The 55,607-nt window shown below is 61.0% G+C and carries 58 protein-coding genes, 1 tRNA gene and 2 pseudogenes (2 of these 61 only partly in view); 47 read left to right on the top strand and 14 right to left on the bottom strand.

Features of this window, described 5'->3' with window-relative positions; genetic code table 11:
* The 18 genes from HYH07_RS25840 to HYH07_RS25755 form a co-directional block, all read left to right on the top strand.
* A protein-coding gene (locus tag HYH07_RS25840; protein ID WP_220005143.1) for an FAD-dependent oxidoreductase crosses the window boundary here: on the top strand, positions 1 to 1,224 show its 3' portion. It extends 441 nt beyond the left edge of the window; only the last 1,224 of its 1,665 coding nucleotides appear in the window; the start codon falls outside the window, past its left edge; its stop codon occupies positions 1,222 to 1,224.
* A gap of 115 nt (positions 1,225 to 1,339) precedes the next feature.
* Positions 1,340 to 1,648 carry an EthD family reductase gene (locus HYH07_RS25835; protein ID WP_057759793.1) on the top strand — a complete coding sequence of 103 codons (309 nt, stop codon included), beginning with the start codon at positions 1,340 to 1,342 and terminating at the stop codon, positions 1,646 to 1,648.
* 169 nt (positions 1,649 to 1,817) lie between these two features.
* Complete coding sequence (locus HYH07_RS25830) at positions 1,818 to 2,327, top strand: hypothetical protein (protein ID WP_220005142.1); 510 nt, start codon at positions 1,818 to 1,820, stop codon at positions 2,325 to 2,327.
* Between the two features lie 127 nt (positions 2,328 to 2,454).
* Positions 2,455 to 3,279 (top strand): alpha/beta fold hydrolase, encoded by an 825-nt coding sequence (locus HYH07_RS25825; protein WP_220005141.1) that lies wholly within the window; start codon positions 2,455 to 2,457, stop codon positions 3,277 to 3,279.
* A 159-nt stretch (positions 3,280 to 3,438) separates the two neighbouring features.
* Positions 3,439 to 3,888, top strand: a complete 450-nt coding sequence (locus HYH07_RS25820) for a DUF2948 family protein (protein WP_220005140.1) — start codon at positions 3,439 to 3,441, stop codon at positions 3,886 to 3,888.
* 160 nt (positions 3,889 to 4,048) lie between these two features.
* A complete protein-coding gene (gene hisD / locus HYH07_RS25815; protein WP_220005139.1) occupies positions 4,049 to 5,344 on the top strand; it encodes a histidinol dehydrogenase in 1,296 nt (431 codons plus the stop codon).
* The gene (locus HYH07_RS25810; RefSeq protein WP_057759780.1) at positions 5,341 to 5,838 is read left to right on the top strand and encodes a UPF0262 family protein; all 498 of its coding nucleotides are present in this window, start codon (positions 5,341 to 5,343) and stop codon (positions 5,836 to 5,838) included. Before hisD ends, HYH07_RS25810 begins: the two co-directional genes overlap by 4 nt.
* A gap of 5 nt (positions 5,839 to 5,843) precedes the next feature.
* Positions 5,844 to 6,311 carry a low molecular weight phosphatase family protein gene (locus HYH07_RS25805; protein WP_220005138.1) on the top strand — a complete coding sequence of 156 codons (468 nt, stop codon included), beginning with the start codon at positions 5,844 to 5,846 and terminating at the stop codon, positions 6,309 to 6,311.
* A 146-nt stretch (positions 6,312 to 6,457) separates the two neighbouring features.
* Entirely contained in the window at positions 6,458 to 7,087 is a 630-nt protein-coding gene (locus HYH07_RS25800; RefSeq protein WP_188098821.1) for a Maf-like protein, read from the top strand.
* A 126-nt stretch (positions 7,088 to 7,213) separates the two neighbouring features.
* Positions 7,214 to 7,396, top strand: coding sequence for a DNA gyrase inhibitor YacG (yacG, locus tag HYH07_RS25795; RefSeq protein WP_220005137.1), 183 nt, complete (start codon positions 7,214 to 7,216; stop codon positions 7,394 to 7,396).
* Between the two features lie 174 nt (positions 7,397 to 7,570).
* Positions 7,571 to 7,646: transfer RNA gene (locus tag HYH07_RS25790), tRNA-Phe, on the top strand.
* Positions 7,647 to 8,454: 808 nt separating this feature from the next.
* A complete protein-coding gene (locus HYH07_RS25785) occupies positions 8,455 to 9,444 on the top strand; it encodes an NADP-dependent oxidoreductase (protein ID WP_220005136.1) in 990 nt (329 codons plus the stop codon).
* A gap of 72 nt (positions 9,445 to 9,516) precedes the next feature.
* On the top strand, positions 9,517 to 10,170 hold the full coding sequence (locus tag HYH07_RS25780; RefSeq protein WP_220005135.1) for an HD domain-containing protein: 654 nt from the start codon (positions 9,517 to 9,519) through the stop codon (positions 10,168 to 10,170).
* A 29-nt stretch (positions 10,171 to 10,199) separates the two neighbouring features.
* The gene (locus HYH07_RS25775) at positions 10,200 to 11,054 is read left to right on the top strand and encodes an MFS transporter (RefSeq protein ID WP_312016693.1); all 855 of its coding nucleotides are present in this window, start codon (positions 10,200 to 10,202) and stop codon (positions 11,052 to 11,054) included.
* 162 nt (positions 11,055 to 11,216) lie between these two features.
* Positions 11,217 to 11,666, top strand: a complete 450-nt coding sequence (locus tag HYH07_RS25770) for a cupin domain-containing protein (protein WP_220005166.1) — start codon at positions 11,217 to 11,219, stop codon at positions 11,664 to 11,666.
* Positions 11,667 to 12,006: 340 nt separating this feature from the next.
* Entirely contained in the window at positions 12,007 to 13,146 is a 1,140-nt protein-coding gene (locus tag HYH07_RS25765; RefSeq protein ID WP_220005133.1) for an epoxide hydrolase family protein, read from the top strand.
* Positions 13,147 to 13,296: 150 nt separating this feature from the next.
* Positions 13,297 to 14,271 (top strand): GlxA family transcriptional regulator, encoded by a 975-nt coding sequence (locus HYH07_RS25760; RefSeq protein WP_220005132.1) that lies wholly within the window; start codon positions 13,297 to 13,299, stop codon positions 14,269 to 14,271.
* A 184-nt stretch (positions 14,272 to 14,455) separates the two neighbouring features.
* Positions 14,456 to 15,097, top strand: a complete 642-nt coding sequence (locus HYH07_RS25755; RefSeq protein ID WP_220005131.1) for an HD domain-containing protein — start codon at positions 14,456 to 14,458, stop codon at positions 15,095 to 15,097.
* A gap of 443 nt (positions 15,098 to 15,540) precedes the next feature.
* Here HYH07_RS25755 and shc read toward each other — a convergent pair whose 3' ends face one another.
* On the bottom strand, positions 15,541 to 17,568 hold the full coding sequence (gene shc / locus HYH07_RS25750) for a squalene--hopene cyclase (protein WP_220005130.1): 2,028 nt from the start codon (positions 17,566 to 17,568) through the stop codon (positions 15,541 to 15,543).
* A gap of 395 nt (positions 17,569 to 17,963) precedes the next feature.
* On the opposite strand from shc, the gene HYH07_RS25745 reads away from it, so the two are divergent.
* Together HYH07_RS25745 and HYH07_RS25740 are read left to right on the top strand one after the other, a co-directional pair.
* Positions 17,964 to 18,368, top strand: a complete 405-nt coding sequence (locus tag HYH07_RS25745; RefSeq protein WP_220005129.1) for a potassium channel family protein — start codon at positions 17,964 to 17,966, stop codon at positions 18,366 to 18,368.
* A 466-nt stretch (positions 18,369 to 18,834) separates the two neighbouring features.
* The gene (locus HYH07_RS25740) at positions 18,835 to 19,467 is read left to right on the top strand and encodes an NYN domain-containing protein (protein ID WP_220005128.1); all 633 of its coding nucleotides are present in this window, start codon (positions 18,835 to 18,837) and stop codon (positions 19,465 to 19,467) included.
* A gap of 386 nt (positions 19,468 to 19,853) precedes the next feature.
* On the opposite strand, the gene HYH07_RS25735 is transcribed toward HYH07_RS25740, so the two are convergent.
* A complete protein-coding gene (locus HYH07_RS25735; RefSeq protein WP_220005127.1) occupies positions 19,854 to 20,039 on the bottom strand; it encodes a hypothetical protein in 186 nt (61 codons plus the stop codon).
* 176 nt (positions 20,040 to 20,215) lie between these two features.
* On the bottom strand, positions 20,216 to 20,941 hold the full coding sequence (locus HYH07_RS25730) for a hypothetical protein (protein ID WP_220005126.1): 726 nt from the start codon (positions 20,939 to 20,941) through the stop codon (positions 20,216 to 20,218).
* Positions 20,942 to 21,283: 342 nt separating this feature from the next.
* Here HYH07_RS25730 and HYH07_RS25725 point away from each other — a divergent pair, with 342 nt between their 5' ends.
* Positions 21,284 to 21,622: an H-NS family nucleoid-associated regulatory protein gene (locus HYH07_RS25725; RefSeq protein WP_057759758.1), complete on the top strand. Its 339-nt coding sequence runs from the start codon at positions 21,284 to 21,286 to the stop codon at positions 21,620 to 21,622.
* Positions 21,623 to 21,749: 127 nt separating this feature from the next.
* Here the strand turns inward: HYH07_RS25725 and HYH07_RS25720 are convergent, their stop codons facing one another.
* The 3 genes from HYH07_RS25720 to HYH07_RS25710 form a co-directional block, all read right to left on the bottom strand.
* On the bottom strand, positions 21,750 to 22,571 hold the full coding sequence (locus tag HYH07_RS25720; protein WP_220005125.1) for a class I SAM-dependent methyltransferase: 822 nt from the start codon (positions 22,569 to 22,571) through the stop codon (positions 21,750 to 21,752).
* A 312-nt stretch (positions 22,572 to 22,883) separates the two neighbouring features.
* Positions 22,884 to 23,213, bottom strand: a complete 330-nt coding sequence (locus tag HYH07_RS25715) for a hypothetical protein (protein WP_220005124.1) — start codon at positions 23,211 to 23,213, stop codon at positions 22,884 to 22,886.
* Positions 23,214 to 23,372: 159 nt separating this feature from the next.
* Positions 23,373 to 23,537, bottom strand: coding sequence for a hypothetical protein (locus tag HYH07_RS25710; RefSeq protein ID WP_220005123.1), 165 nt, complete (start codon positions 23,535 to 23,537; stop codon positions 23,373 to 23,375).
* A gap of 250 nt (positions 23,538 to 23,787) precedes the next feature.
* Here HYH07_RS25710 and HYH07_RS25705 point away from each other — a divergent pair, with 250 nt between their 5' ends.
* From HYH07_RS25705 to HYH07_RS25685, 5 genes and pseudogenes are all read left to right on the top strand, one after another.
* The gene (locus tag HYH07_RS25705; protein WP_220005122.1) at positions 23,788 to 23,994 is read left to right on the top strand and encodes a hypothetical protein; all 207 of its coding nucleotides are present in this window, start codon (positions 23,788 to 23,790) and stop codon (positions 23,992 to 23,994) included.
* A gap of 683 nt (positions 23,995 to 24,677) precedes the next feature.
* Positions 24,678 to 24,992 (top strand): annotated as a pseudogene (locus HYH07_RS25700) (ATP-binding cassette domain-containing protein); the annotation flags it as partial.
* A gap of 483 nt (positions 24,993 to 25,475) precedes the next feature.
* The gene (locus tag HYH07_RS25695; RefSeq protein ID WP_220005120.1) at positions 25,476 to 25,673 is read left to right on the top strand and encodes a hypothetical protein; all 198 of its coding nucleotides are present in this window, start codon (positions 25,476 to 25,478) and stop codon (positions 25,671 to 25,673) included.
* A gap of 184 nt (positions 25,674 to 25,857) precedes the next feature.
* A complete protein-coding gene (locus HYH07_RS25690; RefSeq protein WP_220005119.1) occupies positions 25,858 to 26,106 on the top strand; it encodes a DUF6894 family protein in 249 nt (82 codons plus the stop codon).
* A 148-nt stretch (positions 26,107 to 26,254) separates the two neighbouring features.
* Positions 26,255 to 26,971, top strand: a complete 717-nt coding sequence (locus tag HYH07_RS25685) for a Crp/Fnr family transcriptional regulator (protein WP_220005118.1) — start codon at positions 26,255 to 26,257, stop codon at positions 26,969 to 26,971.
* Positions 26,972 to 27,792: 821 nt separating this feature from the next.
* Here the strand turns inward: HYH07_RS25685 and HYH07_RS25680 are convergent.
* A complete protein-coding gene (locus HYH07_RS25680; protein WP_128968237.1) occupies positions 27,793 to 28,041 on the bottom strand; it encodes a DUF6894 family protein in 249 nt (82 codons plus the stop codon).
* A gap of 870 nt (positions 28,042 to 28,911) precedes the next feature.
* On the opposite strand from HYH07_RS25680, the gene HYH07_RS36845 reads away from it, so the two are divergent.
* From HYH07_RS36845 to HYH07_RS25635, 10 genes and pseudogenes are all read left to right on the top strand, one after another.
* Complete coding sequence (locus HYH07_RS36845) at positions 28,912 to 29,190, top strand: cold-shock protein (RefSeq protein WP_128968239.1); 279 nt, start codon at positions 28,912 to 28,914, stop codon at positions 29,188 to 29,190.
* A gap of 229 nt (positions 29,191 to 29,419) precedes the next feature.
* Positions 29,420 to 30,181 (top strand): IS5 family transposase, encoded by a 762-nt coding sequence (locus tag HYH07_RS25670; RefSeq protein ID WP_220005117.1) that lies wholly within the window; start codon positions 29,420 to 29,422, stop codon positions 30,179 to 30,181.
* Positions 30,178 to 30,450, top strand: a pseudogene (locus HYH07_RS36410) (ATP-binding cassette domain-containing protein); the annotation flags it as partial. The gene HYH07_RS25670 and the pseudogene HYH07_RS36410, both read left to right, overlap by 4 nt.
* 18 nt (positions 30,451 to 30,468) lie before the next feature.
* Positions 30,469 to 30,936, top strand: coding sequence for an energy-coupling factor transporter transmembrane protein EcfT (locus HYH07_RS25665; protein WP_228749766.1), 468 nt, complete (start codon positions 30,469 to 30,471; stop codon positions 30,934 to 30,936).
* Positions 30,937 to 30,959: 23 nt separating this feature from the next.
* Positions 30,960 to 31,517 (top strand): biotin transporter BioY, encoded by a 558-nt coding sequence (locus tag HYH07_RS25660; protein WP_220005115.1) that lies wholly within the window; start codon positions 30,960 to 30,962, stop codon positions 31,515 to 31,517.
* Between the two features lie 432 nt (positions 31,518 to 31,949).
* Entirely contained in the window at positions 31,950 to 32,681 is a 732-nt protein-coding gene (locus tag HYH07_RS25655) for a biotin--[acetyl-CoA-carboxylase] ligase (protein WP_220005114.1), read from the top strand.
* Positions 32,682 to 33,149: 468 nt separating this feature from the next.
* Positions 33,150 to 34,685: an AMP-binding protein gene (locus tag HYH07_RS25650; protein ID WP_220005113.1), complete on the top strand. Its 1,536-nt coding sequence runs from the start codon at positions 33,150 to 33,152 to the stop codon at positions 34,683 to 34,685.
* Positions 34,660 to 35,850 carry a thiolase family protein gene (locus HYH07_RS25645; RefSeq protein ID WP_220005112.1) on the top strand — a complete coding sequence of 397 codons (1,191 nt, stop codon included), beginning with the start codon at positions 34,660 to 34,662 and terminating at the stop codon, positions 35,848 to 35,850. Before HYH07_RS25650 ends, HYH07_RS25645 begins: the two co-directional genes overlap by 26 nt.
* Positions 35,850 to 36,602 carry an SDR family oxidoreductase gene (locus tag HYH07_RS25640; protein ID WP_220005111.1) on the top strand — a complete coding sequence of 251 codons (753 nt, stop codon included), beginning with the start codon at positions 35,850 to 35,852 and terminating at the stop codon, positions 36,600 to 36,602. The genes HYH07_RS25645 and HYH07_RS25640 overlap by 1 nt, the downstream gene beginning before the upstream one ends.
* 345 nt (positions 36,603 to 36,947) lie before the next feature.
* The gene (locus HYH07_RS25635; RefSeq protein WP_220005110.1) at positions 36,948 to 37,169 is read left to right on the top strand and encodes a biotin/lipoyl-containing protein; all 222 of its coding nucleotides are present in this window, start codon (positions 36,948 to 36,950) and stop codon (positions 37,167 to 37,169) included.
* Positions 37,170 to 37,327: 158 nt separating this feature from the next.
* Here HYH07_RS25635 and HYH07_RS25630 read toward each other — a convergent pair whose 3' ends face one another.
* Positions 37,328 to 37,768 carry a thioesterase family protein gene (locus tag HYH07_RS25630; RefSeq protein ID WP_283842854.1) on the bottom strand — a complete coding sequence of 147 codons (441 nt, stop codon included), beginning with the start codon at positions 37,766 to 37,768 and terminating at the stop codon, positions 37,328 to 37,330.
* Between the two features lie 49 nt (positions 37,769 to 37,817).
* Here HYH07_RS25630 and HYH07_RS25625 point away from each other — a divergent pair, with 49 nt between their 5' ends.
* Both HYH07_RS25625 and HYH07_RS25620 read left to right on the top strand, forming a co-directional pair.
* Positions 37,818 to 38,810, top strand: coding sequence for a zinc-dependent alcohol dehydrogenase family protein (locus HYH07_RS25625; protein ID WP_220005108.1), 993 nt, complete (start codon positions 37,818 to 37,820; stop codon positions 38,808 to 38,810).
* Positions 38,811 to 38,897: 87 nt separating this feature from the next.
* A complete protein-coding gene (locus HYH07_RS25620; protein WP_220005107.1) occupies positions 38,898 to 39,308 on the top strand; it encodes an avidin/streptavidin family protein in 411 nt (136 codons plus the stop codon).
* Between the two features lie 336 nt (positions 39,309 to 39,644).
* Here the strand turns inward: HYH07_RS25620 and HYH07_RS25615 are convergent, their stop codons facing one another.
* The 5 genes from HYH07_RS25615 to HYH07_RS25595 are packed head-to-tail and all read right to left on the bottom strand — an operon-like array spanning position 39,645 to position 46,515.
* On the bottom strand, positions 39,645 to 41,957 hold the full coding sequence (locus HYH07_RS25615; RefSeq protein ID WP_220005106.1) for a TIM-barrel domain-containing protein: 2,313 nt from the start codon (positions 41,955 to 41,957) through the stop codon (positions 39,645 to 39,647).
* Between the two features lie 20 nt (positions 41,958 to 41,977).
* Positions 41,978 to 43,057: an ABC transporter ATP-binding protein gene (locus tag HYH07_RS25610; RefSeq protein WP_220005105.1), complete on the bottom strand. Its 1,080-nt coding sequence runs from the start codon at positions 43,055 to 43,057 to the stop codon at positions 41,978 to 41,980.
* 32 nt (positions 43,058 to 43,089) lie between these two features.
* Positions 43,090 to 44,145, bottom strand: coding sequence for a carbohydrate ABC transporter permease (locus HYH07_RS25605; RefSeq protein ID WP_220005104.1), 1,056 nt, complete (start codon positions 44,143 to 44,145; stop codon positions 43,090 to 43,092).
* 10 nt (positions 44,146 to 44,155) lie between these two features.
* Positions 44,156 to 45,187 (bottom strand): carbohydrate ABC transporter permease, encoded by a 1,032-nt coding sequence (locus tag HYH07_RS25600; RefSeq protein WP_220005103.1) that lies wholly within the window; start codon positions 45,185 to 45,187, stop codon positions 44,156 to 44,158.
* A 35-nt stretch (positions 45,188 to 45,222) separates the two neighbouring features.
* On the bottom strand, positions 45,223 to 46,515 hold the full coding sequence (locus HYH07_RS25595; protein ID WP_220005102.1) for an ABC transporter substrate-binding protein: 1,293 nt from the start codon (positions 46,513 to 46,515) through the stop codon (positions 45,223 to 45,225).
* A 336-nt stretch (positions 46,516 to 46,851) separates the two neighbouring features.
* Between HYH07_RS25595 and HYH07_RS25590 the strand changes: the two genes are divergently transcribed.
* The 6 genes from HYH07_RS25590 (at position 46,852) to HYH07_RS25565 (ending at position 52,253) form a co-directional block, all read left to right on the top strand.
* Entirely contained in the window at positions 46,852 to 47,835 is a 984-nt protein-coding gene (locus tag HYH07_RS25590; protein WP_220005101.1) for a LacI family DNA-binding transcriptional regulator, read from the top strand.
* Positions 47,836 to 48,078: 243 nt separating this feature from the next.
* Positions 48,079 to 48,834: a glutamine ABC transporter substrate-binding protein GlnH gene (glnH, locus tag HYH07_RS25585; RefSeq protein WP_220005100.1), complete on the top strand. Its 756-nt coding sequence runs from the start codon at positions 48,079 to 48,081 to the stop codon at positions 48,832 to 48,834.
* A gap of 57 nt (positions 48,835 to 48,891) precedes the next feature.
* Entirely contained in the window at positions 48,892 to 49,548 is a 657-nt protein-coding gene (glnP, locus tag HYH07_RS25580) for a glutamine ABC transporter permease GlnP (RefSeq protein ID WP_220005099.1), read from the top strand.
* A 2-nt stretch (positions 49,549 to 49,550) separates the two neighbouring features.
* Positions 49,551 to 50,273, top strand: coding sequence for a glutamine ABC transporter ATP-binding protein GlnQ (glnQ, locus tag HYH07_RS25575; RefSeq protein ID WP_409363915.1), 723 nt, complete (start codon positions 49,551 to 49,553; stop codon positions 50,271 to 50,273).
* Positions 50,263 to 51,321, top strand: a complete 1,059-nt coding sequence (locus HYH07_RS25570) for a C45 family peptidase (RefSeq protein ID WP_220005097.1) — start codon at positions 50,263 to 50,265, stop codon at positions 51,319 to 51,321. The genes glnQ and HYH07_RS25570 overlap by 11 nt, the downstream gene beginning before the upstream one ends.
* A gap of 143 nt (positions 51,322 to 51,464) precedes the next feature.
* Positions 51,465 to 52,253, top strand: coding sequence for a MurR/RpiR family transcriptional regulator (locus tag HYH07_RS25565; protein WP_312016692.1), 789 nt, complete (start codon positions 51,465 to 51,467; stop codon positions 52,251 to 52,253).
* 87 nt (positions 52,254 to 52,340) lie between these two features.
* Here HYH07_RS25565 and HYH07_RS25560 read toward each other — a convergent pair whose 3' ends face one another.
* On the bottom strand, positions 52,341 to 53,237 hold the full coding sequence (locus HYH07_RS25560; protein ID WP_220005095.1) for a LysR substrate-binding domain-containing protein: 897 nt from the start codon (positions 53,235 to 53,237) through the stop codon (positions 52,341 to 52,343).
* 218 nt (positions 53,238 to 53,455) lie between these two features.
* Here HYH07_RS25560 and HYH07_RS25555 point away from each other — a divergent pair, with 218 nt between their 5' ends.
* The 3 genes in view from HYH07_RS25555 to HYH07_RS25545 are tightly spaced (at most 24 nt apart) and all read left to right on the top strand, a layout consistent with a single transcriptional unit that may run on beyond the window.
* Positions 53,456 to 54,784, top strand: coding sequence for a C4-dicarboxylate transporter DctA (locus HYH07_RS25555; protein WP_220005094.1), 1,329 nt, complete (start codon positions 53,456 to 53,458; stop codon positions 54,782 to 54,784).
* A 24-nt stretch (positions 54,785 to 54,808) separates the two neighbouring features.
* Positions 54,809 to 55,315 (top strand): ureidoglycolate lyase, encoded by a 507-nt coding sequence (locus tag HYH07_RS25550; RefSeq protein ID WP_220005093.1) that lies wholly within the window; start codon positions 54,809 to 54,811, stop codon positions 55,313 to 55,315.
* Between the two features lie 2 nt (positions 55,316 to 55,317).
* Positions 55,318 to 55,607, top strand: the start of a protein-coding gene (locus HYH07_RS25545; protein WP_220005165.1) for a bifunctional allantoicase/(S)-ureidoglycine aminohydrolase. The gene runs 550 nt beyond the window's last position; 290 of the gene's 840 nt are visible here — the first part of the coding sequence; its start codon is at positions 55,318 to 55,320; the stop codon falls past the right edge of the window.

The raw sequence follows: 55,607 nt of genomic DNA, 5'->3' as shown, positions 1-55,607 counted from the left end.
TCGCATTCGGCCGGCGTGGTGCGTTTGCAGGGCTTTCTCACCCGCAACGGCCAGCCGCATCACCTCCTCGATCCCGACGGGGATCGCGACGCTGCCGAGGTGATCGCGCGCTATTCGCCCAAGCCGGAGGATTGGCCGCTGGTCGTCACCCCCGACGGCGCGGTGCTGCGCAACCCCGGCGAGACCGAGCTTGCCCGCGCGATCGGCATGATCGGCGGCCCGCGCAATGACCGCATCTACGACGTCGCGATCGTCGGCTGCGGCCCGGCGGGGCTTGCGACCGCCGTGTATGCGGCGTCCGAAGGACTATCGGTCGCGGTGCTCGATATCAGAGCCTTCGGCGGCCAGGCCGGCGCCAGCGCCCGCATCGAAAACTACCTGGGCTTTCCGACCGGCATTTCCGGCCTGGCGCTCACGGCGCGCGCCTTCAACCAGGCGCAAAAATTCGGCGCCGACATCATGATCCCTGTCACCGCGAAGTCGCTCGACTGCACGCGCAAGGACGGCGCGTTTGCCGTGGCGCTCGAGGGCAGCGATCCCCTGCGGTCGCGCTCGATCGTGGTCGCCAGCGGCGCGCGCTATCGCCGGCCTGATATCGCCAATCTCGACAAGTTCGAGGGCCGCGGCGTCTGGTACTGGGCCTCTCCGGTCGAAGCAAAACTGTGCGCCGGCGAGGAGGTGGCGCTGGTCGGCGCCGGCAATTCGGCGGGACAGGCAGCGGTGTTTCTCTCGGGCCACGCCCGGAAGGTCTTGATGATCATCCGCGGCGGCGGCCTTGGCGCCAGCATGTCGCGCTATCTCATCGAGCGCATCGAAGCGACGCCGAATATCGAATTGCTGTTCAACACCGAGATCACGGCGCTCGAAGGCGACGAGGCCTCGCTGCTGCGGCGGATCCGCTGGAAGAGCCGACTGTCCGATGACGAGGATTCCGCCGATATCAAGAATCTGTTTCTGTTCGTCGGCGCCGATCCCGCCACCGGCTGGCTCGATGGCTGCGGCGTCACGCTCGATCGCGGCGGGTTCGTGGTCACGGGCGCGCAGTCCGAGCTGAACCAGGGCAGGCCGGTGGCGCCGCTCGAGACCTCGGTGCCCGGCGTCTACGCCGTCGGCGATGTCCGCTCCGGCTCGGTCAAGCGCGTCGGCGGCGCCATCGGCGAGGGCGCACAGGTGGTGGCCTCGCTGCACGCCTATCTCGGCGACGCCGCAAAACCGGCGCTTTAGTCAAGGACAAGACAAGCAGATGGCAAGACGAATGAGGCTTGCAGTTTTGTCGTCAACTGCAGACTATCTCCTCATCATGAGGAGCTAAAAACAAAACGCCCAACGGGAGGACTCAATGGCCGAACTCGTCGTGCTCTATAAGACGCCCAAAGACGCTGCCGCCTTCGACAAGCATTATGCCGAAACCCACATTCCGCTCGCCAAGAAGCTTCCCGGCCTGAAGAAATACGCCGTCAGCACCGGGCCAGTCGGCTCGCCCGCAGGCCCCTCGGGCATTCACCTCGTTGCCATCCTCACCTTTGACACAGTAGGCGACATCCAGAAAGCGTTCGGCAGCGAACAGGGCAAGGCGGCTGCCAGCGACGTGCCGAAATTCGCCAGCGGCGGCGCCGATTTGCTGATCTTCGACACCAAGGAAGTGTGAGCGCTCCATCCGGGCACCTGACAGCGCTGCAAGAAATTCAGCCATGCGTTTGTCGATTCGCACGATGACGCATGGCTGGACGCGCATGTGTGATCGTGACGCATGTGGCAATTCGATGAGGAGCGTAATATCAATCTCCTGATCTCAACGCAGAGATAGGAGCGATGCCATGGTTCTCGGGATGAGCCTGCAAGCCTTCACACTGGTCCATGTCGTCATCAGTCTGATCGCCATCGCAGCTGGCCTCGTCGTGATGTTCGGCCTGCTCGGCTCGAAGCCGATGCCGGGCCTCACGGCGATCTTCCTGCTCTTCACCATCCTGACCAATGCCACGGGATTTTTGTTCCCGTTCAAGCAGCTGCTGCCCTCCTACATCATCGCCGGCATCTCGCTGGTGCTGCTCGCGATCGCCTGCATCGCGCTCTACGGCATGAAGCTCAAAGGCGTCTGGCGGCCGGTCTATATCGTGACCGCGATGATCTCGCTCTACTTCAACGTCTTCGTGCTGATCATCCAGTCGTTCCTGAAGATCCCGGCTTTGGCCGCGCTCGCACCCGCCGTGCCGCCGGCGCCGCCGTCGGGTCCCGTGTTCGCCGTGGTGCAGGGCCTCGTGCTGGTGTTCTTCGTGGTGCTGACCGTCGGCGCCTGGCGCCGCTACAAGCCGATGGCGTTCGCCTGATCGCCAGCTCGTCGTCATTCCCGGGGCATCGCGCAGCGATGAACCCGGAATCTCGTGCGACAATCTCCGGATTCCGGGTCGACGCTTTGCGTGCCCTGGAATGACTCTCTCACTAAAGGAGCCCCCAATGCCCACCATCACCACCAAAGACGGCGTCGAGATTTTCTACAAGGATTGGGGCTCGGGCCAGCCGATCGTGTTCAGTCATGGCTGGCCGCTGACGTCGGACGACTGGGACGCGCAGATGATGTTCTTCGTCACCCGCGGCTATCGCGTCATCGCCCATGACCGCCGCGGCCATGGCCGTTCGACGCAGGTCGCCGACGGCCACGACATGGATCACTACGCCGACGATCTCGCGGCGCTGACCGCGCATCTCGACCTCAAGAACGCGCTCCATGTCGGCCATTCCACCGGCGGCGGCGAGGTCGTGCATTACATCGCCCGCCATGGCGAGTCTCGCGTGGCGAAGGCCGCGATTCTATCCGCGGTGCCGCCGCTGATGCTGAAGACCGAGGCCAATCCCGGCGGCCTGCCGAAGAGCGTGTTCGACGGCTTCCAGGCCGCGCTCGCCGCCGGCCGCTCGGCGTTCTATCGCGATATCGCGGCCGGTCCCTTCTATGGCTACAACCGTCCCGGCGCAAAACCGTCGGAAGCGGTGATCCAGAACTGGTGGCGCCAGGGCATGATGGGCGGGGCGAAGGCGCATTACGACGGCATCGTCGCGTTCTCGCAGACCGATTTCACCGAGGATCTGAAGAAGATCAACGTGCCGGTGCTGGTGATGCATGGTGACGACGACCAGATCGTGCCTTATGCGGATTCCGCGCCGCTATCGGCCAAGCTGCTCAAGAACGGCACGCTGAAGACCTACAAGGGTTTTCCGCACGGCATGCCGACCACGGAAGCCGAAACCATCAACGCGGACCTGCTGGCGTTCTTCAAGAGCTGAGCGGATCGCCCTGCTTGCGGGCGGGGGTGGGATGTCTCAGCGAGGCTGACCAGTGTAGCCTTCGAGCTCGCAGCCGCCGCGCCGGCTGCGAGCTTTTGGATATTTCGGCGCCGGCGCGCGTTGAGGCCTGTCCGCCCCCCTCGAGGAGAAGTGCCGGTGATGTCTCCCCCGCTCAAACTGATCGCGCTCGATGCGGACGATCTTGCCGTGATCTCCACCCATGTGCAGGACGCCCGCGTCCAGCCGTCCGACATCATCTGGCGGCAGGGCGAGAAGCGCCTGGTGGTCGGCATGAGCCGGCTGGACTGGGAGCAGACCCTGGCGGGCGAGACCGAGCCGCGCCGGCTGGTGTCGGCGCTTCGTTTCGACCGGGTGCTGGCCTGCAAGTCGCGCAACATCGACCTGGCCGCGCCGGGCAAGATCCTGGACCTCGTCGGCATCGAGTTTCATCCCCAGGACGGCCGCAACGAGGAGCCTGGCGGTAGCGCATTGCTGCTGTTCGCCCAGGGCGGCGCCATCCGCCTCGACGTCGAATGCCTGGAGTGCGAGCTGACCGATCTCGGGGCGGACGAACTGGGAACGGCGGTAGAGATCGAGGGGGAGGGGTGAGGCGGCCGGTATACCAGTGCATGCGGCTCAGGTTGCCGCCGAGCCTGCCAAGGGCTGCCAAGGGCTGCCAAGGGTTGACGCAGCTTCCCCGCCGCGCCATTGAGCAGGGGCCGGTGAGCCGGACTGCGCCCCCTTAAAACCAGCAGAAGCCAAGCCAAAAATGCCCGTTCGTCTTGACCGCAGCAGTGCCGATTTTGACCAGCGATTCGCGGCCTTCCTCGCCGCCAAGCGCGAAGTCTCGGCCGACGTCGAGGCCGCCGTGCGCGCCATCGTCGACGATGTGGCAAGGCGCGGCGACGCCGCCCTGCTCGAGGCCACGGCCAAGTTCGACCGGCTGACGCTGGATGCATCCGGCCTTCGCGTCTCGGCCGCCGAGATCGACGCCGCGACCAAGGCCTGCGATGCGGCGACGCTGGACGCGCTCAAGCTCGCGCGTGACCGTATCGAGACCTATCACCGCCGCCAGCTGCCGAAGGATGAGCGCTTCACCGACCCGCTCGGCGTCGAGCTCGGCTGGCGTTACACGGCGATCGAATCCGCCGGCCTCTACGTGCCGGGCGGCACTGCCGCCTATCCATCCTCGGTGCTGATGAATGCGGTGCCTGCCAGGGTTGCGGGCGTGTCGCGCCTCGTGATGGTGGTGCCGTCGCCGGACGGCAAGCTCAATCCGCTGGTGCTGGCAGCCGCCTCGCTCGGCGGTGTCACCGAGATCTACCGCGTCGGCGGCGCGCAGGCTGTCGCCGCGCTCGCTTACGGCACCGCGACGATCGCGCCGGTCGCCAAGATCGTCGGCCCCGGCAATGCCTATGTCGCCGCCGCCAAGCGGCTGGTGTTCGGCAAGGTCGGCATCGACATGATCGCCGGCCCCTCCGAAGTGCTGGTCATTGCCGACGACACCGGCAATGCCGACTGGATCGCCGCTGACCTGCTGGCGCAGGCTGAGCACGATGCCAGCGCGCAGTCGATCCTGATCACGGATTGCGCGCGCCTGGCCGCCGATGTCGAGAAAGCCGTTGAAGCGCAGCTGAAGACGCTGCCGCGCGCCGCGATTGCCGGCAAGTCCTGGGCCGATTTCGGCGCCGTCATCATGGTGAGGAGCCTCACCGACGCCATCCCGCTTGCGGACGCGATTGCCGCCGAGCATCTCGAGATCATGACCGTCGATCCCGACGCGCTCGCCGCAAAAATCCGCAACGCCGGCGCAGTGTTTCTCGGTGCGCATACGCCGGAGGCGATCGGCGATTATGTCGGCGGCTCCAACCACGTGCTGCCGACGGCGCGCTCGGCACGATTCTCTTCGGGCCTCGGGGTCGCCGATTTCATGAAGCGCACCTCGATCCTGAAATGCGGCCCGGACCAGCTGCGTGCGCTGGGGCCGGCTGCGATGACGCTCGGACAAGCGGAGGGGCTGGACGCCCATTCGCGCTCGATTGGATTGCGCCTCAATCTGTCATGACAAAGCCGCCCGAACAGGACGACTCGACCAATCGCATCGTTGCGGTCACCCTCGACGAGGACTCGATCGGCCGTTCCGGGCCCGACATCGAGCATGAGCGTGCGATCGCGATCTATGATCTGATCGAGCAGAACCTGTTCGCGCCCGACGGCGCCGAAGGGAAGGGCCCGTTCACGCTGCATATCGGCATCAGCGGCAACCGGCTGATGTTCGATATCCGCCGCGAGGACGGCACGCCCGTGGTCGCGCACCTCTTGTCGTTGACGCCGTTCCGGCGGATCGTGAAGGACTATTTCATGATCTGCGACAGCTACTACCAGGCGATCCGCACCGCGACCCCCGACAAGATCGAGGCCATCGACATGGGCCGCCGCGGCATCCATGACGAGGGATCGCGCACGCTGCAGGAGCGGCTGAAGGGCAAGGTGCGGGTCGATTTCGAGACCTCGCGCCGGCTGTTCACGCTCATCACTGTCCTGCACTGGAAGGGTTAGGTGCGATGGCGGGTCCGCCACGCGCACGCGATCCGCAATCGGTGCTGTTCGCCTGCGCGATGAACAGCGTGCGCTCGCCGATGGCCGAAAGCCTGCTGCAGCACATGTTCCCGCAAGGCCTCTACGTAAAGTCCGCCGGAGCCAGGAAAGGCGAGCTCGATCCGTTCGCCGTCGCCGTGATGGCCGAACTCGGCCAGGACATCTCCAGCCACAAGCCGCAGACCTTCGAGGAGCTGGAGGACTGGGAGGGGCTGAATTTCGACCTCATCATCACGCTGTCGCCGGAGGCGCATCACAAGGCGCTGGAGCTGACCCGCACGCTCGCCGCCGACGTCGAATACTGGCCGACGCACGATCCGACCACGATGGAAGGCAGCCGCGACCAGAAGCTCGCCGCCTATCGCGAGGTCTGTGACCAGCTCCTGATGCGGATCCGCCGGCGTTTCGCCAAAGTGGGCGCCGCGAGCGGATAGAGGCCGTAACACCTGCGTCACAGACCGAGGGCACACGCATGTCGGAAACCTCGAATCAGCAAAGTCCGGGTTCCGGGTTGTGAAATCAGCCCCCTTCCGATAGGTTCCGCGCGCAATTCACCCCTGCCTGATCCCTCAATCACCCGATGCTCGGCCGCCCCAAATTCGTACTTGCCTCCGGTTCGCCGCGGCGCCTGTCGCTGCTCAACCAGGCCGGCATCGACCCCGATGCGCTCCGGCCGGCCGACGTCGACGAGACGCCGCGGCGGGGCGAGCTGCCGCGCGCCTGCGCCAACCGCCTCGCGCGGGCCAAGGCCGATGCCGCGCTCAAATCCGTGCAGCTCGACGACGAGCTGCGCGGCGCCTTCATCCTCTCTGCCGATACTGTGGTGGCGGTTGGCCGCCGCATCCTGCCCAAGGCGAACCTGGTGGACGAAGCCGCGCAGTGCCTGCGGCTGCTGTCGGGCCGCAACCACCGCGTCTACACCGCGATCTGCCTGGTGACGCCGCGCGAGGCCTTCCGCCAGCGCCTGGTCGAGACCCGCGTCCGCTTCAAGCGGCTCTCGGAGGACGACATCCAGGCCTATATCGGCTCCGGCGAATGGCGCGGCAAAGCCGGCGGCTATGCCGTGCAGGGTATCGCCGGCTCGTTCGTCGTGAAGATGGTCGGCTCCTATACCAACGTGGTCGGCCTGCCGCTCTACGAGACCACGACGCTGCTCGGCGGCGAGGGCTTCCCGATCCGCTTCGGCTGGCTCAACGCCACCGCAGTCTGACCGGAATCCCGAAAACAACCCCATGCACAGTAGGATCGGCCGGCGCGGATTCTGCGCAGCGGCCCGAGAAACCCGTTTGCCGCCGGGTCCTTGAATGCCCCGACCCCGTGTACAGCTATCCCGACCATGGACGACCAAATCAAAAAGCGCACCTCGCCCCTCAAAACCTGCCCGATCTGCGGCAAGCCGCAGCTGCAGGCCACCCGCCCGTTCTGCTCCTCGCGCTGCCGCGACGTCGATCTGAACCGCTGGCTGAAAGGCTCCTACGTCATTCCCGGTCGGGATGACGAGGTGGATGATGTAGAATAGCTAGCAATATCAATATCTTATTTTGGTGGCCGGCACGCCATGGCAAGCCCGCCCGAGCTTGTACACAGCCGCGTCGCGCCCCGCGAGGCCGAAGGCGAAGCGTGGGTGGACAGGCAGCTCTCGGCCCACTATAAACCGCCCGCTCGATGGGCTTTGGCCCCTCTCTTGGAGCACGCCCAGGTAGCTCAGTTGGTAGAGCATGCGACTGAAAATCGCAGTGTCGGTGGTTCGATTCCGCCCCTGGGCACCAAAACTGCGCTTTTCCACGATCTTGTACGATTGCGTTCGCCAGATGACCGCCGCGAACATGCGCGCCCGTCATGAACGCGTTGTTCTCTCCGACCAGCGATCCGAACAGGGCAACGCCAAGCACGCTGCCTGTCTGCCGCGTCGCGTTCAATACGCCCGCGGCGAGGCCGGATCTCGACTTCTCGACACTGTCGAGCAGCGTTGAGGTCAAGGACGGTACGAGCAGGCCGAGCCCGCCGCCGAGGACCATGAGCTGAGCGCCGTATTTTGACATTCAGAATCACGATGCCAGTGCACTTGGATCGCACTCTGTCAGCGCAATTTGCCGTTTCGTTCTCATCTCTCCGATAGCGAAGCAGTGAAGCTTGCCAAGCCTTTTGGCGAAGACGGGCTGCCTGGATCGTCTCGCTTCCACCGCTGGTTTGCTACCAGGCGCCCGTCCGATTGTCCTTCAGGTTGTAGCGTCCGCACATGAGTGCCGCGTGGCGTTTCGTGAAGATGAGCACGCGCTTTCACGCATATCGCAGCAGCTTCGGCAGGGTGGAATCGGAATGGATCGAGAGTGATCTGAGATCTGACGCCGACACCCCTTCTAATGCCGTAAAGGCTCCGACTGGCCTTGTCAGGAATCGACGGACCGCTGTCCTGATCCATAGCACCTCGCTCGTTGTCCTGGGCACCAGCCGTTGCGATATGTGGACAAGCGAGGCGTCGCCCTCGGATTTGCGGCGAAGGCAACTAGCAGTCGTCGGCGCAACCCGACGAACGGCCGACGGCCATCATGACAAGCTGAGCGCAAGGAGGATGTGATGACCCCGAGCAGCATTGTTCCTCAGGCAAACGAAGAGCGAACTTATTCAACAATGATGGCCTGGCGCGTACACGAATTTGGGTCGCCAGACGTCATGAAGTTCGAGCGCGTGCCGCGACCCGAGCCAGGTCCTGGCGAGGTCCTGGTCAAAGTTGCGGCCGCTGGAGTTGGGCCATGGGACGGCTGGATCAGGTCCGGCAAGAGCGCTTTGCCGCAACCGCTTCCTCTCACATTGGGTTCGGATCTGTCCGGCGAAATCGTCGCGATGGGACCCAGAGTCACCGAACTACGTGTGGGAGATCAGGTTTATGGTGTTACGAATCCGCAGTTTGTCGGGGCCTACGCCGAGTACGCTCTGGCTTCCGCGGGCATGGTCTCGAACAAGCCAACCTCGCTAACCCACGTTGAAGCCGCGTCCGTTCCTGTTGTTGCCGTAACGGCATGGCAGGCGCTGTTTGATCACGCCCAACTGAAGGCAGGTCAAACGGTGGTCATTCACGGTGCGGCCGGCAACGTTGGATCCTATGCGGTTCAACTGGCCCGTCACGCGGGTCTACAAACCGTCGTAACCGCATCTACGGGCGATATTTCCGCTGTGCGCAACCTCGGCGCAAACACGGTGATCGACTACCGGACGCAGCGCTTCGAGAAAGAAGTGCAGAGCGCAGACGCTGTCATTGATCTGGTCGGCGGCGAAACCCAAGACCGCTCATTCCAGGTCCTTCGTCGCGGCGGCAAGCTGATCTCGGCAGTGTCCCGCCCGGATCGGGATCTTGCAAAGCGCTACGGTGTTGAAGCCACCTTCTTTTTGGTCGACGTCACGAGCCAATATCTGACGAAGATCGCTCGCTTCATCGATGATGGAAAGCTGCGAACAAACGTCGGGGCAGTCTTACCCCTCTCGGATGCGCGCGAGGCTCATTTGATGCTGGAACGGGTGCGGCCTCCGCCGAAAGGAAAGATCGTGCTCGAGATCGGAGCGAGTTGATCAGCATAATTTCGTGGTTGCGCGCGCACAACGCGCAACCAAACCCACAGTAACTCTTGAAAGGGCGCAACGATGGCAACACCAAATCTCGCCAATGCACTTGTCATTCCCGATTCCTTGCTCGCGAAAGAGGCGACAGACATCCTGCGCGAGCATTCCACCGATCTGCTGTTCAATCACTCGATCCGCGTCTACCTGTTCGCGGCTGAGCAGGGACGTCAGAGGAATCTCCGCTTCGACCGTGAGCTCCTTTACGTCGCCGCCGCATTCCACGATCTCGGGCTGATCAAGAAGTTCTCGAGTCCAGACGAGCGCTTCGAGGTCGATGGCGCAAATGCCGCGCGGCAGTTTCTTAGCACCCATAGCATCGCTGAAGATCAGGTGCAGACCGTCTGGGAAGCGATCGCGTTGCACACCACTCCCGGCATCCCGAAGTATATGGGTCCTGAAGTCGCACTCCTGAACTCCGGTGTGCTTCTCGACGTCATCGGGGTGGGGTTCGATCAGTTCCCAGCGGAGCTGCGCGAGGAAATCGTCGCCAAGTACCCGCGCACAAATTTCAAAGAAGGCTTCATTCAGGAGTATTTCGCCGGTTTTGCGCACAAGCCGGCGACCACGTATGGCACCGTCAACGCCGCCGTCTGCGAACGTTTCATCCCGGGGTTCAAGAGCCCCAACGCCTGCGACTTGATCGCTGCTTCGCCCTTCCCGGATTTCCCCGCATAAGGCTCACCATCATGACTAGGACGTATCCTGTGCTCCAGGAGCTGAATCCCGAGCGCGCGCAAGCTACCGTCGCCGACTCGCTGGCCTCTCTCATCTGGCTAACTCTCGGCGCTTTTGCCATCGGCACCGAGGGATTCATGATCGCCGGGCTGTTCCCGGCCCTGGCGCGAGACCTGAACGTGGGTCTGGCAGCCGCCGGTCATTTGGTCACCGCCTTCTCCCTCGCTTATGCCATCGGCGCGCCGGTCATGGCCGTGTTGACGGCCGGGCTGGAGCGGCGTCGGCTGCTGGTCGTCGCCATGGGCGGCTTCGCCATGGGCAACCTGCTCGCAGCGCTGGCGCCAGACTATGCCCGGCTGTTGGCTTCGCGGCTGCTGTTGGCCCTGTCGGCAGCAAGCTTCATGCCGGCGGCCAGCGGATATGCCGCCGTACTGGGCGGTCCGGAGCGCCGTGGCCGCGCCCTGTCCACTATCACCACCGGGTTGACGCTGGCCATCATCGCCGGCGTGCCGCTAGGCGTACTGGTGGGGCAGGGCTTTGGCTGGCGCGCCACCTTTTTCGGTGTGGCGGGGCTGACGGTGGTCTCGCTGTTCGGGATTCTCATCCGGCTGCCGCGCCAACGGCCCGGCGTCACGGCCGGCCTGGGTAAGCGTCTGGCGCTGGCCAAGCGCCGCGATATCCTGGGCGCGCTGGCACTGGCGCCGATCAGTCTCTCGATGAATTCCTCCACGATCTACCTCGGCAGTGCGAAGGGTGCCGCGGCGGGCGCTGCGGTCATTTCCAATGGCGCGATGCAGCGGCTCGGCTGGGTAGCTGCGGGATTCGCTCTGGCCGCTCTGTTGTCGGTGCTGCTCAGCGGCAGCAGCACATCAGGTCGAAGTTGATGGCGGCGGCGATGGCTTCACACCGGAAGCGTCACCATGACCATCGATTCGGCTCTGCGTTCTGGTTTCAAGCAGTTGCGTGAACTCGTTGTAAGAGGAGATGCGATGATGTCGATCAGTGGATCTGACTATCAGATTGGTGCTGTATCAAACCCTCGAGGCATGTTGACAAAAGCAGCGGGAGGAGCATGGCGGACGGCCACCGTTCCGCTGATAGCAGCAGCGATCGCCCTGGGAGCTTCACCAGCGATCGCGCAGAATCGGGAGCAGGTGAAAGTCGCCTTCGCGCACGCACTGCCGAACCTCGAAGGAAAGAGGCTGGTTGCCGTGACGGTGACCTATCCTCCCGGAGCCAAGTCGCTGGCTCATCACCACGCAGCGTCGGCCTTTATCTACGCCTATGTGCTGTCCGGGACCATCCGCAGTCAAGTCGGCGAGGAACCCGCGAAGATCTATCACGCAGGTGAAAGCTTTTACGAAATGCCCGGTTCGCATCACAGGGTCAGTGAGAACGCGAGTGACATCGAGTCCGCCAGCTTGCTGGCAGTCTTCGTCGTGGATTCCAAGGACGAGCCCTTGACCACGCCGGACAAGGCGCCGGGATCACAATAATGTCGCGACGAGCTCACCAATGGCCGTGACGGTCGGGCGCTGCACCAAACTTGCGTCAGAGCCGAATATTGACCCCTATCGACTTCCAACCTTACCCCGGCACATTGCTCCAATGCTGGCTGATCCTGCCTGTGTGCAACGGGACAGATGATGCGTCGCGTTCTTGGCGATGCCCAACTCAAAGGGCACCGAGCTCCCAGCGCTGCCTGAGCGTCGCGAGAAAGTAACGGAACGAGCCGGACCCGGCTCCGTTATGCGGTCGTAATGTTGTCAACGATTTGAGCCGGAGCGATTCCATGTCGGGAACTTCGCGCTAAACACCTACGATCGGGAGAACGGCATGGCCGCCCCCTACACCATCAACATACCCGATGAGAGGCTGGCTGCTATCGGGACCAAGCTTGCAGGCTACGATTGGAATCAACTTCCAGATGCCGGCGGGTGGTCCGCAGGTGTAGGGATCGGCGATCTAAGGCGGCTCGTCGCCTATTGGCAGAACGATTTCGACTGGCGTGACGTCGAGCGCCGCCTAAATCGCTTGCCGAACTTCACGACCGACATCCAGGGCGAGCGAATTCACTACCTGCACATGCGGGGTGACGGTTCGAAGCCGCCCGTTCTACTTCTCCACGGGTGGCCAGGCTCTTACCTGGAGTTCGAACAGCTGCTCGAACCACTTTCGTCGGACGGACATGATGTAATCGTCCCTTCCCTTCCCGGCTTTGCATTCTCGACGCCGATTACTGGGGTAATTGGCCCGCGTCGGGCCGCTAACCTCATGCACCAGCTGATGGCTGAGCTATTCGGACCAACCCGCTATGTTGTCCAAGGTGGTGACTGGGGGGCCCATATCGCGAGCTGGATGGCCAACGAGCGACCTGACGCGCTGCTCGGCTTTCACATCAACATGGTCAGCGTCTTTCCCAAGGACGCGGCGGCGACATCGGTCGAGGAGAGGGATTTGATAGCCCGTCGGGCCAAAATTCTTGATTGGGAAACCGGCTATAATCATGAGCAGGAGACACGCCCGCAGACCCTGGGCGTGGCGCTGTCCGACAGTCCCGTGGGCGCGGCCGCGTGGATACTCGAAAAATTTGGCAAATGGGCGGACCTTCCCAAGCTTGCCGACGGCAGCCCAGACATCTGGAGCAAATTTTCCGAAGAGGAACTGCTCACAAACATCATGCTCTATGTCGCGCCATCGTCTGTCGTCACCGCAACGTGGATTTATCACGGCAAGCGGCTTGAAGGATCAGAATGGTTTCCACCTGGGACGCATGTGCGAGCACCGATGGGTGTCGCGGCATTCCCTGATCCCGTGTTTCTGCCCACGCCGCGCTCATTCGTGGAGAGGACCTATAACATCGTTCACTGGACTGACATGCCGAGAGGCGGCCACTTCGCTGCTTTGGAGGAGCCGGGGCTGATGTTGGCCGACCTTCGCGCCTTCATCGCCACCGTCTCGGGAGAGTGCTCCTGAGATGAGAACCGCCCTTTTCTGAAGCTTGTCCCATCACGAAGATCGATCTGCTCCAAGCCCGGTTAATCGGCGCAGAATGAAAGGAGCTGCACCAAGATTGCGTCAGAGCCCGGACTACCTGCATAATGAGTCTCCTGAGTGGAGAGGCAGGTGCCGGTACAAGCTGTCGCGATCGTCGTCTGTGAAGGGGTCCAGGCCCTGGACGTGGCGGGTCCGATGGACGTGTTCAGTGAGGCGAACACGTTTCTCGGCAGCGCGGATCGCTACGAAACCGTGTTGGTTGCTGCTCACTGCGAACCGCTACGCGCGTCGAACGGCATACGCATGGTCGCCGACCTGACCTTCGAGGAGGCGGCGGGCGGCTTCGACATCGTTCTGGTGGCCGGCACTCCGACGCCACCGGAAGCGGAGCCGGAACCGTGCCTGCTTCGGTGGGTCAAGGAGCTGCCGTGGCGCTCGAGCGTTTATGGCTCGATCTGCACAGGAGCTTTTGTGCTGGGCTATGCCGGCCTCCTCGACGATCGGCGTGTCACGACCCATTGGCAGGATGCACAGGCGCTGGCGGCGAGATTCCCGAAGGCGAAAGTCGAACCGGACTTGATCTATGTGCGCGATGGACGGCTGATCACCGCGGCGGGTGTGACGGCTGGGATAGATCTGGGCTTGGCACTCGTCGGGCAGCGGCACGGCGCGGAAACGGCGCTCAAGGTTGCCAAGCGTCTGGTCGTGGTTGCCCAGCGCCAGGGCGGACAGTCGCAGTTCAGTCCCTATCTCACGGCACCTGCCGATCCGCAATCGCCCATCGCACGCATCCAGGACCACGTCATGGCGAACATTGGGGATCGCCATACGCTGGAGTCGCTTGCCGCTGTCGTCGGAATGAGCTCCCGGAATCTGGCCCGGCATTTCGGGCAGGTGACCGGGACCACACCGCACGAATTCATCGAGCGCGCCCGCGTTGATGCCGCGCGCATGATGCTGGAAGCGAGCGACCGACCGCTGAAGGCCATTGCCTTCGATTGCGGCTTCGGATCGGCGGACCGGATGAGGATCGTCTTCAGCACCCGTCTTGGTGTGACTCCCGTCCAATATCGCGCCAGCTTCCGCCGGGCGGAATCGGAATAGATCGCGAGCTAACCGGCGATAGAGCAGTCGTCTCCTGCCGCCAAGAAGGCTCCGACAGGTGTGCTGTCAGGAAACGACGTACCGCTGTCCTGATCCATAGCATCCCGCTCGTTGTCCGGCGACGGGCTCTGTTGCCTAATACCGAAAAGCAAGGAGCCTGCTACTCAACCAAGGAAATTGTCCCATGTCCGAGATTATCGCCGGCATCCGCGTTCCCGACAGTGCTATCGCCCGCGCCGCCACGCAGCTTGTGCGCGATACCGAAGACGACCTGCTCTACAACCACAGTCGCCGCGTCTTCCTGTGGGGCGCTCTCACGGGCGAGCGCCGCGGGCTGAAATACGACCCGGAACTGCTTTACCTCGGCGCCATGTTCCACGACGTGGGTCTGACCGAGAAATATTCGAGCCCTGATTTGCGCTTCGAGGTCGACGGCGCCAATGCCGCCCGCAGATTCATGAAAAGCTACGGCGTGCCCGAGCGTGACATCGAGGACGTCTGGACTGCAATCGCGCTCCACACCACGCCGGGGATCCCCGAGCATATGCGCCCGACCATCGCGCTGGTGACCGCCGGTGTGGAGATGGACGTGCTCGGCATCGCCTTTCACGACTTCCCGCAAGAACAGCGCGACCATGTCTGCGTCCATCACCCACGCGAGACAAATTTCAAGGAGAATATCATCGATCACTTCGCCAACGGTATCATCAAGAAGCCGCTGACGACGTTCGGAAATGTGAAGGCGGACGTCCTGGCGCTGAAGGACACGAACTATGTCCGTCAGAATTTTTGCTCGATCATTCTTGGCTCAGCCTGGCCGCACTGATCCCTCGGTGGTGTGCGGCATCTCTGGCGGGAAGGCCAAGATCGAATCGATGCATTCGTGAACTCAAGGGTTTCCATATCGATGCGCCGCAAATCCAAATCTTGACGCCTCAACCCGAGACCAAATTGTTTGATTACATCCACAAGACGTACGGAATAACGACGTTTGACTATTCTCAGTACGACACCACGCGCCTGGTTTGGAACCACCCGCATGTGTCTCCTGAGAAGATGAGAGAGCTGATGTTCTGGGCTAACGATCAGCTCTTCACAACGCGAAACTCGATGAGGACGGCGAGCAAGGTCCTCTATCAGTCTGTCCAAACGTGGAAGACGCATGGCCTGCGTAACTTCTCGGTCCCTGTCTGGGCTGGGAACATCGAAACGCTCGGAGTGCCGCTTCGGGAGCTGGCGAGATACGGAAGCCGATCCAAGCTCACCTAGCTAGGAAGGATTTGCAGCGATTCGCGCCAATGCGAGCAGCGGGAAGTAGTGCCGATACATGTTGAAGCTCAACATGAAACCGCGTGATAGCTCCGTACCTTGCTGCAAGCGCTGGGCAAGTTCCTCGGCGGTCGAGTTGGTACGAGCGCCGATCCCATAGCCCGGAAAGCCCGTCGCCGTATAGTAGTCCTCGTCCCAGGTTCCATCGCTCTTCTGGGTTGAGCAGAGATGCTCGACACCCTTCCGAAGCGCCACGTCGATCTCGGGGCTGGAATTCGCAGATAGCAGGCACATAAGGCCCCATGCTGTTTGCGAGGGCGTGCTTGGTCCCCGTCCTCGAAGCTCAGGGTCCATGTAGGATGCGCAGGTTTCACCCCATCCGCCGTCGTCATTCTGCCTCGATAGGATCCAAGCAATGGCCCGCAGTACATAGGGCTGCGTCATGTCCTCGCCTATCGCTTTCAACGCCGGCAGAACAGCAGCGGTGCCGTAGATATGATTGACGCCCCAGCGACCGAACCAGCTTCCAGCTTCTTCTTGTTCGCTTCGGATGTAGTCTAGAGCGCGACGAATAGCTGGGTGGCACTTGTCATACCCGAGCGCCGCAAAGGCCTCGATAACGTGGCCTGTGACATCGACGCTTGGTGGATCAATTGCCTCGCCGAAATTACAAAATGGTATCTTTGAGATAATTTCCTTGTCGTTGTCTTTATCGAAGGCAGCCCAACCGCCATTGCGGCACTGCATGGCCAACGTCCATTCGACGCCCAACTCAATCGCACGTTCAACTCTCGGCCGCAGTTCGCCGCTCGTTGATCGTAGCTTTCCGAGAACGAGCAGAGCAATGGCAGTATCGTCAACGTCGGGATAGTAGTTGTTGGCGCGTTCGAAGGCCCACCCGCCAGGGCGCACATTCTTGATCTTAACAGCCCAGTCGCCAGGGACTAGAACCTGCTGATTGAGAGCCCATTCCAGCGCCTTGCGAACTTCGGCCTTGTTTGAAGATACTCCCGCCTCGTGGAGCGCAAGGATTGCTAACAGAGTATCCCATACCGGAGATTCACTCGCCTGAATATGAGTGGCGCCATTTCGCTCATAGCTCCAGTGTGTGCCCAGCGCGCCGATTGCCTTGGACACTACCGGGTGGTCCATGGTGTATCCCTCGTTAACCAGTGCGATCAATCCATATATCCAAGGGGGTTGGATGCCCCCCCACGCACCGTCCGCATCTTGGTGCCGGATCATCCATTCAAGACACAGCTTGATCGAATTCTCACGGAAGGGGATCAGCTTCAGCCTCTGCGCCTTATGAAGGACGCGATCAATCTTCAAAAAGAGCCATTCCAGCGAGAAGGTGCGCGCGCGTTTCGCCGGAATCGAAAAGTCGAAATCCTCATAGGCACATGGAAACAGCTCTTCGAGTTTGCTGCCGCCGGGGAGCGGCCAAACAGGGGTCCGTGCTGCGACGACGGTGAGAGGCACCATGGTCGCACGAGCCCATTGAGCGAAATTATAGATGTTGAATGGAAACCAAAGCGGCAATCGAATAATCTCTGGAGGCAGGTTGGGCGTATGCTCCCAAGGCCAAACGCCCACCATAGCCAGCCAATACCGCGTGAACACGCGGAGGTTTCTAATCGCGTCGTGCTCCAGGATCCATGTACGAGCGCGAACCAGTTCGTCGCAACCGGGATCAAATCCCTTGGCCCGCAGAGCTGCGTAAACCTCCACGGTCGAGTTGATATCGCCATCCGGGGCGCCAGGGTATATTCCCCAGGATCCATCGGGCCGCTGTCGTTGCAGCAGAGCCCCGATGACATCTTTCTCAGATGGTAACTCGAAGCCAACAATATGGCTGGCCAGCAACCACTCAGCCTCGATAGTCGAATTCGACTCGACCATACCGACCCAGAATCCGGACGAATCTTGAGTTTCCCACAGCCAACCGATCGCTGCTTGGATCGAGCGAGACAGTCGATCGGAGCGAGGTCGAACGGGCGCGGAAGTTTCTAAGGGGCTGAGATTCATTGTGTTTTCTGAGGCATGGTTGCACGAGCTGTACACTTAGAGCATGAAGCGAGAGCTCTCAAGAGAGAAGCGCCATCGGCATTTGACCGCCAGATTGCGCCGCCAACCGTGCCGGGCTTGCGAGGCGTGTCCGCCATGCCGATGAGTGGGGCCGCTTTCGCCGCATGCCCATGTCGAGTGCAACCTTGTCGGGAGCGGAGGTCTGCAGAAGCGGAATTCGTCTGTGGGGGACCGTTATCAGATGTTCGATCGATCTTCTGCTGTTGTCGCTCTGTGCTGCGCCTGTCTCGCGCGGACGGCAGAGCTCGGCTGAGCCGCTGACATACAACCTTCTGGCTGGGGGAAACACGGCGGATGGCGAGATAGTGCAGATATACGCTGGGATCAGCGCTGTGATGCTCATCGGCATTGCGTTCGGCGCGCTGATCATGGCCACCAACCGGATGCTCGGCGGGCATGACACGCGATCGATATCGCTCACACACGCGATCCAACTTGTCGTCTTGGCCTACGTGCTTTTTGTCGAAGGCTTCGCTTACCTCTACCTTCTCATTGATCGACCTGGCGCGAATGCCTTCGCCTTTGCACGAAGCACCGAGCATCGACTCGATTTCGGGAGTGCAAGCTACTTCAGTCTGACGACGCTCACGACGACGGGTTTTGGCGACATCGCGCCACTATCGCCGGCAGCGCGGATCGCCGCGATCGGGCAGATCACGATAGCGATTATGTTTACCTTATTCGCTTTCGGGCTCGTCACCTCAGCCATCGTGAAGCAGCGCGCGCAAACACGCGCTTGAACCAAACGCCCTGTTTCCAGTTCGCCTTTTGGGACAGGAGATCCTCATCGCATCGCAAGGCACTGGATCCGACAGAAAAGAGCCCGCCGGAGCGGGCTTTTGTAGTCTAAGCTGTTAGTGCCGCGGACGACGTTGTTGGGCACGTGGTTGCCCGATGTCCCGTCTCGTTGCAGATCGAGCATTTGGGACCGCGGCGCTCGCGAGCCGCGCCACCAAGAAGCTCATTGAGCTCGGTATCCAACTCCTCACGCTTCGCGATGAGTTCCTTCACTCGCGCGATCTTTCCGTCCAGGTCCATGTGCACGGAGAACAATCGATAGTGCTGACCCCAACTCCTGGGCGGACATACCTATGTATAGCTTTGCGAGGTCAAGCTTCGATGAAAGCCTTAGAAGTGCCGTCTCACTTGGCGGGTTGACCCGCGCTGGGCCCGCAGCATGGCACTTGCGTCCAGAGATCGTCCATCATGTCAGGTCCCAGCAAGATTGCGCTTTTCATCGACGGAGCCAATCTCTATGCCACAGCGAAGACACTCAACTTCGACATAGATTACAAGCGCCTACTCAGTGAATTTCAAAGTCGCGGGACGCTGCTGCGGGCATTCTACTACACTGCCATTATCGAGGATCAGGAATATTCCTCGATCCGTCCGCTGGTCGACTGGCTAAACTACAATGGCTACACCGTCGTCACCAAGGCCACCAAGGAGTTCGTCGACCCCGCCGGGCGCCGCAAAGTCAAAGGCAACATGGACATCGAACTCGCCGTAGACGCCATGGAGCTCGCCGAGCACATCGATCAGATGGTGCTATTCTCTGGTGACGGCGACTTCCGCCCCCTGGTCGAGGCCGTCCAGCGCCGGGGCGTGCGGGTCACGGTGATCTCCACCATCGCCAGCCAGCCGCCGATGATCGCCGACGAGTTGCGCCGCCAGGCCGACGTCTTCACCGACCTTCTCGAACTCCAAGCCAAGATTGGTCGCAATCCGTCTGAACGGCCGGCACCCCGTGAGCGCGAGTCGCGCTATCGCTCGCACCAGGTCCCAGTGCGTGAGGCCACCCCAGAGCTCAGGGGAAATGATAGCGTGCTCGAGGACTGAGCTACGAAGCGAGATTGCTCGTGTGATCCCAAAGCCATATGACCGGCTCCTCCGGCGCACGTGCTCGCTCCTTGGAGCTGAGCCGCGAAGACGGGCGCAACGAATAAGCCCGGCATTTGCGCCGGGCCGATCGCTAATATAGTTCGGTTCTGAGCAACGGACCAACTAGACAAGACTCGATCGCGTCCAGTCGGTTCGGATTCCGACATTACAATGCTTGCCCACGAGCTTCGCATAGCTTGTTGTTACTCCGCGCGCCGCCCGACACCCGTCTCGCGATTGCCGGCAGGTGCGCTTTGACGCGCAGGAAGGCCCCAGCAAGTAGCATCCGAAAGTGATGTGAAGCCCGAACCGAAAATGGTTCCGGCAAGCTGCGTCGAGGGAAGCTAACTGACCGCCGCTAAACGACAAATTTGGTTAGCGACGAGCCGATCGCTTTCCCAAAGCTCAACGTCGTGCTCGCCATACATTTGCTCGGCTCGACATCTCGCAGCCTGCTCATCGATGCAATCGAACTTCGCGGCGCAGATCACTCGCCGGCTGCTGTCCACCACGAACACTTTGTACCGCATGACGACAATTCCATCCCAACGGGGTCGTCATCCGTAGTCAATGTCCGCCTGAGGCAGCACCAAACTCAACGAATGCGCGCGGAACCTTTGTACCTGTGGCCATTTGGCTATACGGGCGCCTGGAACTCTTCCGTCGCACGGCAGCGCGTCAGGTACTCTGCCCAAGTGTATTGGCTTCAGTAGCGCAATCTCACCGCATGCCGAAGCGAGCGGCTCGTGCTTAAGATGAAGAGCATCCCCAGCATCATCAGCAGTACGCCGAGCCAAGTTGCCGTCCGGCTCGCCGCCTCGTTACCAGCCTCCGCGAGGCGTACGCCGATCGGCATAATCGGAGGTTCGGACGAAGTCACCACATCGGTTGCCGGCGCGGTCGCGAGAAGTTGCTCGACATCAATTTGGCCGGGCACGAGGGGCGTCGGCCGGCGGCCATGCGCAGAGATGAGGTCCGCCGACATCAGAGCGATGTCTCTATCGAGATCGGAGTCAGCATCAGCTACCTTGACTTCAGGGTGAGGCGGCTGAGACGGCTCGGCCGGTGCCGGGCTCAGCAACTCCGCGCGCGCACCAACGACCCCGATCTGCCGGGGCCGCACGGTCCCGCTCCGGTCCAAACTGGCGGTGCTATCTTTGGCCACGCGTCGAGGAACGGTCTTCACCTTCGCGGTACTCTCGGTCAGGAACCAGCATTTGCGGTGCCCGTCCATTCGATAGACCCAATGCTGGCCGGCGGGGATCGAGCTGCCGGGGCGTGCCACGCATTCCGCTTGCGGCGGAGAGGGCACAGCAGGTTGTGGTGCAGCGGTATTGAAGATGTCCGCAAGAGGATTGGAGGACGCAGGCGCCGTCGAAAGAATTTCAACAAGAACCAAGCTGACGAAGCACAATCGCAAATAACCGGTCATCGAAAACTCCCGGTGTTGCGCCCCCGGCCAGCATCACCGTTCGCGCCAACCTGGGCCATCATGCGGCTTAAATCTGGCCGCGCAATGAATTAATTGTGCTCTCGATCTTCGATTTAATACGCTCGCCCTAGCGCTAGGCTGCTACACGCTGCATCACAGCTCGCCCGTAGTCGCCCCGCACCAAATAAATGCGCCGCCATGATATTACCCCCGTCCTGCCTTTCTCCGATTACCTCCCGGAGTTAACTGTGGATGTGCGACCAAGAGGAATGGAGATTTGTCTGCTCGTTAATTCCCAAGTTGTCTGCGCGGGCTTTCTCTCCAAAGAATTCGGATTGAGCCATGGACACTGAGCATTTCAATTCGCTCTCCCTTGAGGAGCTCTGGAGTCTGCATCAACAAGTTGTCGCCAGCCTCGCTGAGAAACTCTTGCTGCAAAAAGCGCGGTTGGATGAACGGCTGCATAAGATTGGCTTGGCTGATGCGGTCACACGCTTCGACCGCAAGCGCCGACCGTATCCACCCGTCCGACCCAAATATCGCAATCCGAAGAACCCGGCGGAGACCTGGTCGGGACGCGGCAGGCTGCCCAGGTGGCTGCGGCCGCAACTTCGGAGCGGCCGGAAATTGGACGATTTCCTAATCGACCAGGCTGCGGCTCAAAAGCGGCAGGCAAATTGATCGCCCAGTCCCGATGATATTGGGAAGAACAAGCCAACGAGCAAATCACGTAGTGTTACTCGTACAAAGATGGGTTGGAAGAAAACGAGACCTTTCCGCGCTTGAGCTCGCAGCTGGGATTGCGATGCTAAATCTTCGGCGCGATGGCATAGATCACGTTTGTCTCGACTGATGTCGTGCCGCTCTCCCGCAGCCTCTTGAGGTTCGCGTCCTTGACGCGTGCTCTTTCGCCCTCGCTCATCTGCTCGACCGTCCAGCGGTAACCTGAACCGAGCACTATGGTCCACCAATCCTCCACGGATTGAAGCCGTTGCCGGCCGTCTTCCGAGGTCACCTCAGCGCCACTGATCCCACTCTCCGACAGAAGCTGGCGCAGCGCGTCCGGCCTGGTGATGCGCTCCCAAGGGCTGACGCTTGCGACGAGACCGGGGCGGAACGCCTTCACCGCCGACCAGAATGCTTCAGAGCCAGGCTCGAACATTCTTGGACCCCAGGTGGTGATGGCGAGCTTTCCGCCGGGCCGCAGCACGCGCCACAGTTCGCGAATCTCAGCGACCATATCGGCCACGAAGAAGAGCGAAAACACCGAGATCACGGCGTCGAATGATGCATCTGGGTAGCTCAGTGCCGTCATGTCAGCACGACGGAACTCGACGTTGTCTAGATGTTGCGCGAGGCTTTTCGAGCGCGCAATCGTCAGCAGCCGTTCTGCAAGGTCGATCCCAATAACTCGCCCCTGCGGTCCGACATCGATCGCAGCTGGTATCGCGGAAGCGCCGCTCCCGCAACCTACATCAAGGACCGCCGATCCCGGTGCGAGCGAGAGCCTTTGTACGGTGAGCCGACCATAGCGATCCCAGAACGCAAGCGGGCCATCATCGAAGTGGTCCGCTGCCGCGTTATACGTCGCCTCTGCCTTCAGCTTGGCTGGGTCGCTGACTGGATCCATTTCGTAGATCCCCTACAAACCGTAGTCTACGTTACACGCCTTATATCGAAAGCGGTCCCAAGTTGGAAGTCCGGTCTGGATCAACAGCCGACGTTCACTGGTCTCAGGTTGAATGGGAGAAGGCGGGCCGCCCTGAGGTATGAAAATAAGTCCCGATCAGCGAACAGTCCGAACGCTGACCACCGGATGAGCGCCGCGCCAAACAGCACTATGGCTGTCGAGCCAACCAGCACTCTTTGACCTCACGGTGCATACCGCATTCTAGTTGCCGCCTGCTGTCAGGCTCCCTTCCGTTGCTCCTGCTCGCTTCCTTCAGGGTAGTTCGTTCGACGGCGGTTTGAACTCGATATCATCGGGAAACGAACGCGATTGCCGCGCCCGCCCCAGGACTTCGCCAGCGGCCGACTTAACGGTCACCTCATATTGGTAGACACCGGGGTTGCAAGGTCCGAACGTCCGAAGAGCGCCAGCCGGAAGGATGCCGTTCTTTGGCAGGAGAACTTCCTGGCCGCCGTATTCGTGATCAGCTTGGCTAAGCTGCACGAGGATTAAAGCCGCTCCTTGCGGAACGTCCTTAAGTCGGATTTCTGGATTTTCGAACAGGCTAACGCAGGGCCTTGAGGTGAGAAAGGAGAAGCTCATTGTCATTCCTGCACTGGCCTGCCGCGAGACCAAGCCGTGCTGAAGCTGCTGCCGCGCGACCGTTTGGGCCGCTGCCGAGGTGGCCCAGATCAGGACCAAACATGTGACTGAAATTGCTCGCATTGGCTACGATAGCACAGGCCGAGAGACGAGTCTGATCTATTCTCGATCGGTTGCTATGGCGATGTGTCTTCTGATCTCGTCTTCAATTTTCTCAAGCAAGTCCAGGATCTCGGGACTATCCAAGTCCTCGACCGCGGCGCGCGTATAGCGCTCCACGATCGTCAGCTCAGTCTCTGAGAAAGGTCCAGCGCCGTTTTGCATCACCATCTCCAGTCTGTACGAAGCGGGAGCATTCGGCTCTCGGTCACCGATAGATGCCGCGGACCGTGCGGTGATATCAAACGTTAGCACGCCGTAAGCGACCTCGTCCAAAGCAAATCGAGCGATTTAAATGACTCGCATTCCGGCTGCTTTCGGACAAGGATTGGGTGTCACAGTGCGGATCGTGGCTTTTGCCTGTGATGAGAACGCCCGGTGCGCTCCCGCCTTCCTCTAGGAAAAGGAGCTCGCCATGCAGTCTCAGCGTCAAGCCCAGCAGGCAGCAGCACTTGAGGAGCGTCTCATAAGAGAGGCGCAAACTCTACGAGCGGAGGCAAAGCTCCTGCCCGAGGGATTGCTCCGTGACGCTGCCTTGAGAAAGGCGCTGCAGATCGATACGGCTGTGATCTGGTTGAACTCTCCGGGCGTGCGGCAGTCGAAGGGCAGCGATAGCGAGTGATATCCCCCTTGTCTCAGCGACGCCTGCTGAGTAGTCCTCGAGACTTAAGCCCAATCGCCAACATCCCGTTCACACCTCATCGGGGTGCTCACAGCGCCATGGAGAGGAGGACGAGCAGCCCGGCGGCAGTCAGCGCCCAAGCCAGCGAGAGCGGACCGGACTCTCCATCGCCGTTCCTGGCGGGATCGAAGGCGCGAACGCCCCCTGAGCGCAACGATCTCGCTTTTTCGAACCGCGAAAATGTGGTGATTGCCATGACGCAGGTGATCGGGCCGGTGGGTGAAGCGCGTGACGATTTCGCAATTTTCGTCGGGCTTTGCCGCGCGTCTCGATGTTGGGGAAGAGTTCACCGGCGGGCGTAGAAGGCATTCACGCCGCCAGCAATTGTGCCGGCGCCATCGCGAGATTCCGACTCTCACAAGAGTTGAGGCGGGGTGCCTGGTCATGCCGCCCCTGCGGTTCCGTATAGGATCGTTGCAGCTGCCGGCTGCCACGCGGCAATCAAGGTGAGAGAAGCGTTGAGGACATCCAAACAGGGGAGATTGATCCGCTCCTTCCATAGGCCTACCGCCGTCAAGACTTCAAAGGAAGGGCCTGACCTGATAGGCGAACAAAGTCGCTTTCGATTGCCTAACAGGGCGAAAGTTGCAAACTGGTGTACGTCCAGCAGATAGTGACAGCCAATGATCGAAATCAACGACGTTTCCTTGAGCTTTGATGGATTCTCAGTACTCAGGAATATCAATCTAACGCTCTCCGAGCAGCGGATCGCGATTGTCGGATCGAACGGGTCGGGAAAGAGTAGCTTTGCGCGCTTGCTCAACGGCCTTCAGCTGCCGACTGAAGGCAAGGTCGTCGTCGACGGATTCGACACAAAACGGGATGGCAAGCAGGTTCGCAAGAAGGTCGGCTTCGTCTTCCAGAATCCGGACAACCAGATCGTTTTTCCGGTTGTGGACGAAGATCTTGCCTTTGGGCTAGGCCGTGTACCCATAAACCCGGCGACGTGAGGTGACTAAGCAATGTCTGCTTTGCCCCTATAGCGACCGACTTCGGGCGGCAGCGCAATATGTCGCGATGGGCCAACTCCGGACCCACCTGACCGGCCCACAACTCCAGTGCACGTGCACACGAAGTCTGAGCAAGGGTCGGGTAGAGAGACCCCGGTTCGGCGAACTGTGCGCCGCCGCTGGCTCTGGGCCGCAAGCTGGACGTATCTCCGCCAAGTGATTTCGGAACGAAGTGCCTCGGGGCGACTTGGCTCGGTGAGACCGTCGCGCGCCGCCAACCAAACGGCGCATGTCGCGGATAGCCAAAGGTCCACCACCGGGCCTGCCGTTCTCCGAGCGCTCGCGCAGATAGCCAACAGTGGCGGTCTCCAGTTCCATAGATTGGGCAGCCGTGCCCGCACACGGAAAGCTGCGGAGGAGCAGGCGCTATTTCTGAATCTCGGCGCCGCATTGGCCGAAGGAGGCTTCGCTATGCCCCATCCCAAGGACATAGACCGCAGCCACAGTCGAGCAATTATGAAAGTGATTGGCCAGCAACTGCGTGCGTCGCTGCAGCTTGAGCCGGAACAACCGGAGAGCTTTAGAGGCCAAATCGAACGGTTGCGGGAATTGGAGGAGCGGTCACCAGCAATTGTTCCCGCTGACGAGGATGGGCAACAAGGCGGCTGACGTCGGCTCTGTTTGAGTTGCCCGGCGCGACGGACACCGAAATTACGTGTTTCATGAAAGCCGGGGTAGGCTGGAAATTTACTTGCGTTAATGCAGACCAGCCAAAGCGGTGACAGAATGGCTGTGCTGATTTGGAACCTTGGGACCATCGTTAGAGGCCGATCCAATCTGCGACGGAGCCAGCATGCCGCGCTACTTCTTCCATATCTCTGATAGCTCTTCGCGGGATGATGCCGGCACTGAGCTCCCCGACATTGCAGCCGCACAAGCTGAAGCCGTGCAAATGAGTGGCCAAATCATCAAACAAGGCTCAATGGGAAATCTGTGGAAGAACATTCCGTGGGAGATGAAGGTAACCGACGGTCCATTACCACACGGCCGGACGCTCTTCGTACTGCGGTTTACCGCACTTCAATCTGAGCCTCCCTCCTAAGGGCGTGGTTTGCTGCCGAGAATGCTAACAGCTCCGAGGTCATGTTCCCCCCGGAGTTTTGTGTTAGCGTATCGGCATTGCTGGCGTTAATGCAGGGCAGCTGGCAACTGAGAGCGTTGCGCTCCCGCCCCAGAACTCGGGTGCTGCAATGCCAAGCAAAATATTGATCAAACGGCTGCAAGCCGTTGTTGGACTCTCCGACGAGGACCGGACCAAGCTCGCGAATATGCCCCATACGGTGAAGGAATTCACTGACGGCGAATACATCGTGCGTGAAGGAGACAGAGCGTCCCGGTGCGCCATCGTGATGAGCGGGTTTGTGTTTCGTCAGAAGGTCGTCGGCCTCCGAGCCCAGATCCTGTCGATCTACCTGGCTGGCGATATGCCCGACCTGCACACTTTGCAGCTACCCGTCATGGACCACAATATTTGCAGTGCGGGTCCATCGACCGTTGGCTTTGTGCCGCACACCTATCTCAATGATATCCTGAGTGGCTCTCCCGGACTGGTTCACGCGCTCTGGCGCGAGACCCTTGTCGATGCCGCGATATACCGCGAATGGATTGCAGGCCTTGCCCGCGACGCGCGCTCACGAGTGGGGCACCTCATCTGCGAGCTTGCGGCGCGACTCGAAGTTGTCGGATTGCTGGAGGACGCCAGCTTTTATCTTCCATTCACCCAGCAGAACATCGCGGATGCCTGCGGTTTGTCCGTCGTGCACATCAATCGGACTATACAGGAGCTAAGACAACTCCGACTCATTGAGTGGGAGAGGCGCACGTTGAAGCTGCTCCGACGGAAGGAGCTGGAGGAGCTGGCGGACTTCACGCCAGAGTATCTCCATCTCAGGGATGAAAAACTTTGACAGCCCAACCTGCGCAATTAGGGGTATTGAACCTTGAACTGAAGCCCTTCCGAGCACATGCGTACTATGCAGCTCGACGCGAGACACGTCTGGACGACACGGCGTTCGGCCCCTACAGGCCCCCTAACGCTAACAGCATAACGAGTCAGTCTGGGTCAATCGCGATGCTTTAGCCCCGTTAAGTTAGGTCGATAGCCGACATATCCTCGGCCGTGGATCGCGGCAGCGATGGGCCATAGCGGAAGCCAGCGTTGAGAGACCCCAACTGAAGCAGCATTACTCGTCCCATATCAGCTGGTGGCATGCTTGGCAGCGATAGACGTAAGTCATGGTGCCTTTGGCAGTGTTGGGAAGCGTCAGGTAAAGTCGCGGAACCCCATCACAGCGGGGACAATGGCTGGGTGGTTCTCGCAGAGGCTGTTGAATCGGAGCCACGATCTTCTCCCAGTCTGAAGGCGGCGGGAGCACTCGTGTCTCTCTCGTCACCGACGCCTGGGCAACCTCGGCCGGTGATGTGGTACCTAACCCGAGCCGATCCTAGTTGGTTGCTAAGCTCTGGATTCGCGTGGAGGTACAAGCAGCCCGACCAACGATGCAGATTTTACTTTCCTTCAGATTTCACGATATCTGCAAGGTTTTCAAGCTGGTGCCCCAGTGCTACCCAGCTCCTTGAAATGCTCATGAGTACCGCAGAGCGCCTTGCTGAATTTTTCGGATCGGCTCCTTGGATTTTAAAGTCAGCCGCATACGCTCTGCATTGTTCAATGGATGGCATTTGCGCTCCTCCGCATAGATGTGGAAAGTCTCGCCGATAGGTGGCTTTATTGCTTGTATCGTTCGGTCTCAAACGAGAAACCGGCTGTTAGCACTGGTCCGACCGCGTCGCGGACTTCTACTGCCATCTGATGGCCTAGCTGAGATTTCGCTTTCGTCCATATCGTTTGCTTAGTCATACTTCCCAATGCCCGTGCGGCCTCGATCTGCACTGCTTTGAGATTGGATAGTTCCAGCCCCTCCTCATCGGGATAGAGGTCTGCGCCATCGCGCATGTCGAAGAAGTAAATTGTCATCTTGGCGCTCCCAATTTTAGGCGGGAGCACACGCGGTCTCTCAGCCACCGACGCCTCGGACTCGGTCGGTGATGCGAATGCAATTCAGGGAGCCTCGGTTGGTTGCTTGCTAACTGAATATAGGTGCACAGAGGTCAGACTTTACGATGGCGGCTGCAGTCCCGGTGAGGTCAGCCATTTGTTCATCTCTCCAGCAACGTCGATCTGCTTGGCCTTCCGTAAAAGTTCCGTCCGCCGGACTCCAAGGGGCATTCCCTTGGCCTGTGCGCGCAGACTGTTTGCCTCTTGCGCGAGACGATACTCGAAGGTCGATGAGTGTGCCGGGGATCGTTGAGTCGACATACTTATGCTCCGCTGCGGGTTGAGCGGGAGCGCAATACAATGCGTTCACATCACCGATAGATGCTAAGGGCCGCTCGGTGGTGGCGAGAGAGTGCGCTCTTTTCGGATAGATAGCCACCGCATTGTTTTAATCTGCGACCGGAACCATGCGGAAGGTTCCGCTTTTTGGTCGCCTCCGACTGCTCAACATTATCTCCCGCCAGACACCCTTGGAAGCCTGTCGGACCTGATGATGTAGCGAAAACCACCCCTCCGTTGGCCGCAGGCATGGTCATTCGCGTCGATTTGTGTGATTACTGACAGCGGCGAGCGCCAGATATGGCTTGCGGCCACGGGGCGCAACGAAGCCGTTGACCATGTGCTTGATGCCATTCCCGAAGGCTGGACCGCCTCCTTAGTTCAGCGGGAGCTGGGGCGGACGACGCCGCAGCGTTGAACATGACGCCAGGAGAGGTCCGACAGCATAAAGTGTCCTGAAATCGTAACTGTGGGCTATGTCGAAAGCATGGGCCTATTGAGGTGTCGGAAATGATTGCGACCGGTCGTGTGACTTGGTTCAGATTGGAGAAGAAGTTTGGTTTTGTAACTCTGGACTCGGGGGAAGACGCCTTTCTGCATATAGCTGTCCTAAAGACCGCAGGGTATGTGACGCTTCCGGCGGGCACCACTGTGCAAGTTAGGGTCGCTAGGGACGGGTCTAAGCTCCGGATTGCCGAGCTTGTATCGGTGGATACCAGCACTGCTGATGGCGGTGAGCCGCAGCCTGTGATGCGAAAGCGTGGAAGGGAGCCCACCGCTGAGGGATAGACGTCAACGCAACCACCTAGCTCCTGCTAGCGGCTTTACGCGATCTACCTCTTGGTACGAGCCTACATCCGCGCTGAGTCCGCTGCGGGTCATTTTCGACGCATTTGGCAGGGATTGAGGACTGGTTGATGTCCGCTCCTGTCCGTAAGCGCCGTACCAAGAGCGGGCCAGGAGAGTTGCGTTTGGCCGGACTGCCGTGATTCAAGCTCCCGAACTGGGGACTCGAATCATGCGCTACGAACTCGCCGACCATGAATGGACCGCCATCAAGCCGATGCTGCCGAACAAGCCGCGTGGCGTTCCTCGGGTGAACGACAGACGGGTCCTGAATGGCATCTTCTGGGTCCTCCGATCAGGAGCACCCTGGCGTGATCTGCCGACGGCGTTTGGCCCATACACCACTTGCTACAACCGTTTCGTTAGGTGGCGGCGGGCCAATGTTTGGGGCCGCATCATAGAAGCGCTTGCCACTGCCCATGATGCCGCTGTCCAAATGATCGACACCTCCATTGTCCGCGTGCATCAGCATGGAGCCTGCATCACAAGGAACCAGCGCCAATCGATGGGAAGGTCCCGCGGCGGCTTGACGAGCAAAATCCATGCGGTGGTCGATGGCAATGGTCTGCCGATACGGCTGGCGCTGAGCCCGGGTGAGGCCCATGACGTTCGACTTGCCGGAAAACTGCTGTCTCGTCTGAAATCCGGGTCGATGCTGCTTGCTGACCGTGGGTATGATGCGGACTGGATCAGGGAGCTTGCCATGAAGAAGGGCGCGTGGGCCAACATCCCGCCGAAAAGCAATCGCAGCGATCCGATTTGCTTCAGCCCCTATCTCTATCGTGCTCGCAACCAGGTCGAGCGGTTCTTCAACAGGATCAAACAATGTCGTCGGGTGGCGACACGCTACGATAGGCTCGCCGCCAACTACCTCGCATTCGTTCAACTCGCGTCAATCCGGCTATGGCTGCGCCTTAATGAGTCCGCGTCCTAAAGAATCTAAAGCTTCCGAAGGAGCTCGTCGATCAGAAGGTCACCGAGGCATTGAGCCGATATGACCTGCTGCCATTTCGCAAGCACGCCTCTCATCATCTGAGCGGCGGCCAGAAGCAACTCATAGCGATTTCTGGGGTGCTGGCGATGGAGCCAACCTATGTCGTGATGGATGAGCCGACAACGCTCCTTGATTTGCGGAACAAGAGACGCATTGCTGAGGTCATCGACTCCCTCGAACAGCCAGCACTCTTTCTAATTCACGACATTTGGATCATCGGTGCTGTCTTGAGTGGAATCGTATGGCTATACGTTCTCGCTAAGATTCCCGGCAGAATCCTCATAGCGCAAATTCGTCCTGCGTTCTGGATATTCTTGGTCGTTTTCCTGTTCCAGTTGTTCACCAGAGACGCGGTATTCGCGGGGCTAGTGGTCTCACGTTTCGTTGCTCTTCTCCTATTGGCATCATTGGTGACGTTGAGCACGCCGGCTTCGTCCATGATCGAAGCCGTCGAGGGCAGTATCGGGGGGCTGCGGCGTATTGGCATCAACCCAGCGAAGGTCAGTCTCGGACTGTCGCTGGCGCTTCGTTTTATTCCAGTGGTTGCAAAGATCACGGCCGAGGTCAGAGAGGCTCAGCGGGCTCGCGGTTTGGAGCGGAGTGTGATCGCGGTAGCGCTGCCGGTCATCATAAGGACTCTAAAAATGGCGGACGATGTCGCCAATGCTATTGATGCGCGAGCCTACGACCCCTAGAATGCTCTGGTTGTGGGGGAGCCATGGCGACCAAAGATATCGTTTACATCGCTCTGTTTGCAGCGGTGACGGCCGCCGTCGGGTTGTTTCCGCCATTTCCATTGCCAGTCACTGGCGTTCCAATCACAGTGCAAAACATTGGCCCGCTCCTGGCAGGGACAATTCTCGGTGCGAAGCGCGGCCTGCTCTCGCAGGTTCTGTTCATTATCTTGGTGGCGGTCGGTCTACCGCTGCTCGCGGGTGGCCGCGGTGGCTTCGCGGTGTTTTTGGGGCCGACCGGAGGTTTCCTTCTTGCCTGGCCCGTGATCGCCTTGTTCGTTGGCTACGCGGTCGAGAGCTGTTGGAGAAATCTGACGCTGCCTAAGACGATCGCGTTCTGCGTTATAGGCGGGCTCGGAATTAGCTATCTGATGGGAATTCCGTGGATGGCCGCCCTGCTACACCTGAGCCCGAATCAGGCGATGCTTAGCTCGCTACCTTTTGTGCCTGGCGACTTGGCTAAAGCCGTTCTCGCCTCGGCTATAGCGATGTCTGTACGACGTTCATACCCGATCATTAACCGGGAGCAAGCACCTTCGTGATGGTCAAGCTCCGCGGTCATCACCTGCTCTGCATGATTACCTAGAGGGGTTGGCTGCACGGATGAATTCGCACGAAACTTTGGTGCAGTTGTCGAGCGAATACGAAGGCGCGAAGACATTGAGATCGTTCGATGGAGGGATCGTCGATGGACCAGACGATGTGTGCCGTGCATTGCTCGATGACCCGGATGCGCCCGATCCTCATTGTCATCCCGCAGGGTTGGCAAGAGAGATCGTCTAGCGCTGGAAGCCATTGGGGCGCTTCTAGAGGCTTTCTGCGCGCGTCCAACGAACGCAACCGTTGTTCGGATCGGAATACTCCTCTGGCGCAACACTTTCGGTTGATCAACCAAATGCTCACACGCTACCTAGGCGTTCGAGGACAGAGTTGCCGGTAGACGGGCAGCTGGATGCAAGGTCGCAGGAAGGAACATGATCGGTCGATCTAAGTGCGCCGTTCCTATTCACGACTATGATGAGTTGGATAGCACCAATGCTGAGGCCAAGCGCTTGGTCGAGCTTGGAAGCGACGGTGCATTTGTGGTGTCTGCGGTCAAGCAAACGGCCGGAAGGGGCCGTTTTGGTCGCGTCTGGCACGCCCCGAAGAACAATGTCGCAATGACAATTACGCTGCCCCATCATGCGGAGCATGAAGATTTCACGACTTTGCCATTGACGACTGGCCTCGCGATACACGACGTCTTGCGAGATCTGATCAATGATCGGGCTGCGGTGAAGATCAAGTGGCCGAATGACATAGTTGTTGATGATGCAAAGATCTCTGGAACTCTCATCGAGAGCGACGCCAACAGGATCTATGTCGGGATCGGGGTCAATCTTGCATCGGAACCGGAGGGGGTGATTTACCCTACGACTTCCCTCGGTCGCTTCTGCGATATCGAACGATTGGCTCTCGTTGAACGGATCGCAAGTAGCTGGTTGGCGCGCTTTGAAAGCTGGACCCAAACCGGTTTCGTGCCGATCGCAGACGCCTACAGTAGAAATATCTGGCGATATGGACAGTCCATATCGATAGCGCTCAACGAGGCTCGGACAGTACGCGTCGAAGGGCTCTGTCGTGGCGTGAGCAATGCAGGGTTCTTGCTTCTCGAATTGCCCGGAGGTGAAGTGCGAGCGTTCTCTACCGGTGATGTTGGCGCGTAAAGTTGCGGTAGCCGCGACCAAGTAATTCGCACGGGGATCTTGACTGGTTGGGGCTCTCGCGACTCTGCAAAGAAGCAGGCGTTGGATGGTCTCCTCTTAGGCCGGCAAGCAGCGTCTCGGGGGGGCAAGTTGGATCACCGGCAGGTGAAACACTAAGAAATCAAATTCCCGCCCAGTCGACCAGAGCAGATCAGACGGAAGCGGCTAGCGCGACAATAGGCCATGGGAAAACTCCATTCGGGCGCATCGACATCGCCCGCTTCTCGAAATTTGCGGATGATTGTCTTCCGGTGTAAACTAAACCTCTGGTAGTTACTGTCTGTTTTGATAAGTTGGGTATCCTGGGTCTTGGATGAGTGACGACATCAGGCATTACGCCCGCGTCCGAGGCCCTATGCGTGCCGGTGCGACGTGCACCGACCTGCGCTTGACGCCGTAGTAGATCGCTAGCGACGAGTCGGGTTTTACATGCCGTTTCATCAGCAGCTTCATCACCACGCCGCGGCCACCCCGGATAAGCCCGCCTTCATCATTGACGGCAAGGTGCGCAGTTTTGCCGAACTGGAAAATCGATCGCAATTATTCTGGGCTTATGTCGCGTCGTTGCCAGGGGGCCGGAAGGAGCTTCCCATCTTGAATCGGGTCGATAAGGTCGTTGCGCTCGATCTCGGAAACCACCTGCTCTTCCCTGAATTGTTTGTTGGCGCCACTCGCGGAAACAACGTGTGCGCGGTTCTTGATCCCAAGATGCTGCCCAGCCAGCTTCAGGATATACTGACAAGACTGAGGCCGGATCTGATCGTCACAGAGACGACGAGCACCAGCGTTGCAGATATTGCAAGGCGCATGGGATTTAACGTCGAGACTGCCGATGCGTTCGTGAAGCCCCGTCAAGGCAATCCTCCGGCCGACCCTAAACAGCCGCCAGAGACCGAAGACGGCACCTTCTTGGTGAATTTCACCTCCGGCACGACCTCTCAACCGAAAGCCTATAGTCGGTCGCGCGCGGCGTGGCGCGCAAGTCTGGCTCGTGGAGTGCCCCTGTTCGGCCTGCAGGATGCTCCTGCAACTATGTGCCCGGGCGCTCTCGCCCACGGTCTGGCGTTGTACTCTCTGGCTGAGACCCTGCACAGCGGCGGCACGTTCCACACTGTGAAGCAATGGAATGCCGATCTCGTGGCGAACGCGCTGAGCCGTGGCGACATCGACAGATTAGTCGCGGTCCCAACGATGGTCAGCGCGCTCGCGGAGCGAGTCTCACCCCCATCCCCTGTCTTTCCGTCGATTCGGGACGTGCTGACCGCAGGCGCCAAGCTCAGCAGCAAGCACGTTGCGCTTATGCGCAGCATGTTCCCCCAAGCTCGCATCATGGAGTACTACGGAGCATCAGAACTGGGTTTTGTTTCCGTTTCGACCGTGCATCCCTCCGACCCCGAAACGCCAATCGGCACAGTTGGGAAGGCGTACCCAGGGGTCGAGATCAGTGTACGGCGCTCCGAGCAGATGCTTGGCGATGAGACCGCAGGAACCATCTACGTCAAGAGTGACCTGATTTGCGACGGGTATCTTTGGGGCGATGATGGCAAAGCCTTTAGAGTCGATTCGAGCGGAGCAACCGTGGGCGACATTGGCGAGCTCAAGCCAAACGGTGCCCTGACGGTGATGGGGCGAGAGGGAGGCATGCTGATTACTGGCGGCTTCAACGTATACGTCTCGGAAGTGGAAGCCGTGCTGAAGAATATTGCCGAAGTGGATGAAGCCGTTGTTCTTGGCGTTGATGATGCGTATCTGGGGACGCGTCTGGTCGCGATACTGTGTGGGAGCTTTGAGGGTGGCAAAGGTATCCTCGAAGAAGCGGGCAAATCTCTTCCGCGGTACAAGATACCCCGAGACCTCTACAGGACATCATCATGGCCGATGACCACCAGCGGCAAAATCGCCAGGGGAAAGATCGCGGAACTGCTTCAAGATGGCCAGTATGACTCCATCGAACTTACAACCTGATCGTCAGCCTATCGTTGTCTCGGCTTTTCGTACACCGATTGGTCGTGCCTTCGGAGCATTCGAGGACGTCGAGCCACACGAGCTCGTCGCACCAATCATCCGGCATATGCTCAACAGAATTGACGCTCGGCCAGGCATGATCGACGACGTCATTCTTGGCAATGCGATGGCGGCTGGCGGCAACATAGCCCGACTTGCGGCGTTGGCGTCTGGCCTGCCCGTCAGTGTCCCCGGGCTAACCGTAGACCGGCAGTGTGGCTCAGGATTGGAAGCGATCATTCTAGCATGCAGGCTGGTGCAATCGGGCGCTGGCGAGTGGTACGTTGCGGGAGGCGTCGAGTCGACTAGCAGGGCTCCTTGGCGGATTGAAAAGCCGCGCACCAAAGGCGGTCTACCTCGTTTCTACAACAGGGCACGCTTTTCCCCCAACGATATCGGCGATCCGGAAATGGGTGTCGCGGCAGAAAATGTAGCCCGTGAATGCAACATTTCGCGCGAGCGCCAGGACATCTTCGCTCTAGCTAGCCATCAGAAGGCCATCGCGTCGATCGATGCGGGGACCTTCGAGGAGGAAATTGTTCCCATCGAGACTCGGCGCGCGGTTATAGACCGTGATGAATGCCCACGCCGCAACACGTCGCTGGATGCTCTCTCGTCGCTTAAGCCCGTCTTTGTCGAGAACGGAACCGTCACAGCAGGAAATTCGTGCCCGCTCAACGATGGCGCCTCCGTGACGATGATCTTGAGCAGGCGCCTGGCCCGTGAGCTTCGCCTGAAGCAGGGGCTGATGTTCATCGACGCGGCCTCGGCTGGAGTCGATCCCAATCTGCTCGGTCTCGGGCCCGTCGACTCGACAAATCGGCTGTTGCGACGATTGCCATCTCTCACGCTCGATAATGTTGAACTGATCGAGTTCAACGAGGCATTTGCTGCGCAAGTTCTCGGCTCGCTGGATCGCCTCGGTATTGCTGCCGATAAGGTCAATCACGAAGGAGGCGCTCTCGCTCTGGGACATCCCTTCGGCGCATCTGGAGCCATACTCGTGACGCGGCTGTTCTCGCAATTCCTGCGCCGGCGAACAGATGGCGCTCTTGGAATGGCGATGCTCGGGATTGGTGGCGGGCTTGGGCTCACCACGCTGTTTCAATGGGTTGGAGAACTCTAATGCAGACAACTCCAAAGAGCATCTTTATTACGGGGGCCTCTAGCGGGATAGGCGCAGCCCTGTCGGTGGCTTATGCAAGTCCAGGGGTGCACCTCGCCCTTGTTGGCCGCGACGATCGGCGGCTTTCCGACGCCGCCGCTCGTTGCCGAGCCCGCGGAGCTGATGCTTCGGCGCTTGTTCTGAATGTCGCAGACCAGGCCGCGATGGCGAGTGCCATCACAGCAGTTGATCACAAATATCCCTTGGATCTGGTGATCGCGAACGCCGGTATTGCCAAAAGCCAGGAAGATTCAGCATTTGCCAGGCAGTTGGTAAGCACGAATATCTTAGGTGTTCTGAACACTGTCGAGCCGGCAATAGATGCGATGCTCTCCAGACGGCATGGGCATATCGCGATCATGAGTTCGCTTGCCGCTTTCCGGGCTTTTGGAGGTCCGCCGGGATACGCAGCAAGCAAAGCATGGGCGCGTCTCTATGGAGAGGCGCTGCGCGGACGATTGGCCAGCAAGGGAATTGCGGTCAGCGTTATCTGTCCCGGGTTTGTTTTAACCCCAATGACCTCCGCCGCCGGCAAAGACGGCATGTCTGCCGAAGACGCGGCAGAAGCGGTCAAGTCCGGAATTGAACGAAATTTGGCGCGGATCAGTTTCCCGCGAGGTATGGCCGGCAGCACGTGGTTGTCCAATATGTTGCCGAGCTGGTGGACTGACCGCAAAATCAAACGGAAATGGCAAATGTCGCGACGGCATTAGGTCAATTCGAGCATTGGCTGGTTTGTCCCTTTGCCACTTCGCGCGATCATGAGCTTTTGGAGTTTGGCTCCGGCGGTCACATTACGGCGCGAGTCGGTGAGGTATCCTCTTCGAGCCAGCGATGCATCAACTTGAGGATATTCTGGCCGGGGTCGATGGTGAGGGAGCCATGATTTGCGGGGCATGGGCTCTGTCATCATTGGTTCATGTGAGACCGGAAGCGTGTGCTTTTCCTCCGTTGGCACCGAATAGTACCATGTCAGTGCCATGTCTACTCTACCACTGGATTTATCGTGGCTGGTCTGCTACCTTTCCGCGTCTAATCTCTGATCGGAGGTGCTCCCTATGACCAAGGAAATTCTTGCGCGCCTTGATGGTGTTCTTTTGAAAGTTTCGGTCAAAGAAGGGCAGGTCGTCAAAGAACGTGACGAATTGTACGTCGTGGAATCAGTCAAATCGGAACTGTTCGTTCGCGCGCCGTACGATGGAAAAGTCGAGCGGATTCTCCGTTCACCCGGCACGAGTGTTAAGGGTGACGACATCGTCTTGGTGATGAAGACGACGTGAACCGTTCAGCGTGGGTGTAACAACTTATTCGAGCACCCCACGCTCGACCACACTACCAAAAGGACGCGGCGTCCGATCTTCCGCGGGCGTCCCAAGGCTTCGTAGTGTCGACGGCCTAGCAGCTAGACCGCCGGATGAAAGGAGTTCGGGCTCAAGAATCAGGAGTTCATATTTAGAGCGGCTGAAATTGCCTGGCGCGTGCTGCTGGGAATTGAGGTCGCCGTTCGAGTCTTGGTGTCGACGCATACCCAAATGACGGTACCTAGCACGGACACGGCGTTGTCCGACTCGCGCTCTATAGAGCCTTCAAAGGTGAGACTGGAATTGCCGATGCGCCCAACGCGCACCCGCGCCACGACGGCCTCGTCGAATCCAAGCGGGCTTTCGTAGGTCAGCTCAGTCTTCTTGACATGGTAGCTACGGCCCTCGGCCCCCGGCACGAAGTGGCCCTCCAATCCAGAATGGCGAAGAAAATCGTTTATGGCGGTCTCAATGTAAGAAAGATAAGCGCCATTGTGGACATGGCCGTGCATATCCACGTCCCGGAACGGGATACGAAATCGAGAACTTATTGGATTAGACGAAGAGCCACTCTGCATGTCAATCTTGGGACGTGCGTTTAGAACTCGATGGATACCATACACTGCGATGCGTTCGGAAGACGAGTATTATCAGCGCGCAATCGTTCGAAATTTCGGACCGGCCGAGCGCGTAGTCAAAATCGAGACATATCGTCCTCCGCCTCTTGCAGCTGACCAAGTTCTGGTGAGGATGACGCATTGCGCAATCAATCCCTCTGACATTATCACAATCTCTGGGGCGTATGCCCACCGGACTGAACTGCCTTTTGTGCCTGGCTACGAAGGCGTAGGTGTCGTCGAGGCGACCGGCGGCAACGCCTTCCTCAATGTTGGCGACCGGGTTTGGCCTCTGGGTAGTGCTGGCGCTTGGCAAAAATTCAAGGTGACGGACAGCCGGTGGTGTTTTCGCGTTCCCGCAGGCCTATCGGATGAACAGGCCGCCTTCGCCTATGTGAACCCGCTGACAGCCCTGTTGCTAAGTAGGTCGCTTATGTCGTCGCCTGCTTTGCACGTGGCGGTAAACGCAGCCGGATCCGCAATTGGGCGAATTCTGATCAGGTTGGCAAATCGGGTCGGGATACGTCCGATTGCCATCGTAAGAAATCCAAGATCACTTCAGCTTCTTTCCGACCTCAACTTGCGTGTTACCCTTGTTGAGCCAGGCGACAAGCTATCGGCTCTCATTGCTGAAGTCACAAGCGGCGCCGGATTGGATATCGTGTTCGACGCGGTTGGCGGCGAGGAGGGGGCGCGACTGGCGTCGGGGCTGCGCGTAAATGGCGTGCACTTGCATTATGGACTGCTCTCGGGGACCCCGTTGCCCGTGTCATTGACCACGACGCGTCCCGATATCGACCTTCGCTTTTTTCGCCTTCGCGACTGGGTACATTTCGTGGAGCGCGGCGAGCTTGCGCGGGAAATGAGTGCTGTTTCGAATCTCATTCGGTGTGGCGTAGCGGCCACCCCTGTCGAAGCTTGCTACCCTCTTGCCAAGATCGGCCAAGCGCTCGCGCACAATGCTCGTGAAGGTCGTCAAGGCAAAATCCTCGTCACGTGCTAGCGTCGTTATGCATCCGTTTGACGCAACAAAAGAGATTGTATATTAGAGGTTGTGGTTTGAGGTTATGCCAACCGAGGTCTTTGTTCTATGCTTCGATTTATGTCCGCCTTTTTGCTTGTCGTCGGCTTGAGCCTTTCAAGTGCTTCTGCGCAAACGCTACCGCTTCCTTCGGTTTGGAAGAATGCGCGTGGTTCGGAGATGAGGATATGGCCCGGTCCGACGGCCGGCTCCTTCCGAGGCGTATATACCAACAATGCGGCTGGATTCGATTGCCAGGGTATTCCGTTTGACTTGGTTGGCGAGACCAGCGCGACTGCGGTGAGATTCGTGGTCGTGTGGAAGAACGCCATGAAATCCTGCAACTCTATCACCGCATGGGTCGGAAGCTTGATTGGCAATGATATTCTGAGGACCGGTTGGGAGCTTGCTTATGTGGACAGGAATACCGGCCTTATGAAAACCCTGCGAGGAAGCGACGTTTTTCGTCGGGTGCCGTAGCGGTTGTCGTACGCTCTCTGTTTCCCTTCATACGACTGTGGCCGCAGCGTTATGATTTCGCTGGCCCCGGTGTGAGCGGGCCCCTCAGGTAATTGTTAGATTCCGATCGGAAAACCCATTGCGACGACACCAAGATCCCGATCCTGGTGAAGGGCAAGACGGACACAGGCCGGATCTGAGCCTATGTCCGTGATATTCTTGCGTCAAAAATCATAAAGTCATTCCAACGATACGAGTTCGCAGCTTTGTTCTGAATGGCGCACCATCTCTGTGCTTCTCCAGCCCCCCGGGGGCACCACGTCCCTCAGATCTCGCGACAAGTGCGCCAGACGCGGCTCACTCGACCGTGCCGGCAAGCCGCAGATTCGGCACGCCGACGCCGCGGACGCGGATGGGTGCCGAGAGCTCTGCTCCGCTGACAGCGAGCACGAGGCCGCTATCGTCGCGGCGCAGGTGGAATTCGATCGTCCTGCCTGTCTTGCGCCAATCCGACGTCTCGCCATCGTCGACATAGACAAGACCGGAGCCACCGCGATCGGGCGCGCCGAACACGATGGCGGTCAGCCCGCTGTCGTCTTCAATCGGAACGATCGAGCCCGCGCGCGCAAACAGGGGTAGCCGGCCCAGAGGCGCTGCCACGGTGATGGTTCGCCCGCCCTCGAATGGCGTCCCGTCATGCCAGTCGTACCAGCCGCCGGGATGAGCGGGCAGATAGACTTCGCGCGTTGTCGCCCCCTCACCGAGAACCGGGGCGACAAGGAGATCGGGGCCAAGCATGAACGCGTCTTCGACGGTCGCAGCAATCGCGTCGAAACCGAAATCCCACAACAGCGGCCGCACCGGCGGCACGTCTTCCACTGCCGCACGCCACATCTGCGTATAGAGATAGGGGATCAGGCTGTGGCGAAGCTCCATGACGGATCGGACTTGCGGGAGCACGCTCGCATGCATCCACGGCGTGTTGACGATGCCGCTCGACTTCCAGGAATTCATCACCATGCGCGGCCACAGTGCACAGAACTCGACGAAACGGCAGAACAGTTCCGGTCCCGGCGAAGGACCATGGAAGCCGCCAACGTCGTGGCCGATGTTGTAAAACCCTGATAGGCTCATGTTCAGGCCCTGGGTGAGATTGTAGCGCAGCGTCTTCCAGGCGGTCTCGTTGTCGCCGCTCCAGGTCTGGCCGTAGCGGGCGATGCCGGCGCCGCCGGCGCGCGTGATCGTATAAGGGCGTTTGCCGGGCGCCTGCGCGGCCTGCGTCTCGTAGGCGAGCTTGTGCATCAACAGCGCCTGCGCGGGGCGGGCGAGCAACTGCGGAAACGGCCGGCCGTCGCCGTTGCAGACCGCGTCCTCATCCCAGATCTCGTACTCGTTGTTGTCGCTCCAGACCGCTGTCACACCATAGGCGAGCAGCGCGTCGCGGATGCCGTCCGCCCAAAACTGCCGGCCTTTCGGGTTGGTAAAGTCGACATGGAAGCCGAGACCATCCCAGAATTGCGCGACCGCCGGCTCGCCGGTCTCGCCGTCGGCGACGAGGATGCCGCGCGCCTTGGCTTCGCTGAGCCGGGGATGATCATCGAGCAGGCAGGGCTTGATGTTGGTGACCGGCTGCATGCCTGATGCCTTGAGCCGCGCCATCGTCGCAGACGGGTCGGGGAATTTGTCGCGATTCCAGTTGAAGACGTAGCGACGGTTGCCGATCGAGGTGTAGCCGGAGCCGAAGTGAAAGCTGTCGCAACGGATGCCGTGGCGCCTGCAATCCTCGATGAAGCCGGTGATGCGCGCGTCCGCGTCCGGTGCGTCGGCGATGGTCATCGTCGTCATCGCGAAGCCGAGCGTCCAGCGGGGCGCGAAGGCCTGTCCGCCGGTCAGCCAGGAAAACCGGCGCGTGACCTCCGATACGGTCGGTCCGGCGAGCACGTAATAGTCGAGGTCGCCATCCTCGGCGCGGTAGAAGCGGAAGAGGCCATGGTAATTGTCGATGGTGCAGCCGAGATCGACCGAGCCAAGCGCGAGATTGTCGTAGAAGATGCCGTGCGCGCCGCGTGCGCCGTCGACGATGAAGAACGGCAGCATCTTGTAGAGCGGATCGGACAGCTCGGCGTCGAAGCCGCAGGGATCGACGGCATCGATCGCGAAGCGCCGGCCGGTCCGATCGAGCGGACCGGCCTTGTCTCCAAGGCCGTAATGGCGCTCGTCTTCATGCCGTTCCATCGCGTGCAGCAACGCTGTGGTCTTGCGCGACAGGAGATAAGCCTGGGTCGGGCGGTCCTGCAGGAATGGCTGGTCCTCGCCGTCGCGGTACCAGGCGATGCCGAACGGATCGAGCCGCACGCGTGCGCGGAGACCCGCGGCGGCCAGCGTGACGATCCCGCCGTCCTCCGACACGGTCGTGGCCGGATCGGCAAAGCCGGAGATGTCGTCGCGCGGCCGGCCCTCGAATGGCGGCTCGGTGCGACCAGGGGCGATCGCCCAGCCGCGATCGAGCCGATAGCCCTCCGGCCGGCGCAGGGTGACGCGGCCGATGTCGCTCTCGAGAATTGCGATACGCAAGCTGGCGAGTGGGGCCGCCGCCGGCCCGGTCGCGAGGTCGAAGAGCGCGGCGTGGCCGTCGAGGCCGCGGAAGCGGCCGTGGGTCAAGGCTTTCATGGGTCAGACTCCGGAGACGATCAGGGCCGGGCGAGAGCCGCGCCGGTCGCGTCGAAGATGTGCAAATGGTCGGGGGCGAAGCGGATCGCGACGGCATCGCTGCGGTCAAAGCGCGACTGGCCATTCTGGCGGAGCGTGATCTGCGGCAGGCCGGGAGCCGTGGCATAGATGAAGGTCTCGCCGCCAAGCTGTTCGACCAGATCGACTGTCGCGGCAAGCATGCCTGCATCGGAGGCGAGGTCGATATGTTCGGGCCGGATGCCGAGCGTCACGCGCGCCCCATTGGCGAGGCCGGACGCGGTGCGAGGCAACGCGATGTCGCGTTCGCCAACGCTGAGGCGCAGCGTGCCGTCATCGGATGTCACGGTCGCCGGCAGGAAGTTCATGCGGGGAGAGCCGATGAAACCTGCGACGAAGGCGTTCGCGGGGCGGTTATAGAGTTCGAGCGGCGTGCCGACCTGCTCGATCCGGCCGGCTTTGAGCACCACGATGCGATCCGCCAGCGTCATGGCTTCGACCTGGTCGTGCGTGACATAGATCATCGTGCCGCCGATATCGGCATGCAGAGCGGCAAGCTCCTTGCGCGTCGCGACGCGCAGTTCTGCGTCGAGGTTCGACAGCGGCTCGTCGAACAGAAAAATCTTCGGATCGCGCACGATGGCCCGTCCGATGGCGACGCGCTGGCGCTGGCCGCCGGAGAGCGCCTTGGGCTTGCGGTCGAGATAGTCAGTGAGACGCAGCATGGCGGCGGCGCGGTCGACCCGCGCCGCGATCTCGGACGGCTTCAGCCCCATGTTCTCGAGCGCAAAGCCCATGTTCTTGCGGACGCTCATATGCGGATAGAGCGCGTAAGACTGGAACACCATGGCCAGCCCCCGCTCGGAGGCGGGCAGGTGGGTGACGCGTGCGCCGTCGATATGGATCTCGCCGCTCGTCACGTTTTCGAGGCCGGCGATGACGCGCAGCAGCGTCGACTTTCCGCAGCCCGACGGGCCGACGAAGACGACGAATTCGCCATCCTTCACAGCGAGATCGATGCCGTGCAGCACGTCGATGCTGCCGAAGGATTTTCGCGCGGCGGTGAGTTTCAGTTCAGCCATTTCGGTTCAGCCTTGGTCGATTGCCCGATCTGTCATTTCATTCCCGTCGAGCCGATGCCCGTCGTGATGAAGCGCTGCAGGAACACGAAGACGAGGGCGACGGGGGCGAGCGTCACCACCGTCATCGCGAGGAGGTAGTGCCACTGGGTCTGGAGTTCGCCCTGAAAGGCATTGAGGCCGATCTGGAGGGTGTAGACCTCGGTCTTGGTCAGGACCGCGAGCGGCCACAGGAACTCGTTCCAGCGCCACATGATCGAGAAGATCGAAAGAACCGCCAGCGCCGGCAGGGTCAACGGCATGACGATGCGCCAATAGATCTGCCACTCGGACGCCTTGTCCATGCGCGCCGCCTCGATCAGGTCCTTCGGCAGCGTCAGCATGTATTGCCGGAGCAGGAACACGCCCGTCGGCGTCGCCGCACCCGGCAGGATCACTGCCCAGAGCGAATTGGAAAGGCCGAGCTCGGTCACCACCAGATAGACCGGTACCAGGATGATGGTCATCGGGATCATCAGCGTTCCGATCACCGCAAGCGTCGCCGCCTGCTTGCCGGGAAACGCGTAGATCGCGAGCGCATAGGCGGCCATGGAATTGATCAGCAGCGTGATCAGCGTGGCGACCACCGTGACGAAGACCGAATTGAACAGGAAGCGGATGAAGGCGAAGCGCTGCAGCGGCTCGGTGTAGTTCTCGGTCGCGAGTGCGACGCGGCGCACCGGTTCGCGCTTGTCGATAGCCACGCGGAACTGTTTCGAGGGATCGGCGGGATCGACCATCTGGGCGACAAGCCCGATGCGCCGAACCTGCGCCAGTTCGCGCACCGTGCCGTCGGGAAGCGTGGTGCGGAACAGCGGCAGCTTCTGGGGTTGGCCTGATACCGTCACTTCGACCTGTGCGAAAGGCAGCAGCGAGGGCGGAAACTCCAGGAGCGCACTCTGGGTCTTGAACGATGACAGCACCAGCCACAGCACTGGCCCGAACATCAGCACGACGCCGAGCGCGAGATAGGCATAGGCTGCGATGTCGGTCCAATGCAGCGGCCGTCCGGGGCCGTTGCGACGTTGACCAAGCAAAATCCCAAGGCGCATGGCGGCTACCTCAGATCTCTTTACGCCGCGCGGCGGCAAATTGCAGGAGCGTCAGGACGAAAAGCACCAGACCGAGCACGACCGACGCGGCGGCGGCGAGGCCGAAATTCTGCACCTGGCTGGCGAAGCCGGTCTCGTAGATGTACTGCACCACCATCAGCGTCGCGGTGCCCGGACCGCCTCCGGTCAGCACGAAGACCTCGTCGAAGGTCTGCGCGCCCTTGATGAGTGCGAGCACGATCACGACGATCATGTTCGGCCACAGCAGCGGCAGCGTGATGCGTGTCAGCACGCGCCAGTGCGGCGTTGCGTCCATCTCGGCCGCCTCGTAGAGGTCCGCGGGGATCGCCTGCAGGCCGGCGAGCAGGATCAAGGTGTAGAACCCCATATGCGCCCACACCGATACGAACACCGCCCAGAACATCGCCCAGCTGGGATCGACGAAGAACAGGATCTTCTGGCCGCCGAGCGTGGTGATGGCCGCGTTGAGGAGCCCGTCGCGCTGCAGAATCCATTTCCAGATCAGCGCAACGACGACGGGCGACAGCAGGACCGGGAAGAAAAACACCGCGCGGAAAAAGCCGCGCCCGCGGATCTTCATGTTGAGGACCAGCGCGGTGATCAGCGAGAACAGCACCATCGCGGTCACCTGAAACACGACAAACTTTGCCGTATTGGCGACGCCACGCCAGAAGTGGTCCTCGCGGCAGCTGGCCGGATCGAGAAAGGAGCCGCAGTCGAACAGATAGGCGAACTGGTTGCTGCCGACATAGGGACGCTCGGACGGAAACAGCGCCGAGCCGCCGGTCACCGAGAACACGATGTTGATGCCGATCGGCAGGAACACGAACAGGCCGAAGAATGCGAAGTTGGGCAGCAGGAACACATAGGCCATGCGCCGCACGCCGATCAGGCGCTGCAGCCAACGCATCGGCGGATCGAACAGGCGCAGCGCGAGGTCCACGGGCAGGACCGCGACGCGCGCGAGCGCGCCTGCGGCCATGCCGGGCTGCGGGCGGGCAGCGGACGGAGTGTCCGACATCGCGGTGATCCCTCGATCCTCTGAACCGGTGGCCGTCACTTCTTGTTGCGCTCGGCGATCTGCTGCGCGACATCAGCGGTGATGCGCTTCTCGGCGTCTTCGAGGCTCGTTTCGCCTGACACCGCCTGCCCGAGCCGGCTGATGACGGCGTTGAAGATGATCCGGCTGTTGATGTAGCCCTGGGTCCGGTAAGCGAGCGGCGAAACCTGGGCGGCGCTTGCGGTGAAGATCTTCAGCGCCGCGGCGGCTTCGGGGCTCGCCGTCGGATAGTCGAGGCCTTTCTTGGCGAGCCCGAGATGGCCGGGCACGAACAGCGAGCGCGCACAGAACTCCGCCAGCACCGGTTCGCTTGCGAGATAATCCATCAGCCGCGCCACTTCCTTGGGATGCTGGGTCGACTTGAAGGCCATGAGAGCGCCGCCGCCGGGCATGCTGCTGCATCCCCCCGGCCCGCAAGGGTTGGGGACCGCCACCCAATCGAAGGCGTTGTCCACGGTCTTGGCGAACTGGGCGATCTGCCACGATCCGGACAGGTACATCACGACCTGCGCGTTCTTGAATTCGTCGTTGGCGCCGCGATAGGCCGTGCCGGAGACCGAGCCCCAGAGCTCCTTCGACATGACGCCGGACTTGTGCCAGTCGTAGACCAGTTGCGCCGCGCGCTTGAAGCCCTCGTCGACGACGTCAGGCTCGCCGTTCGCGGCGAAAACCTTCGTGCCCTGCGACATCGCAAGCGCATAGAAGCGATGGCCCGAGCGGTCGAGCGCGAGCGGGAACGGCGCCTGGACCTTGCCCGCAACCTCCTTCACTGCCTTCGCCCAGTCCTCCCAGGTCGCCTTCTCGCCCGGCATCGCGACCCCGGCCTGCTCGAACAGGGTCTTGTTGACGAAGGGGCCGGTGACGGTGAGCTGGGTCATGAAGCCCGGAATAGCCTGCGTGTTGCCCGCCGGGCGCATCCATTCGAGGAAGGGGCCGAAATTCGCCTCCCAATAGCCGGGGTCCCTGAGGAAGGGACGCATATCGAGCGCGAAGCGCGACAGGCCGCCCATATCGACGACACGCGCGATGTCGGGGCCCTGGCCTGAGGCCAGCTGCACCGGCAGATTCTCGTTGACCGCCTTGTAGGGCACCTGATCGAGAACGACGTCGATGTCCTGGTTCTGCTCGTGGAAGCGCTTGAGCAGGTCGGCCATCACCTCGCCTTCGTTGCCGTCCGAGTACCAGGCCATTCTGAGAGTCGTCGTTTCGGCCGCGGCATGCCCGCCGACTACGGTGGCGGACAGAAGGGACAGCGCAAGAGACGCGATGACGGGGGTGATGGCACGCATGATCGATCTTCCTCCACACTCGCCGGCCCTGCCGGGGGGCCGCGTGAGACAGGCGCAACGGGTCCGTTCTCCGACGGATCCTTCAGCACCAGACGTTTCCTTCCACATTGGCGTCCGCCCCCGGGGCGGCGGATGCCGTTTTGTCACGCGCTTGGGCGCCCGCTTCCGCTGACGCGGACATCAGGGGGCAGGCCCAGTGGCGCTCCTAACGGCAAAACGATCTTGGCAAACGTTTGCCAAACTGTCAATCGTGTGGTTTAAATCGTCCTGTAGGGTCTCGGAACGAGGCTCAACTGTGGCTATAGGTTGCATTCGGACCAGTCCCCATGGAGGCCGATGCCGGAAGACGTCTCACTTGCCACCGTCGCGGCCCGGGCCGGCGTCTCGGTTTCGACCGTATCGCGGATCGTCAACGGTGAGATGCGCCGCGCCTCCCCGGCGACGGTGGCGCGGGTGCTCGATGCGATCGAGGCGGTCGGCTACCGGCCAAACCCGGTGGGACGGGCGCTCAAGAGCGGACAAAGCCAGCTTGTGGCGATGATCGCGGCCAATCTCGACAATCCGGCCATGGCGACCATCGCGAGTTCGACCGAGGCCGCACTGCGCGAGGCCGGCTATGTCATGGTGCTGTGCGATACGCACGACCGACCCGAACTTCAGGACGAATATCTCTACGCGATGCGGGCCCAGATGGTACGCGGCTATATCCTCGTTGCGGCCGTCGCCAGCCCCGGGTTGAGCGAGTTGTCCGCCTCCGGCGCTCCGTCTGTATTCGTGACCCGCCGCAATCCGAGCGGCACGGGGCCGTTCGTCGGTATCGACGATTCCGCAGCCGGCGCGGCTGTCGCCGACCACTTCGCCGATCTCGGTCGGTGCGCCCCGGCCGTTGTGTTTCCGCGGCTGGGCTCGTCCGCATCGCGCGACCGTGTGTCCGGCTTCCTGGCCAGGCTGCGGGAGCGTGGATGGCCCGACGACGCGATCATCCGGGCCGACGGGGAAGGGCGATCGCATCTGCAAATCGGCTACGATGCCGGCGCGCGAATTTTCGGCGGCAGTGACACGCCGGACGCCATCCTCTGCGTGAGCGACCAAATCGCCTATGGGATCAATCGGCGCGCGCTTGAACGCGGCCTGAAAATCCCCGGCGATTGCGAACTGGTCAGCATCGACGGCACGCCTCTCAACCAGTGGGTCGCACCCTGGCTGAAATCGATCGAAATCCCCTACGCCATCTACGGGGCGGAAATCGTCGCGGGCCTGCAATTGATCTGGCGCGGCGAAGCTTTTGGCGAACGCCTGCTGCCCTACAAGTTCGGCTGACGCGCGACCTTCACGGGATAGTTGGCTTTGCGTCCCGGTTCGGATCTGCACGCGAACTGCCTCCGAAAGCCCTACCGCGTTGGAAGTTTAGCGACGCCCCCGTCATCCGAAACAAGCTGGATCGTGATCGTTCGCGCAGCATATGCAAATAAATGGTGCATGTTGTATATTTATGCATTCAATATTTGCGAGATGTGCGCGCCGATGTTAGGATCCGCGGGAACGCCAACAAAAGGGGATGAAATGAAGCTTGCGCTTCCCAACCTGACCGCCGCCGCTGTAGCCCTCGCGGCAACTCTCGTCCTCGGCCAGCCTGCTCGTGCCGCCGACCTGATCGTCGCAACGGACACGGCCTTCGTTCCGTTCGAGTTCAAGGAGGGCGACAAGTATGTCGGCTTCGACATCGACCTGTGGGCCGCCATCGCCAAGGATATCGGCGTGAGCTACACGCTGCAGCCGATGGACTTCAACGGCATCATTCCGGCGCTCCAGACCAAGCAGGTCGACGTCGGGCTGGCCGGCATTACCATCAAGGACGAGCGCAAGAAGGTCATCGACTTTTCGGACGGCTATTACGACAGCGGATTCCTGCTGATGGTGCCGGCGAACAGCGCGCTCAAGGGTCCGGAAGATCTTGGCGGCAAGACGCTCGCCGTGAAGACCGGCACCTCGGCAACCGACTACGCCAAGGAGCACTTCAAGGGGACGGAGCTCCGCCTCTTCCCCAACAGCGACAATGCCTATCTCGAAGTCGCAACGGGGCGCGCGGACGCCGCAATGCACGACACGCCCAACGTCCTCTACTACATCAAGACCAACGGTCAGGGGAAAGTGAAGACCGTAGGTCCCCAGATGATGGCCCAGCAATACGGCATCGCCTTCCCGAAGGGTAGCGAGCTGATCGCCAAGGTCAACGCCTCGCTCGCCAAGCTCAAGGGCGACGGTACTTACACCGCCATCTACAAGAAGTGGTTCGGCGCCGAGCCGCCGAAGAGCTGATCCAGGCTTCGTGGCGCGCGCCGGTGGCCGGCGCGCCTTCCCTAGAGGAAAGCTCTCATGGATTTCGAGTGGTCGGTTATCTGGCAGGCCCTGCCTGAGCTCCTGAAGGGCGCCCGCCTCACCGTGCTGATCGCGCTGGCCGGGCTCGCCGGCGGACTGCTGATCGGCTTCGCCGCCGGCCTGGCACGCGCCTACGGCAATGCCGTCCTCAACGCCATTGCCCTCGCCTATGTCGAGCTCATACGCGGCACGCCGATCATCGTGCAGGTGATGTTCATCTATTTCGCGCTGCCGATCCTCGCGAATGTTCGAATCTATCCGCTCGCTGCGGCGATCATGGCCATCATCGTCAATGCCGGAGCCTATATCGCCGAGATCGTGCGCGGCTCGTTTCTCTCCGTTCATCGTGGATTGCGCGAAGCCGGTCTGGCGCTCGGCCTGCCGCTCTGGAAGGTGCTTCTCTACATCATCGGCCCGCTCGCCTTCCGCCGCATGATTCCGGCGCTCGGCAACCAGTTCATCGTCAGCCTGAAGGATACGTCGCTCTTCATCGTCATCGGTGTCGGCGAGCTCACGCGGCAGGGCCAGGAAATCATGGCGGCCAATTTTCGCGCCGTCGAAATCTGGTCTGCCGTGGCGATGTTCTACCTGATCATGACGGGCGCGCTCACGTTGATCCTCAGGGTGACCGAAAAAAGGATGCGCATCCTGTGAGCATCGTCGAGTTCAAGAAGGTCACCAAGCGGTTCGGCCAGGTCACGATCCTCGACCAGGTCGACCTGTCGATAGAAGCAGGCGAGAAGGTCGTGTTGATCGGTCCCTCCGGTTCCGGCAAATCGACGCTGCTCCGCTGCATCAACGCACTGGAGGAAATCAACGGCGGTGATCTCGTCGTCGACGGCATCAGCGTCAAGGATGGCGGCCACAAGGTCCGCATGATCCGCCAGGAAGCCGGCATGGTCTTTCAGCAATTCAATCTGTTTCCGCAAATGACGGCGCTCGAGAACGTCGCCTTCGGCCCGCGCCGCGTGCGCGGCGAGTCGCATCAGGATGCACGCAAGCAGGCGCTGGACATGCTCGCCAAGGTCGGCCTCGCCGACCGAGCGCACCACTATCCGAGCGAGCTTTCCGGGGGACAGCAGCAACGCGTCGCGATCGCCCGCGCGCTTGCCGTCAAGCCGAAGCTGATGCTGTTCGACGAGCCGACGTCCGCGCTCGATCCAGAACTGAGGCATGAGGTGCTGCGCGTGATGCAGTCGCTGGCCGAGGAAGGCATGACCATGATCGTCGTCACCCACGAGATGGCCTTTGCCCGCAGGGTCGGCACCCGGCTGATCTTCATGGAGGGCGGCAAGATCGCCGTCGATGGCGAGCCAAGGGAGCTGCTGGCGAATCCGCAGAACCCTCGCCTGAAAGAGTTTCTGCAACATGTCGTATGACGCCGGCCGCCGGCTTTCCTTCATCGATATCGCGGGTTCGCCATTCGACGTCGGAGCTGCGCTCGGGCGCTTCGGCCGAGCGGCTCTGCAGGACCATTTCCGCATCTCCGCTGCGTGGCGCGAACTCACCACGCGCCGCGACGATCCCCTGATCGGCGACATGGCGGCCATCGTTAGGCAGCGGTTTCCAAGATATTGGGCTGAGTTGCAGGGCCTCGCCGTCGGGCTGGCACTGCCCTTCGACGATGTTTTCCTGTGGAACTGCCGCGGCGATATCTGGGCAATGGCGCCGGATGGCTGCACGACCGTGCAATTGCCCGGCTCTCCGCATGTGATCGGCCACAACGAGGATGGCGACCCCGACTTTGCCGGCCACTGCGCCCTTGCCCGCGTTGCATCCGCCGGAGGAACACCGTTCACAGCCTTTGTGTACCCAGGCTCGCTGCCGGGACACACATTTGCGGCGACATCGAAGGGATTGGTCCAGACCGTCAACAACATCAGGCCGCTGGCCGGCGGCGCCGGAACGCCGCGCATGGTGCTCGCCCGCGCGATCCTCGACGCATCTGACCTTGACGCGGCTCTCACCGTGCTCAAATCCGCCCCGCGCGCCGGCGCGTTTCACCTGACGTTGGCGCAAGCCGGGGACGAGCGGCTTCTCAGCGTCGAGTTCACCGCCCGGGCCCTGTCGGTCGATCAGGTCCAAGCGCCGCGTGTCCATTCCAATCATCTGATCCATGGCGGCACCGGGCGCATGTCGCAGATCGTCACCGGCTCGTCCGGCGTGCGACAACGGCGCGGCGAGGAGTTGCTCGGCCAAATGCTCCAGTCGGAACCGCAAGGACGCGCGCTTGGCATCCTGTGGGACGCAGCTGACGCGGAATTGCCGATCTACCGCACGGATCCGGCCGATAGCGATGTCGAGAACACGCTGGCGAGCGCCGTCTTCCGGGTCGGGGCTGACAAGGTCGAGTGGTCTGTCTACGATGTAGCGCACGAAGCGGCTCGCTTCGATATGCGAGATGGGCTGATACCCTTCGCGGCGTAAACAGGATCAGGGTGATGCCAGGGCAAGTCGCCGAGAAGCCGCCGCGCACCATCGAGGATCTCAGGGCGCTCGCGCTCTCGATCGGCCGCGACGAGGCAGGATTTTCGCTCGGCGCCAAAGCGCATGACGTATTCGCAAAGCTGGTGGAAGCGCCGGAACAGTCGGCGGTACGCTCGATCTCGGAGCTTGCCGATCAGTTCGGCATCAACCCGTCGACGCTGACCCGACTGGCAAAGCGCCTCGGATTCGAAGGCTTCAGCGATTTCCAGGCGGTCTTCCGCAAGGCCATCGCAGACGACCAGCAGTATTTTTATAGCCGCCAGGCCGGAAGGCTCATGACCGCGCCATCCGCCGGCAATCCCGAAGTCGATGCGTTCGCGCAGCTGGCGCGGGAAACGGCGGCGAATGTCGATGGATTTCTCGGACAGTTGGATGCAGCCGCTCTGCAAGGGGCCACCAGGCTCCTGGCACGCGCCCGCCGTGTTCGTATCCATGGCGTTCGCCAATTCCATTCACTGGCGAGCTTTCTCACCTATTGCCTGGGAATGGTGCGCTCGGACGTCGCACTTCTGGACGCGCCGCGCCTTGGCGTCGCCGAGGCACTGTCACAGCTCGATCGGGGCGATGTCGTCGTCGTCGCCAGCTGCGCGCCCTATACCCGCAGCGTCGCGGAGGTGGCCCGGGTCGCGGCTTCAAACGGCCAGACGGTCATCGCGATTACGGATTCCCGGTCGTCACCGCTCGTTCCTCCCGCCGAGCATGCTTTTTTCATTCCCCACGCCAGCAGCTTCTATTCGAACAGCATGGGTGCCTATGTCGTCTTCGTTGAAGCGCTGCTCAACCTTGTCGCGAGGGAATTGGGTGATAAGGCGCTGAATTCCCTGGCGGGTCGCGAACGGCTGATTGCGGAGATGAACATAGAAGTCGGCTGACTGCGCGGCGATCAAGGCCACCGGCCTTATGAGTTGCGCAAGCGTGCAAGGCTTGTGATCCCGGCTGCACCGTTTGATCCCTACGCCCTACCCCACCTTCTTCCTCAACCCCAAATACCGCAGCGCGAGCTTGATGAAATTGTGCACCACCATCGAGGTCTCGTCTTCCCGAAACACCAGGAACACGTCGGCGGCGGGCGGGGAGGGGCGGATGGGGCGAAAGGCGATGTCGGCCGTCGTGAAGCGCGCGATCGACTGCGGCACCAGCGCGACGCCGAAGCCGGCCGCAATCAGGCTCGGGATCGACTGCGCGTCGACGACCTGCTGGGACACCTTTGGCAGGAAGCCGGCATCGACACAGCAGCTCTGCACATAGCGCGCGAAATCGGAGCTGTCGGGGTCGAGCACGACGTGATCCTCCGACGCCAGTTCGGAAAGCGCGACGCGCTTGCGCTTCGCCAAAGGGTGAGTGCGGGGGACCGCGAGAACGACCTCTTCCCGCCATGCCAGTCTGCTGGTGAGGTCGCGCTCGCTGGGAATGCCGCGGATGAGCGAGATGTTGGTGGTCCGGTTGAGCAGGGCCGCGATCTGCAGAGCCGGTGCCTGTTCGTGCACGGTCATCTTCACCAACGGCGCGACCCGCCGGTATGCCGCAAGCAGCTCGGCGAGAGGACCGCGCAGGATAGACCCGGTCGCGCCGAGATCCAGCGTTCCCACCAGGCCGGCGCCGATCGAGCGCACCTCGTCTTCCGCCGACTTGACCTGTTGCAGGATGGCGCGGCCGCGCAGCAGCATGGCTTCGCCGGCCTGCGTCAGCTCCACCTTGCGGCTGGTCCGGTAGAGCAGCGGCGTGCCGAGCTCGGCCTCGAGCGCCTGGATATGCTGACTCAGCGGCGGCTGCGACAGGTTCAGCCGCCGCGCGGCGAGGGTGAAGCTGCGCTCTTCGGCCACCGCGATGAAGTACCTGACTTGGCGAAGATCCATGGCGAAGATCCATAGCGAAAACCTATCAATCGTGTCGTTCTATATATTGGACTTGATGTCGCACCTGGTCAACGAATGACCGATGCAGCCGTCGTCCGCCCTGCAAGCGGCCAGTAGCCCTGCACGCAGCGCGTCGCGGCGCCAACGACAATAATGGCGAAAGGCTCAAGTCGCCGACCAAGCCAGACCGACACCAATCCCGCCAGCCGAGGAAAGCCATGCCCAGGATCTTCAAGTCACTCTTCTTCCAGGTTGTCATCGCACTCGCGCTCGGCATTGGGCTCGGCACGGCCTATCCCGATACGGCCTTGCAGATGAAGCCGCTCGGCGACGGCTTCATCAAGCTGATCAAGATGCTGGTGCCCGTCATCGTGTTCTGCGTCGTGGTGCACGGAATTTCGGCGGCGGGAGACCTTTCGAAGGTCGGCAGGGTCGGCATCCGCGCGCTGCTCTATTTCGAGATCGTCACCACTGTCGCCTTGGTGTTCGGCATCGCGCTCGCCTATTACTTCCAGCCCGGCGCCGGAATGAACATCGATCCCGCGACGCTCGACGCCAAGGCGCTCAGCGGCTTCAGCCAGACCGCGGCCCAGGTCGCCGGCGGCGGCGTCTCCGAGTTCCTGATGAAGCTGATTCCGGGAACGATCGTCGGCGCGTTCAGCTCCGGCGATGTCCTGCAGGTCTTGATCGTCTCGATCATGTTCGGCTGCGCGGTGTCATTGTGCGGCGAGCGCGCAAGGCCAGTCGTCGATTTCATCGAGCGCGTCAACGAGATCATTTTCAAGATGATGAATTTCGTCGTCCGCCTCGCTCCGATCGGCGTATTCGGCGCGATCGCGTTCACCGTCGGGAAGTATGGCATCGGTTCGCTGAAGCAGCTCGGCGGCCTCGTCGGGCTGTTCTACCTGGCGGTGGTGCTGTTCGTAATGGTCGTGCTCGGATCGATCATGCGGCTGTCCGGCTTCAGCCTGTTCAAGCTGCTGGCATACTTGCGCGAGGAGCTGATGATCGTGCTCGGCACGGCCGCCGGCGACAGTGTGCTGCCGCAGACCATGCGCAAGCTCGAGCTGCTCGGGATCAAGCGATCGACCGTCGGCCTCGTCATCCCGACCGGGTACTCGTTCAACCTCGATGCGTTCTCGATCTATCTGACCCTGGCGGCGGTGTTCATTGCACAGGCGACCAACACGCCGCTGGCTCTGGGTGATCTTCTGGCAATCCTCGGCGTCGCGTTGCTCACCTCCAAGGGTGCTCATGGCGTCCCCGGGTCGGCGATCGTCGTTCTCGCCGCGACGCTGTCGGCTATCCCGGCCATCCCGGCGATCGGCCTCGTGCTGATCCTGTCGGTGGACTGGTTCATCGGTATTGCTCGCGCGCTCGGCAATTATGTCGGCAACTGCGTCGCGACGGTCGTTGTCGCCGCATGGGAAGGCGACCTCGATCGCGCCAGGGCGCATCGCATCCTGAACGGCGAGATCGATCCTCAGACCTTGCAAGCCGAGCCTCATGGTGCGACTGCTCCCGTCCCGGGGCTGCAAACGCTCTGAGCACCGAAACGGTTGAGGTTAGCGATGGTAAGGCTTTCGATTGAGCCGCTGACGAAGCAGGCATTCGCGCCGTTCGGCGAGGTCATCGAAACGGACGGGGCGATCCCCCTGTCGATCAACCAGGGTTTCGCTGAGCGATTCAACGACCTCGCCGAGATCGATGTCACTGCCGAGGGCGGACAGACCAATATCAGCTGGTTTGTCGCCTCCTTGCGTCCGAGGCCCATTGCCATCCGCCTGATGGAGCGCCATCCGCTGGGAAGCCAGCTGTTCATGCCGCTCCATGGTGCGGACTGGCTGGTCGTCGTTTGCACGGACCCGCGCAAGCCTGAGAGCTATCGGGCGTTCGCGGCGACGGGCCAACAGGGTGTGAACTATGCACGCAATTGCTGGCACCATCCGCTTCTGGTGCTCAAGGCCGCAAGCCCGTTCCTCGTCGTCGACCGCAAGGGCGACGGCAACAATCTCGAAGAATATTGGCTGGACGAGACCATGCAGCTCGACCTCATGCCTGACCACCACGAGGCCTGATGATGTCATCGCGAACCTATCACGTCCCGCAAGGCGGCCTGCCGCCGCAGACGGATCTCCTCAGCGGTCGCGCGGTGTTTACGACCGCCTACGCCGTCATTCCGAACAGCGTGCAACGCGATATCGTCGTCAGCCATCTGCCGCATTGGGACAACAGCCGTGTCTGGGTGCTGGCGCGACCGCTTTCCGGTTTCGCCGAGACGTTCTCCCATTACCTCATGGACATAGGGCCGAATGGAGGTAGCGAAATTCCCGAGCCCGAGAAGGACGCCGAGGGTGCGCTCTTCGTCGC

It is taken from the genome of Bradyrhizobium sp. BR 10261 (assembly GCF_019455395.1).
GTDB classification, from domain to species: domain Bacteria; phylum Pseudomonadota; class Alphaproteobacteria; order Rhizobiales; family Xanthobacteraceae; genus Bradyrhizobium; species Bradyrhizobium manausense.
The sequence above is the reverse complement of the archived record's forward strand: the minus strand, read 5'-3'. Positions and strand labels throughout refer to the sequence as shown.

Coding starts and splice junctions, on each gene's coding strand:
- HYH07_RS25695 (WP_220005120.1), top strand. CDS start 25,476: ATGCCCCATCCCAAGGACATAGACCGCAGCCACAGTCGAGCAATTATG.
- HYH07_RS25650 (WP_220005113.1), top strand. CDS start 33,150: ATGCCGTTTCATCAGCAGCTTCATCACCACGCCGCGGCCACCCCGGAT.
- glnH (WP_220005100.1), top strand. CDS start 48,079: ATGAAGCTTGCGCTTCCCAACCTGACCGCCGCCGCTGTAGCCCTCGCG.
- HYH07_RS25705 (WP_220005122.1), top strand. CDS start 23,788: ATGCAGTCTCAGCGTCAAGCCCAGCAGGCAGCAGCACTTGAGGAGCGT.
- HYH07_RS25640 (WP_220005111.1), top strand. CDS start 35,850: ATGCAGACAACTCCAAAGAGCATCTTTATTACGGGGGCCTCTAGCGGG.
- HYH07_RS25820 (WP_220005140.1), top strand. CDS start 3,439: ATGTCTCCCCCGCTCAAACTGATCGCGCTCGATGCGGACGATCTTGCC.
- HYH07_RS25560 (WP_220005095.1), bottom strand. CDS start 53,237: ATGGATCTTCGCCAAGTCAGGTACTTCATCGCGGTGGCCGAAGAGCGC.
- HYH07_RS25690 (WP_220005119.1), top strand. CDS start 25,858: ATGCCGCGCTACTTCTTCCATATCTCTGATAGCTCTTCGCGGGATGAT.
- HYH07_RS25670 (WP_220005117.1), top strand. CDS start 29,420: ATGCGCTACGAACTCGCCGACCATGAATGGACCGCCATCAAGCCGATG.
- shc (WP_220005130.1), bottom strand. CDS start 17,568: ATGAATCTCAGCCCCTTAGAAACTTCCGCGCCCGTTCGACCTCGCTCC.
- HYH07_RS25745 (WP_220005129.1), top strand. CDS start 17,964: ATGCTCATCGGCATTGCGTTCGGCGCGCTGATCATGGCCACCAACCGG.
- HYH07_RS25735 (WP_220005127.1), bottom strand. CDS start 20,039: ATGCGGTACAAAGTGTTCGTGGTGGACAGCAGCCGGCGAGTGATCTGC.
- HYH07_RS25720 (WP_220005125.1), bottom strand. CDS start 22,571: ATGGATCCAGTCAGCGACCCAGCCAAGCTGAAGGCAGAGGCGACGTAT.
- HYH07_RS25780 (WP_220005135.1), top strand. CDS start 9,517: ATGGCAACACCAAATCTCGCCAATGCACTTGTCATTCCCGATTCCTTG.
- HYH07_RS25610 (WP_220005105.1), bottom strand. CDS start 43,057: ATGGCTGAACTGAAACTCACCGCCGCGCGAAAATCCTTCGGCAGCATC.
- HYH07_RS25630 (WP_283842854.1), bottom strand. CDS start 37,768: ATGCAGAGTGGCTCTTCGTCTAATCCAATAAGTTCTCGATTTCGTATC.
- yacG (WP_220005137.1), top strand. CDS start 7,214: ATGGACGACCAAATCAAAAAGCGCACCTCGCCCCTCAAAACCTGCCCG.
- HYH07_RS25805 (WP_220005138.1), top strand. CDS start 5,844: ATGGCGGGTCCGCCACGCGCACGCGATCCGCAATCGGTGCTGTTCGCC.
- HYH07_RS25755 (WP_220005131.1), top strand. CDS start 14,456: ATGTCCGAGATTATCGCCGGCATCCGCGTTCCCGACAGTGCTATCGCC.
- HYH07_RS25715 (WP_220005124.1), bottom strand. CDS start 23,213: ATGAGCTTCTCCTTTCTCACCTCAAGGCCCTGCGTTAGCCTGTTCGAA.
- HYH07_RS25680 (WP_128968237.1), bottom strand. CDS start 28,041: ATGACAATTTACTTCTTCGACATGCGCGATGGCGCAGACCTCTATCCC.
- HYH07_RS25615 (WP_220005106.1), bottom strand. CDS start 41,957: ATGAAAGCCTTGACCCACGGCCGCTTCCGCGGCCTCGACGGCCACGCC.
- HYH07_RS25625 (WP_220005108.1), top strand. CDS start 37,818: ATGCGTTCGGAAGACGAGTATTATCAGCGCGCAATCGTTCGAAATTTC.
- HYH07_RS25605 (WP_220005104.1), bottom strand. CDS start 44,145: ATGCGCCTTGGGATTTTGCTTGGTCAACGTCGCAACGGCCCCGGACGG.
- HYH07_RS25825 (WP_220005141.1), top strand. CDS start 2,455: ATGCCCACCATCACCACCAAAGACGGCGTCGAGATTTTCTACAAGGAT.
- HYH07_RS25595 (WP_220005102.1), bottom strand. CDS start 46,515: ATGCGTGCCATCACCCCCGTCATCGCGTCTCTTGCGCTGTCCCTTCTG.
- HYH07_RS25800 (WP_188098821.1), top strand. CDS start 6,458: ATGCTCGGCCGCCCCAAATTCGTACTTGCCTCCGGTTCGCCGCGGCGC.
- HYH07_RS25570 (WP_220005097.1), top strand. CDS start 50,263: ATGTCGTATGACGCCGGCCGCCGGCTTTCCTTCATCGATATCGCGGGT.
- HYH07_RS36845 (WP_128968239.1), top strand. CDS start 28,912: ATGATTGCGACCGGTCGTGTGACTTGGTTCAGATTGGAGAAGAAGTTT.
- HYH07_RS25740 (WP_220005128.1), top strand. CDS start 18,835: ATGTCAGGTCCCAGCAAGATTGCGCTTTTCATCGACGGAGCCAATCTC.
- HYH07_RS25770 (WP_220005166.1), top strand. CDS start 11,217: ATGTTGACAAAAGCAGCGGGAGGAGCATGGCGGACGGCCACCGTTCCG.
- HYH07_RS25600 (WP_220005103.1), bottom strand. CDS start 45,187: ATGTCGGACACTCCGTCCGCTGCCCGCCCGCAGCCCGGCATGGCCGCA.
- HYH07_RS25660 (WP_220005115.1), top strand. CDS start 30,960: ATGGCGACCAAAGATATCGTTTACATCGCTCTGTTTGCAGCGGTGACG.
- HYH07_RS25620 (WP_220005107.1), top strand. CDS start 38,898: ATGCTTCGATTTATGTCCGCCTTTTTGCTTGTCGTCGGCTTGAGCCTT.
- HYH07_RS25710 (WP_220005123.1), bottom strand. CDS start 23,537: ATGCAAAACGGCGCTGGACCTTTCTCAGAGACTGAGCTGACGATCGTG.
- HYH07_RS25725 (WP_057759758.1), top strand. CDS start 21,284: ATGGACACTGAGCATTTCAATTCGCTCTCCCTTGAGGAGCTCTGGAGT.
- HYH07_RS25765 (WP_220005133.1), top strand. CDS start 12,007: ATGGCCGCCCCCTACACCATCAACATACCCGATGAGAGGCTGGCTGCT.
- HYH07_RS25550 (WP_220005093.1), top strand. CDS start 54,809: ATGGTAAGGCTTTCGATTGAGCCGCTGACGAAGCAGGCATTCGCGCCG.
- HYH07_RS25590 (WP_220005101.1), top strand. CDS start 46,852: ATGCCGGAAGACGTCTCACTTGCCACCGTCGCGGCCCGGGCCGGCGTC.
- glnP (WP_220005099.1), top strand. CDS start 48,892: ATGGATTTCGAGTGGTCGGTTATCTGGCAGGCCCTGCCTGAGCTCCTG.
- HYH07_RS25655 (WP_220005114.1), top strand. CDS start 31,950: ATGATCGGTCGATCTAAGTGCGCCGTTCCTATTCACGACTATGATGAG.
- HYH07_RS25835 (WP_057759793.1), top strand. CDS start 1,340: ATGGCCGAACTCGTCGTGCTCTATAAGACGCCCAAAGACGCTGCCGCC.
- hisD (WP_220005139.1), top strand. CDS start 4,049: ATGCCCGTTCGTCTTGACCGCAGCAGTGCCGATTTTGACCAGCGATTC.
- HYH07_RS25830 (WP_220005142.1), top strand. CDS start 1,818: ATGGTTCTCGGGATGAGCCTGCAAGCCTTCACACTGGTCCATGTCGTC.
- HYH07_RS25810 (WP_057759780.1), top strand. CDS start 5,341: ATGACAAAGCCGCCCGAACAGGACGACTCGACCAATCGCATCGTTGCG.
- HYH07_RS25555 (WP_220005094.1), top strand. CDS start 53,456: ATGCCCAGGATCTTCAAGTCACTCTTCTTCCAGGTTGTCATCGCACTC.
- HYH07_RS25785 (WP_220005136.1), top strand. CDS start 8,455: ATGACCCCGAGCAGCATTGTTCCTCAGGCAAACGAAGAGCGAACTTAT.
- HYH07_RS25645 (WP_220005112.1), top strand. CDS start 34,660: ATGACTCCATCGAACTTACAACCTGATCGTCAGCCTATCGTTGTCTCG.
- HYH07_RS25685 (WP_220005118.1), top strand. CDS start 26,255: ATGCCAAGCAAAATATTGATCAAACGGCTGCAAGCCGTTGTTGGACTC.
- HYH07_RS25635 (WP_220005110.1), top strand. CDS start 36,948: ATGACCAAGGAAATTCTTGCGCGCCTTGATGGTGTTCTTTTGAAAGTT.
- HYH07_RS25730 (WP_220005126.1), bottom strand. CDS start 20,941: ATGACCGGTTATTTGCGATTGTGCTTCGTCAGCTTGGTTCTTGTTGAA.